Genomic DNA, 54,537 nt, shown 5'->3' with positions numbered 1-54,537 from the left:
CCCGCCCGCCGGGCCACCTCCAGCCACACCACCGACAGCAGGATCGGCAGCCCGCGCCGGCGCCGCAGCACCTCGTGCAGCAACGACGACTCAAGGCGCTGGTAGTCCGCGGCGACCCCGTGGAACCCGTACCGCTCGCCGAGCAGGTTCCGCAGCGCCTCCGCCCAGGCCCGCGGCGTACCCGGCCGGAACGGCAGCTCCCCGGCCAGCCGGTCCAGTTCCACCTGCGCGGCGTCCAGACCCGGCTCGTCCAGCGCCCCGTCCGCCTCCGCGCCCACCAGCAGGCACAGCGTGGCCAGGTCGGGCCGCTCGGACCGTGCCTCTTCGGCGAACCGCCGCCGCACTTCGGCCGAACGCTCCGGCGACGGGGGCTGGGGAGAATGAGGATGACGCATGGCCGGCTCGTGCCCTTTCACAGTGCTGTCGAGACGATCGGCTACCGGTCCGTCCCGGCGTCCCCGGGTTCCCGGTAGTGGTGGTAGGCGTGGTGCGCCGCGAAGCCCATTCCGGCGTACAGCGCCCGGGCCCCCGCGTTGTCCGTCTCCACCTGCAGCCACGCCGCCGACGCGCCCTCGTCGAGCGCCCGCCGGGCCAGCGCGGCCATCACGGCGGTCGCGAGCCCACGGCGCCGCTGCGCGGGGTCGACCTCGACGGCCGCGAAGGAGGCCCAGCGCCCGTCCACGACACACCGTCCGATCGCCGCCGGGATGCCCGTGGCGCCCGGGTCGTCCGCGCCGGGCACCGTGGCGAACCACACCGACGGCCCCGAGCCCAGCACCCGCAGGGCCACGTCGCTCAGGCCCTTGCGCCGGTACCGGGCCAGCCATGCCTCGTCCGCCTCCCGGGACAGGACCACACCGGCGCCGTCGGTCAGATCGGCGACCGGTGCGAGCCCGCCGGTCCACACCTCGGCCGTCACCTCCCGGACCCAGCCCCGCCGCTCCAGCTCCGCGCACAGCAGCTCCTGCGTGCCGGCGGCGCCGGTGGCGGTCTGGACGTACGCGGGCAGCCCCCGCTCGCCGTACCAGCGGCGTACGGCCGTCAGCGCCTCGTCGAGCGGCAGCCCGGGATCGCCGAGCGGCAGCACGGAGTTGGCCCGTCGGGTGAAGCCCCCGGCCGCCCGCAGCTCCCAGGCGCCGAGCCGCTCGCTCTCCACCGGGCACCAGGCCCGCGCGGCGACCCGCGCCAGCTCCTCGTAGGACGCGGCGGGACCGCGCCGGCGGGCGGGCGCGGGCGGCACGACCTTCCCGGCGACCAGGTCGGACTCCGCGACACGGACGGATTCGCCACTCTTCCGTGTGATCAGCAGCACACCGTCGGTCCATGATGTGAGAACGCCAACCGTGTCGGTGAACTTCTCACCCGCGACACCAGGTTCGCTCAAGCGCCGTACGGAGACTCGTTTGCCCACGTCAGCAGTGGTGATACGGACCTCAAGACGCCCGGCGGCAGAGATTTCCACGGGTCTGTCCACCCCTCCTGTTCGGATCATGCCCAAGAACGGAGATACTAGGGGCGGGCATCGACGACGCCGCGCTCCCGCGCGCCAGGCGGCGGAGCCTACGGAGGCCCGCCAGCGCCCAATCGAGGAGGAACGACAGCGTGACCTACGTCATCGCGCAGCCTTGTGTCGACGTGAAGGACAAGGCGTGCATCGAGGAGTGCCCGGTCGACTGCATCTACGAGGGCCAGCGGTCCTTGTACATCCACCCGGACGAATGCGTCGACTGTGGTGCCTGTGAGCCGGTCTGCCCGGTCGAGGCGATCTTCTACGAAGACGACACTCCCGAGGAGTGGAAGGACTACTACAAGGCGAACGTCGAGTTCTTCGACGAGCTCGGCTCGCCCGGCGGCGCCAGCAAGCTGGGCCTGATCGAGCGCGACCACCCCTTCGTCGCCGCGCTGCCGCCGCAGAACCAGTAAGAGCGGCCCGCACACGCGCCGCCTCGGTCCCGTACGGCCCGGTCACCCCGATCGGCGCCGCACGGGACCGAGGCGTTTGCCGCAGCACCGGGCGCCGACGAGGAAAGGGAGCAACCCACCGTGTCCGCAGTCTCCGACCGTCTTCCCACCTTCCCCTGGGACAAGCTCGAGCCGTACAAGAAGACGGCCGCGGCCCACCCCGGCGGCATCGTCGACCTCTCGGTCGGCACCCCGGTCGACCCGGTCCCCGAGCTGATCCAGAAGGCCCTGGTCGACGCGGCGGACTCCCCGGGCTACCCGACCGTCTGGGGCACCCCGGCGCTGCGCGACGCGATCACCGGCTGGGTGGAGCGCCGCCTCGGTGCCCGCGACGTCACCCACCGCCATGTCCTGCCCATCGTCGGCTCCAAGGAACTCGTCGCCTGGCTCCCGACCCAGCTGGGCCTCGGCCCCGGCGACCGGGTGGCCTTCCCGCGCCTGGCCTACCCGACGTACGAGGTCGGCGCCCGTCTGGCCCGCGCGGAGTACGAGGCGTACGAGGATCCGACCGACCTGGACCCGGCGGGGCTGAGGCTCCTCTGGCTCAACTCCCCGTCGAACCCGACCGGCAAGGTCCTGTCGAAGGCCGACCTGACCCGCATCGTGGCGTGGGCCCGCGAGCACGGCGTCCTCGTCGTCTCCGACGAGTGCTACCTGGAGCTGGGCTGGGAGGCCGACCCGGTCTCGGTCCTGCACCCGGACGTCAACGGCGGTTCGTACGACGGCCTGGTCGCCGTGCACTCCCTCTCCAAGCGCTCCAACCTCGCGGGCTACCGCGCGGCCTTCCTGGCCGGTGACCCGGCGGTCCTCGGTCCGCTCCTGGAGATCCGCAAGCACGGCGGCATGATGACCTCGGCGCCGACCCAGGCGGCCGTGGTGGCGGCCCTCGGCGACGACGAGCACGTCCGCGTCCAGCGCGAGCGCTACGCGGCCCGCCGCGCCGCCCTGCGGGAGGCCCTGCTCGGCCACGGCTTCCGCATCGAGCACAGCGAGGCCGGCCTGTACCTCTGGGCCACCCGCGAGGAGTCCTGCTGGGACACGGTCGCCCACCTGGCCGAACGCGGCATCCTGGTGGCCCCGGGCGACTTCTACGGCCCGGCGGGAGAGAACTTCGTCCGCGTAGCCATGACGGCAACGGACGAACGCGTCCAGGCGGCGGTCGAGCGCCTGATGGCCTGACCCGGCTGTGGGCAGTCGTTCCGCAGACACGCCCACCGCCCCGGGGCAAGACACAAGAACGCCGGGGCCCAGGAAAACCCTGGACCCCGGCGCCGCTCGAGCCCGGCGCTAGCCGATCGGCAGACCCTGAACCGGCAGCCCGCCCTTGCCCAGCGCGTCCGTCGGCAGCCCGCCCTTCGTGGCGGTGGCCGCCGTGTCACCCACGATGTCCCCGGCGGAGCCCGCCGCGTCCCCGGCGGCGTTCTGCGCGGCCGGAGTGGCCTTCTTGACGACCGATCCACCGGTCTTGCCGGCGGCCGGCACCGCCTTCTTGACGGCCTTGCCGCCGGTGTCGCCCGCGGTCTCGGTGACGTTCTGGGCCGCGGAGTCGACGGTGTTGCCGACGTTCGCCCCGTCCAGGGCGGTGAGTCCCCCGAGGTTCGGGGTGGCCGGCAGTTCGGGAGCCGCGCTGGCGGAGCCGGCCGCACCGACCCCGGCAGCCGCTCCTGCAGCGACGAGCAGCGCGGCACGGGCGATCCTGCGGGTCAGGGGGAGGGACATGATGCTCCTTCGACGGAAGTCGACGACAACGATGGGTTTCCGACCGTGCCCGGGGAGCGATCGGAGAGTGATCGCCCCGGGCTCGGACGCAGTGACTACCGCTCGAGAGCCGCGAAGGTTGCGGCGGCCCAACGTAAAGAGTTGGTAATGCGTCGCATTATCAGGTGCACAGAAAAACGGGCAAAAGGGCGCCGGTCGGAAAGTCTGCTGAATCCTTACGGCCCTTGATTTTCCTGGGCTCCGACGCACCCGGGGGTGAGCAAGCGAAAACCCGTGCTCCGCGCCGACGCGGGTCACTCTCACAGATGACGGCTCGTACGGGCGAGCTACCAGGCCGACGTGATCCGCACCGGGCCCGCCGCCCGCTCCGCGCCCTTGGCGCCTTCGGTGCCCGTCGGACTCCACTTGCTGTCGGTGTTGCCCGCGGTCCACTCCCGGCCCGCGTAGGTGACCCGCTGGATGTGCAGCGAGGAGGCGTTGGCCACCGCCCAGTGCGCCACCTGCCAGCCGCGCCGCTCGGTCTCCCGCTCCCCGCCCGTACCGGTGCCGCCGGTCACGGGCACCGTCACGGTCCGCTCCTCGGAAGCCCTCGCGGACCGCGTGGCGCCGGTGCCGGTGCCGGCGCCGTCGGCCACCTCCGCGCCGGCCGGACGGAGCACGGCGTGCCCGAAGTCCCGCACCAGCGCCGCGCGTACCGCGTCCGGCCCCTTCTCCGGGGTCGAGCCGGGGCGCCCGTCGCAGGTCAGCGTCGCAGCGGACCGTCCGGTGAGCGCGGCGGCGAGCAGCTCGGCGTCCGGCTCGTGCTTGGCGTACGCGTCCGGGAAGGCGCTGCGCTGCACGCGCTGGGCGGCGTCGGTCAGCGGAAGGTCCAGGTAGCCGGGCACCTCGACCAGGTGGTCGTAGAACAGACCCGCCGAGTACGCCGGGTCCATGATCTCCTCGGGCTTGCCCCAGCCCTGCGAGGGCCGCTGCTGGAACAGGCCGAGCGAGTCCTTGTCGCCGTGGTCCAGGTTGCGCAGCGCCGACTCCTGCAGCGCGGTCGCCAGCGCGATCGTCACGGCCCGCTCCGGCAGCTTGCGCGCGGTGCCCACGGCGGTGATCGTCGCCGCGTTCACGGCCTGCTCCGGCGTGAACTCGTAGGGCGTCCGGCCGCCCTTGCCGGAGGCCACCTTGCAGCCCGGAGCGCCCGCGCCTCCGGTGACGTACTGCACCGCCAGATAACCGGCGACCGCGAGGAGGGCCATGGAGGCGGCGCCCGAACGGGCGAGGCGGCCACGGCGTTTGCGGGGTGGGGACGGCTGAAGCACGCGTACAAGGTACTGGAGGGTAGGCTCCGGTGTCCGCCGGGTACGCACACTGCCCGAAAGGGCAGGGCGTTAGGGTCGGAGCCATGGCCGATACCCCGCTTGACCTCACGCTGGACGCTGCGGAGCTTACCGCGCGGCTCGTCGACTTCCCGTCCGAGAGCGGCACCGAGGAGCCGTTGGCGGACGCGATCGAGAGCGCCCTGCGGGCCCTGCCCCACCTGTCGGTCGAGCGGTACGGCAACAACGTCGTCGCCCGTACGGAGCTGGGCCGCGCGGAGCGGGTGATCCTGGCCGGCCACATCGACACGGTGCCGATCGCCGGCAACGTCCCCTCCCGGCTGGACGAGGACGGGGTCCTGTGGGGCTGCGGCACCTGCGACATGAAGGCGGGCGTGGCGGTCCAGCTGCGCATCGCGGCCACCGTCCCCGCCCCCAACCGCGACCTGACCTTCGTCTTCTACGACAACGAGGAGGTCGCCGCCGAGCTGAACGGCCTCAAGCACGTCGCCGAGGCGCACCCGGAGTGGCTGGAGGGCGACTTCGCGGTGCTCCTCGAACCGTCCGACGGGCAGGTGGAGGGCGGCTGTCAGGGGACGCTGCGGGTGCTGCTGAAGACGGCTGGGGAGCGGGCGCACTCCGCGCGCTCCTGGATGGGCTCCAACGCCATCCACGCCGCCGCCCCGATCCTCGCGCGCCTGGCGGAGTACGAGCCCCGCTACCCGGTGATCGACGGCCTGGAGTACCGCGAGGGCCTCAACGCGGTCGGCATCACGGGCGGGGTCGCGGGCAACGTCATTCCCGACGAGTGCGTGGTCACCGTCAACTTCCGCTACGCCCCCGACCGCGGTCCGGAAGACGCCCTCGCCCACGTGCGGGAGGTCTTCGCGGACTGCGGGGTGACGGAGTTCGTGGTCGACGACCACAGCGGCGCGGCCCTGCCCGGCCTGTCCCACCCGGCCGCGGCGGCCTTCATCGAGGCGGTGGGCGGCACCCCGCAGCCCAAGTACGGCTGGACGGACGTGTCGCGCTTCTCGGCGCTCGGCGTCCCGGCGGTCAACTACGGCCCGGGCAACCCGCACTTGGCGCACAAGCGTGACGAGCGGGTCGAGGTGGCGAAGATCCTCGCGGGGGAGGAGCGCCTGCGCTCCTGGCTGACGGCGTGATCCACGGCAGCCACGGCGGGTTTATGCCGCAGCGTGGCGGACATGCTGAGGTCCCTCGTACGTAACCCGCGTAGATCTACGCTGAGGTGGAAGAACCTGCAACTGGAGGGAGCGCGCATGGCTACCGGCAACCCCGAGGGCAAGAAGCGGCCACCGGAGGAGCAGCGCCTGGGCCCCGTCCTCCGGCGGCGGGGCCAGGTGCAGGAGAGCACCACGGACCAGCGCCTGCTGGACGAGCGTGCCCCGACGGACTGGGTCCACACCGACCCCTGGCGCGTCCTGCGCATCCAGTCCGAGTTCATCGAGGGCTTCGGCACGCTGGCCGAACTGCCGCCCGCCATCAGCGTCTTCGGGTCCGCCCGTACGGGGGTGGACTCACCGGAGTACGAGGCGGGCGTGCGGCTGGGCCGCGGCCTGGTGGAGGCGGGCTTCGCCGTCATCACCGGCGGTGGGCCCGGCGCCATGGAGGCGGCCAACAAGGGCGCCCTGGAGGCGAAGGGCACGTCGGTCGGCCTCGGCATCGAGCTGCCCTTCGAGCAGGGGCTCAACCCCTATGTCGACATCGGCCTGAACTTCCGGTACTTCTTCGTCCGCAAGATGATGTTCGTGAAGTACGCCCAGGGCTTCGTCGTCCTGCCCGGCGGCCTGGGCACCCTGGACGAGCTCTTCGAGGCCCTCACCCTGGTGCAGACCCAGAAGGTGACCCGCTTCCCCATCGTCCTGTTCGGCTCCGAGTACTGGGGCGGCCTGGTCGACTGGCTCCGCGGCACCCTGGTCGCCCAGGGCAAGGCCGCCGAGAAGGACCTCCTGCTCTTCCACGTCACGGACGACGTGGACGAGGCCGTGGCCCTGGTCTCCAAGGAGGCGGGCCGGTAGCGGCCGGCCACAGGCGGGGGCCGAGGTCCTAGGCCAACCCCCGCCGGGCCACCGCCGGTGCGCGGTGCCCGGCGATCGTCGCCACCATGTCCAGCACCTGCCGCGTCTCCGCCACCTCGTGCACCCGGTACACCCTGGCCCCCAGCCACGCCGAGACCGCGGTCGTCGCCAGCGTGCCGACCAGCCGCTCCTTCACGGGCCGGTCCAGCGTCTCCCCGACGAAGTCCTTGTTGGACAGGGACACCAGCACCGGCCACCCCGTATCCACCATCTCCCCGAGCCGCCGCGTCGCCTCCAGACTGTGCCGCGTGTTCTTGCCGAAGTCGTGCCCGGGGTCGATCAGCACCGACTCCCGCGGCACCCCGAGCCCCACCGCCCGCTCGGCCAGTCCCAACGTCACCTGCAGGATGTCGGCCATGACGTCGTCGTACGTCACCCGGTGCGGGCGCGTCCGCGGCTCGGCGCCGCCCGCGTGCGTGCACACCAGGCCCACCCCGTACCGGGCCGCGACCTCCGCGAGCTTCGGGTCGACGCCGCCCCACGCGTCGTTCAGCAGGTCCGCCCCGGCCTCGCACACGGCCTCGCCGACGTCGTGCCGCCAGGTGTCCACGCTGATCACGACGTTGGGGAAGCGCCGCCGCACCTCCGCGACGAAGCCCACCGTCCGCCGCGCCTCCTCCGCGGCCGACACCTCGTCCCCGGGGCCTGCCTTCACCCCGCCGATGTCGACGATCGCGGCGCCCTCGGCCACCGCCTGCTCCACGCGCGCGAGGGCGGGCTCGTCGCGGAAGGTCGCCCCCTGGTCGTAGAAGGAGTCGGGGGTCCGGTTCACGATCGCCATGATCACCGGCTCGTGCGCCGCGAACTCACGCCTGCCCAGCCTGAGCGTCCCCTGTGGCATCTTCTCGTCCATACCCGTTCTCTCGTCCCGCTCTCGGCCTCGGGTGCGCGGTCTTCGACGGCCGCGGCCCCGACTGTCAGACTCGCATGGCACGATCGGACCCGACACAACCGACTCCGACTCGGACCGGACTCCGACCCGACCATGGGGGCCCCAGCGATGGTCATGTTCCTGTTCCTCGTCATCGCGCTGGCCGTCGTCGTGGCCGCGGTGACGCTCGCCGTGGTGGGCGGCGGCGACAGCGGGCCGCTGCCCGACGCCGCACCCGAGCGGGTGAGGGACGCGCTGCCCCCGGGCCGCCCGGTGGGCCGCGGCGACGTGGAGCGGCTGCGCTTCCCGCTCGTCGTCCGCGGCTACCGCATGGCGGACGTCGACGACGCCCTCGGCCGCCTCGGCGCCGAGCTGGCCGAGCGCGACGCCCGGATCGCCGACCTGGAGTCCGCGCTGGCGGGTGCCCGCGCCGCGGCGGCCCACCGCCACGTCGTCATGGACAAGCCGGCCCCGGAGGAGCAGCAGTGAGCGCCGGGGAGGCCGTCGCGGGACCGGACGGCGCGCTGCGCTGCCCCTGGGCGCTGTCCACCGCGGACTACGTCACGTACCACGACGACGAGTGGGGCCGCCCGGTCCACGGCGACGACGCCCTGTACGAGCGGCTCAGCCTGGAGGCCTTCCAGTCCGGCCTGTCCTGGATCACCGTCCTGCGCCGCCGCACCGGCTTCCGCCTCGCCTTCGCCGGCTTCGAGATCGCCAAGGTCGCGGCCTTCACCGACGCCGACCGCGAGCGCCTGCTCACCGACGCCGGCATCATCCGCAACCGCGCCAAGATCGACGCGACCCTCGCCAACGCGCGCGTGCTGGCCGAGTGGGCCCCCGGCGACCTGGACGAGCTGATCTGGTCGCACGCCCCGGACCCGGCCGGCCGGCCGGTCCCCAAGACCCTCACCGACGTCCCCGCCGTCACACCGGAGTCCACGGCGCTGTCCAAGGCCCTGAAGAAGCGGGGCCTGCGCTTCGTCGGCCCGACGACGGCGTACGCGCTGATGCAGGCGTGCGGACTGGTCGACGACCACCTGGCGACGTGCGTGGCCCGCCGGGCCTGAGCCGCCCGGAGTCCGCCGCCGGCCGCGCGCGCCTGCCGCCGGTCGCCTACCGGCCCAGGTACTTCGGCTTCGCCTTCTCGACGAACGCCCGCACCGCGATCGCGTGATCTTCCGAGGACCCCGCCCGCGACTGCAGCTCGTCCTCCTTGTCGAGCGTCTCGGAGAGCGAGTGCGTCAGCCCGTACGCCACCGCCTCCTTCAGCGCCGCGTACGCCACCGTCGGCCCCTCGGCCAGCGCCCGCGCCGTCTTCTCGGCCTCGGCGCGCAGCTCGGCGGCGGGGACGACCCTGCCGGCGATGCCCAGCTCGTACGCCTCCTGCGCGCCGATGCTGCGCGGGAAGAGCAGCAGATCGGCGGCGCGCCCGGGGCCGACCACGCGCGGCAGCGTCCAGGAGATGCCGGAGTCCGCGGTGAGCGCCACGCCCGCGAAGGACGTGTTGAAGGCCGCCGTGTCCGCGACGATCCGGTAGTCCGCGGCGAGCGCGAAACCGAGGCCCGCCCCGGCCGCCACGCCGTTCACGGCCGCGACCACCGGCTTCTCGGCCCCGGCGAGCGCCCGCACGATCGGGTTGTAGTGCTCACTGACCGTGCTCATGGTCCGGCCCGAGCCGGTCTCCCGGTCGGCGGCCAGCAGCCCGATGTGCTCCTTGAGGTCCTGGCCGACGCAGAACGCCCGCTCACCGGCCGCGGTCAGCAGCACCGCCCGTACGGCGTCGTCCGCCGCCGCGGAGCGCACCGCGTCCCGGAGCGCGACCTTGGTCTCGATGTTCAGCGCGTTCATCGCCTCGGGGCGGTTCAGCGTGATCGTCGCGAGCCCGTCGCTCACCTCGTAGAGCACGGTGTCGGCCATGGAGATCCCCTCCGCGTAGTGGCATGCAGTGGCTTGTGTCCGTCAGACAGCATGACGGAGATCACCGGGAACGGATCACCCGGGCGATGTGACCTGCGTCAAAGAATTCCGGTCCGTATCCATTCGGCGGAAGTGCGCGAGGGCGCGCAGTATCGCAGTCACATCGCCGAATTGAGTGGTTTTGCTCGCGCGCGTTGCCCAAGCGATGCCGACCGATGTTGGTCATCGGGTCCTGGGATGCGGGATAATGGCTGGGAAGCAATGTGTTCGATGCCGGTGTCGCGCGTCCGAGCCGGACTGCGCGTGCCCTCACGGGCCGTCGGCGGTGACGGTGAGCTGGTATCAGGAAGGGGAACGAGCATGGCGGCCATGAAGCCGCGGACGGGCGATGGCCCGCTCGAGGTGACCAAGGAGGGGCGGGGCATCGTCATGCGCGTTCCGCTCGAAGGCGGCGGGCGGCTCGTCGTCGAGCTGACCCCTGACGAGGCCGACGCGCTCGGCGACGCCCTCAAGAAGGTCGTCGGCTGACGCGCGAGCGACCATACCCGTTCAGTCGCCCCGGTACCGCACATGGTGCCGGGGTGATTGTTTTGTGACGGCGGTCCCGGGCTGCTTCGTGACGGCGGTCCCCGGCGCCCCGCGCGTTTTTCAGCGCTTCACGGCGCACAGCAGCCCGTCGCCCACCGGAAGCAGGGACGGCACCAGCTCCTGGCTCTCCCGCACCGCGCGCAGGAGTTCCCGCACCCGCAGCACCTCGGTGGGCTGCGGTCCCGAGTCGATCGTGCGGCCGGCGCCGAAGACGCCCTCGAAGGCGACGAGACCCCCGGGACGCAGCAGGCGCAACGATTCAGCGAGGTAGTCCAGGTACTCCAGACGGTCGCCGTCGCAGAAGACGAGGTCGTATCCGGCGTCCGCGAGCCGGGGCAGCACGTCCAGGGCGCGCCCGGGGATGAACCGGGCCCGGTTGCTGGCGAAGCCCGCGGCCCGGAAGGCCTGGCGGGCGAACTGCTGGTGTTCCGGCTCCGGGTCGACCGTGGTCAGTACGCCGTCCGGCCGCATGCCGTGCAGCAGATGGATCCCGGAGACGCCGCAGCCGGTGCCGATCTCCGCGACCGCCTTGGCGTCCACGGCGGCGGCGAGCAACCCCAGGGCGGAGCCCGTGCCCGGGGTCACCGAGCGCAGGCCCGCCTCGCGGGCCCGGTCGCGTGCCCAGAGCAGCGCGTCGTCCTCGGCGACATAGGCGTCGGCGAACGCCCAGCTCGTCTGCCGGTTGCCGGTAATGACCCTCTCCTGTCCCCGTCGTTGCCTCGGCGTGACTGTATCCGTTGGCGTCGGGAACCCGCAGATGGGACCAGTCGTTCAAAGAGAGAAGCAAAGAGACGACTGAGCGGCCGGGGTTGCGACGGGGGGAGGCGGCGAATGGACCAGGGCGTCGAGCAGGCACCGACGCGGCCGGACGAGCCGTACCGGCCCAGATCAAATTCTCGTAAAACCGCTTATCCGGAGCTAACGGGCGAGGTGGCTATGGTAGGGGCTCCACTGGACACCACCAGAGCCGACAGGGGAGGTGCGGCCGCGCCCGCGGATCGGGGCGGAGTGCTGCGGCGCTTCCTCGGATCGGCAGGCAGGCCGAAATCCGTGAACGACACCGCTGCTGACCACCGCCACGCCGACGGTCCCACGGGACACGGCCAGACCGCGACCTTCGCCGGCGACGCGGACGGGCCTGCGTGGACTCCGCCCACCTGGGAGGAGATCGTCAGCACCCACAGCGGCCGGGTCTACCGCCTCGCCTACCGCCTCACGGGCAACCAGCACGACGCCGAGGACCTCACCCAGGAGGTCTTCGTCCGCGTCTTCCGCTCCCTGTCGACCTACACGCCGGGCACCTTCGAGGGCTGGCTGCACCGCATCACCACCAACCTCTTCCTCGACATGGTCCGCCGCAAGCAGCGCATCCGGTTCGACGCGCTCGGCGACGACGCGGCCGAGCGGCTGCCCAGCAGGGAACCCACGCCGCAGCAGCTCTTCCACGACGCCCACTTCGACGCGGACGTCCAGCAGGCCCTGGACACCCTCGCGCCCGAGTTCCGTGCCGCCGTCGTCCTGTGCGACATCGAGGGCCTTTCGTACGAGGAGATCGCCGCGACCCTCGGCGTCAAGCTCGGCACGGTCCGCTCCCGCATCCACCGCGGGCGTTCCCAGCTGCGCAAGGCGCTCGCGCACCGTTCCCCGAAGGCGCGGGCCGACCGTCGCTCGTTCGCGGCCGGTGTTCCCGCACTGGGAGGAGGGGGCACGAGCGCGTGAGTGGGTCACGGCCTGAGTCCGAGGGACACCTCGCAGAGCAGCATCTGGGAGACCGACTCTCCGCCCTGGTGGACGGAGAGCTCGGTCATGACGCGCGTGAGCGCGTGCTGGCGCACGTGGCGACCTGCCCGAAGTGCAAGGCGGAGGTCGACGCGCAGCGCCGGTTGAAGAACGTCTTCGCCGAAGCGGCCCCGCCGGCCCCGTCCGAGAGCTTCCTGGCCCGCCTCCAGGGGCTCCCCGGGGGCGGTGGTGACACGGACGGTGGCGGCTCGCCGCTCGCCGGGCTGCCCGGCGGTTTCGGAACCTCCGCGGGCTCCGGCGTCTTCGGTACGAGGCGGGGCGAGCGGTTCGAGTTCGACTACGTCCCCGCCCGGCCGCACGCTCCCGTCCTGCCGGCCTCCTCCCAGGGGCGGGGCGGCTTCCGTATCCACGACGTGGGCAAGCAGGAGTCCGAGCGCTCGGCCTCGCGCGGTCTGCGGTTCGCCTTCGCCGCCGCCGGGGCGGTGTCGCTGGCCGCGATCGCACTGGGCGGCGTCACCCTCGGCACACCGGACACCACCACCGAGGCCCGCGGCTCGGGCAGCGGCAGCAACGTGACGCCGATGCGCACCCCGGGTTCGGCGGCGGCCACCGGCTCCGAGAGCCAGCGCCGCCGCACGGGCGGCCCGCTGCTCGGGCAGGGGCAGCGGACGCTGGGCGACGTCCCCGTCGCGCCCACCACGGCCTCCGCGCCGCTGCTGCCCGGGATGCCGGCACCCGCCGGAGGTGACGCACGGCAGCAGGCCGTCCGGGCGCTGACCGCTCCGGTGACCGCCGGCGCCGCCGCCATGTCCCCGCTGATACGTCCGCTGGAAGCGGTCTCCCCGCTCTCCCTGAGCTCCTGGTCGGCGGCCGACGAGGTCAGGCCGCCCGGCCTGCTCGCCGCCCCCGACCCGGGTCCGTCCCCCTACCCGTCGGCCTACCCGGCCGCGTCCTACCCTCCGCTTCGCTGAGGGGATCTGCGCGCCGGTCCGCGAACCTGATTGAATCCGGGGTGGCGCCAGAGCCCTTGGAGCCGACGATCTGCGGCCAGCTGCGGGGGAGAACATGAACGAGGGGAAGCCCACGAAGGCGAAGTGGTGGAGTCGTCCCCGCTCGTCCGAAGACGCACCCGACGGCGACTTCGAACTGGAACGCCCCCGCCCGGCCCACCCTGCGGGAACGGGCACGGGCACGGGTGCGATCCCCGACGACCGGGAGGCCGACGGGGGCGACTTCGAGCTGGAACGCCCGGTGACGCCCCGCGCGACCGACGAGGGGGACTACGAGCTGGACCTGCCCCTGCCCGAGCGGAACGAACCGACGGACACCCCTCCGCATCCGCGCACTGACCCCGGGGCCGGCGCCGGACCGGCGGCGGTGCACGCGGACTCGCGGGCACCCGCAGGGACCAGCCCCGCCCCGGCGCTCGACGGCGCGCCGGCCGCCGAGCGCCCCAAGCCGCTGCACGAACCCGACCCGTACAGCACCCCGCCGTATGGTGAGCCGGGCCCCTGGGCCCCCGCTCCGCCGGTCCAGCACCCGGCGGCCACACCGGCGCACGGCACGGTGACGACGGCGGCCCCGCACACACCTGCCCCGCACGCACCGGCCGCACCCGCGACGGCGCCGTCGGCCTCTCCGCCTCCGGGCGCGGTGCCCGACCCGGCGTCCGCGGAGACCCCGCCTCCGGTGCCGCAGGCGGGACAGGGACAGGTACGGGAACAGGAACAGGGGCAGCACCCGGCGGCGCCTGCCCCGGCGTACGACACGGCGTCTCACGTCGGAGCCCCGCCCGCCGCGACGTCTGCCGCCCCGGCGCCCTCCGACCCGTCGTCGGCGCCGACGACGGTGCCCGACCCGTGGGCGGGGCCGACCGCCCCGCCGTCCGGCGCCGAACCCGCCTCCGACCCGTGGGGACGTTACGACCCCTGGGCCGCCTCCGCCGCCCGGCACCACGAGACGGCCGGCCGGACGCCGAAGCAGCGACGCCGGCGGGCGACGAAGACGCTCGTCGGCGGGGCCCTGCTCATCGCCCTGGTCTCCGGCGCCCTCGGCGGCGCCGTGGGCGCGTACCTGGAACGCAACGGCGGCGTGGGGACGGTCGAGCTGCCGCAGGCCGCACCCGAGGCGGCCGAGCGGGCCCCGGACAGCGTCGCCGGGATCGCCGCGCGGGCCCTGCCCAGCGTGGTGACCCTGCACGTGAGCGGCAGCGAGGCGGCCGGCACCGGCACCGGGTTCGTCCTCGACGACCGGGGCCACATCCTGACCAACAACCACGTCGTGGAGCCCGCCGGCTCCGGCGGCGAGATAACCGTGACCTTCAACAGCGGCGACACCGCCGAGGCCACGGTCGTCGGCCGGGACAGCGGATACGACCTCGCCGTGGTGAAGGTCAAGGGCGTCAGCGGCCTCACCCCGATGCCCCTCGGCAACTCGGACAACGTACGGGTCGGCGACCCCGTCGTCGCCATCGGCGCCCCCTTCGACCTGGCCGGCACGGTCACCTCCGGCATCATCAGCGCCAAGGAACGGCCCATCACCGCGGGCGGCGAGGAGGGCGACGGCAGCGACGTCTCCTACGTCGACGCCCTGCAGACCGACGCGCCCATCAACCCCGGCAATTCCGGCGGCCCCCTCCTGGACGCCCAGGGCCGGGCCATCGGCATCAACTCCGCCATCCGCTCCGCCGACAGCGGCAGCGCCGAGTCGGACGGAGGCCAGGCCGGTTCCATAGGCCTCGGCTTCGCCATCCCCATCAACCAGGGCAAGCGCGTCGCCGAGGAACTGATCAACACCGGCAAGGCCACCCACCCGGTCATCGGCATCACCCTCGACATGGGCTACACGGGTGACGGCGCCCGCGTGGGCACCAAGGGCGGCGACGGCGGACCCGCGGTCACCACGGGCGGCCCCGGCGCCAAGGCCGGCATCGAGCCGGGGGACGTGATCACCGCGGTCGACGGACAGCGCGTCCACTCCGGCGAGGAACTCATCGTCAAGACCCGCGCCCACCGCCCCGGCGACCGTCTGGAGCTGACCCTGGAACGCGGCGGCAAGGAGACGAAGGTCTCACTGGTGCTCGGCTCGGCCGACGGCGACTGACCGCGGCACAGGTCCCGACAAGGCGCCCGGAAGGCAAACAATTCGGAAAGCGCTCACGTACACGCGCTCGGGGCCCACGGGACGGTACCGGTGGGACGGGGTCGGCGGGTACCGTGGTGGCGGCCCGGACATTCCAAGGAGCTTCAGGTGTTCAATGACATAGGCGCACTAGAGCTGGTGACGCTCGTCGTCCTCGCCGTGCTCGTCTTCGGTCCGGACAAGCTCCCCAAGGTCATCCAGGACGTGACGCGCACCATCCGGAAGATCCGGGAGTTCTCGGACAGCGCCAAGCAGGACATCCGCCAGGAGCTGGGCCCCGAGTTCAAGGACTTCGAGTTCGAGGACCTCAACCCCAAGACGTTCATCCGCAAGCAGCTGGACAACGACGAGCTGGGTCTCAAGGAGATCCGCAACGGCTTCGACCTGAAGAAGGAGATGGCCGAGGTCACCGACGCGGTCCACGGCCGTGACACGGAGCCCTCGTCCTCCGGTTCGTCGTCCTCCGGTTCCGGCAGCGGTCGTATCGACATGTCGAAGAAGCCCGGGCCGTCCGACAAGCCCGCCGCCGACGACCGCCCGCCCTTCGACGCGGACGCCACCTGATCCAGGCCCGCGCGTCCGGCCTCCGGGTCCGGCCCGCGGGCCGCGAACGTGACGTGTCTCATACTCCGGACGGGGCGCACAGGCCCTGAAGGCGACGCCCGCGCGGCCCACGCGCCGGGCGATTCCCCGGTTGCCGCCAGTGGTGTGGCTATGCTGCCCGAGTTGTTGTGCGGACCGGACGAGTGCGCCCGATAGGGGGGCGGGCACGGTCCGACGAGAGCGAGGAGGCGTCCGGGCACATGGAGACGACGAGTCGGGCAGTCGCGCAGACGCCGGCCGCGGAGGGCGGACCCGGGTCCCCCTCCGGTCGGCGTACGGTCGACGACTACCTGCGTGCGCCCTTCCCGTGGTACGGCCTCGACGAGGCCTTCACGGGACCGCGCCGGCTGATGCAGGTCGGTACGGCGGCCGACGGGGCGGTGGAGCACGGTTCGATCGGCCACGGCGACGAGCCGTCGGTGCGCAACGAGCACGTGGCGGGCGACGAGCAGGACGCCAAGGAGAAGTTCGCGGTCGTCGTGACCGTCGCGGCCAACCCCGACCGGCGCAGCGCCGACGGCACGGGCCTGCTGGAGGCCACCTCGGTGTCCTCGGCGGCCTGGCTCGCCGGAGTGGGGCTGCTGTCCTTCACCTGGCCCGGTCAGATGGACCACTCGCTGCGCGACGACTGGCTGGAGCAGCAGACGGAGACCGCCTGGGTCCTCGCGGACGACCTCGAGGGCGAGGACTGGACGACGCTGTCCCTCCCGGTGGACGGCGTGCCGACGCCCTTCCACTACCGGGAGTCCGAGTTCGGCTGGGTGCTCGCCGGCTCCACCGAGCAGGGTGTCCACCTCGGCGCGTACGGGCGGGGCATGAGCGCCTACGGGCTGGCCTTCGCCGTCGTCAAGGACATCGCCGCGTACGCCTAGCCGGCGCCCGTCCGGCTGTCGCGCGTACGACGAGGGGCGCCGTCCCGGCGGACAGCGCCCCCACTCCCGTACGGGACGTCAGAACTTGTTCTTCGGCGTGATCCCCAGCGACAGCCCCGAAAGGCCCCGCTGCCGTCCACCGAGCTTGCCCGCGATCGAACGCAGGGCCGCGCCCGCCGGGGAGTCCGGGTCGGACAGGACGACGGGCTTGCCCTCGTCACCGCCCTCGCGCAGCCGGACGTCGATCGGGATGGAGCCCAGCACCGGGACCGAGGCGCCGGTCGTGCGGGTCAGGCCGTCGGCGACCGCCTGGCCGCCGCCGGTGCCGAAGACGTCGACCATCTCGCCGCAGTGCGGGCAGGGCAGGCCGGACATGTTCTCGACCACGCCGACGATCTTCTGGTGGGTCTGCACGGCGATGGCACCCGCCCGCTCCGCCACCTCGGCGGCGGCCTGCTGAGGGGTCGTCACGACCAGGATCTCGGCGTTCGGCACGAGCTGCGCCACCGAGATCGCGATGTCACCGGTGCCGGGCGGCAGGTCGAGCAGCAGGACGTCCAGGTCGCCCCAGTACACGTCCGCGAGGAACTGCTGGAGCGCGCGGTGCAGCATCGGGCCGCGCCAGACGACCGGCGCGTTGCCCGGGGTGAACATGCCGATCGAGATGACCTTCACGCCGTTGGCCGAAGGCGGCATGATCATGTTCTCGACCTGGGTGGGACGCCCGTCGGCGCCCAGCATGCGCGGCACGGAGTGGCCGTAGATGTCGGCGTCGACGACACCGACCTTCAGACCGTCGGCCGCCATCGAGGCCGCCAGGTTCACCGTCACCGACGACTTGCCGACGCCGCCCTTGCCGGACGCCACCGCGTACACCCGCGTCAGGCTGCCCGGCTTGGCGAAGGGCACCTCGCGCTCGGTCTGCCCGCCGCGCAGGGCGGTGGCCAGCTCCTTGCGCTGCTCGTCGCTCATCACGTCCAGCTCGACGTCGACGCGCGTGACACCCTCGACCCGCGACACCGCGTCCGTCACGCGCTGCGTGATGGTGTCCCGCATGGGGCAGCCGGACACCGTCAGGTACACGGCGACCGCGACCGCTCCGTCCGCGCCGATCTCCACCGACTTGACCATCCCCAGCTCGGTGATGGGCCGGTTGATCTCGGGGTCGTTCACCGTCGCCAGTGCTTCGCGCACCGCGTCTTCCGTAGCCATAGACACGATGGTACGGCGCCGCCCACCGGGCGCGGAAAGCCCCGTCAACGGTCGTGTACGTCACGCCCCGCGGACCGATCCGCCGGGAATACCCCGCGGTCGGGGTGGTGGCCGTTCTGCCGGTCCTCCAGGTCCCTGACCAGGTCCTGCAGCTCGGAGCGGATCCAGTCCCGCGTCGCGACCTCGCCGAGGCCGATGCGCAGGGCGGCGATCTCGCGGGTCAGGTACTCGGTGTCGGCGATCGACCGCTCGTTCTGCTTGCGGTCCTGCTCCAGATTGACCCGGTCCCGGTCGTCCTGCCGGTTCTGCGCGAGCAGGATCAGCGGGGCCGCGTAGGAGGCCTGCAGGGACAGCGCCAGGGTCAGGAAGATGAACGGGTACTCGTCGAACCGCAGGGCGCTCGGCGCCGCGACGTTCCACAGCACCCACAGGATGATGACGACCGTCATCCAGACGATGAACCGCCCGGTGCCCAGGAATCGCGCGACGCGCTCGGACAGCCGCCCGAAGGACTCCGGGTCCCACTCGGGCAGCAGCCGGCGGCGCGGCGGGCGGGGCTGGTCGAGGCGGGTCCGGGCACGGGAGGACGCGGTCGCTCCCGAGGCGGCGCGCTCACGGGCCGTCGTCTCGCGCTCAGGCACCACCGGCGCCCACCTCCCCCGTCGTCCCGGCCGTGTCGTCCAGGTGGTACTCGGTCTCCCGCCAGTCGTCGGGCAGCATGTGGTCCAGTACGTCGTCGACGGTGACCGCGCCGAGCAGCGCCCCGGAGTCGTCGACGACGGGCGCCGCGACCATGTCGTACGCGGCGAAGAACCCGGCGACCACGGGCAGCGCGGCGTCCGGCTCCAGGGGCTGGAGATCGTCGTCGAGGATCGAGCCGACCAGCGTGTACGGCGGGTCCCGCAGCAGGCGCTGGAAGTGGACGGTGCCCAGGTACTTGCCGGTCGGGGTCTCCTCGGGCGGGCGGCAGACGTAGACCTGGGCGGCGTGCGCCGGGGACAGGTCGGGGTTGCGGATGCGGGCCAGGGCGTCGGCGACGGTCGCGTCGGGCCGCAGCACGATCGGCTCGGTCGTCATCAGACCGCCGGCCGTGTGCTCCTCGTACGCCATCAGGCGCCGCATGTCGGCCGCGTCGTCGGGCTGCATCAGGCTCAGCAGCCGCTCCTTGTCCGCCTCGGGCAGCTCGCCGAGCAGGTCGGCCGCGTCGTCAGGGTCCATCGCCTCCAGCACGTCCGCGGCGCGCTCCTCCTTGAGCTTGCCGAGGATCTCGATCTGGTCGTCCTCCGGCAGCTCCTCCAGCACGTCGGCCAGGCGGTCGTCGTCGAGGGCGGCGGCGACCTCGGCGCGGCGCTTGGCGGACAGGTGGTGCAGGACGTTGGCGAGGTCGGCGGGGCGCAGCTGCTCGAAGGTGGCCAGCAGGTTCTCGGCGCCCTGGCCCTGCTCCTCGACGGAGAAGCCGGTGACGCCGGACCACTCGACGGTGAGTGTCTCGCCCTTGTTGCGCCGGAAGGCACCGCCCTTCCTGCCCTTGCGGACGAAGACCTTGTCGATCTCCCAGTCCCGGCGGGCGGGCAGCTGCTGCACCGACAGGTCCAGCACCGTGACCTCCTCGCCCGTCTCGGTGAGCGTGACCCGCCGGTCGAGCAGCTCGCCGAAGACGAGGCGCTCGGTGGGCCGCTGCTCGAAACGCCGGACGTTGAGGACGCCGGTGGTGATCACCTGGCCGGACTCGATGCCGGTGACCCGGGTCATGGGCAGGAAGATGCGGCGACGGGTGGTGAGTTCGACGACCAGCCCGAGGACACGCGGGGGTTTGCGGCCGACGCGGAGCATGACGACCAGATCGCGGACACGCCCCACCTGGTCACCGGTCGGGTCGAACACGGCGATGCCGGAGAGGTGGGAGACGAAGATCCGGGGGGCGCCCGCTGCCATGGCCGCGGCCTCCTTTCCTCACACTTCGCGGAACCGAGCGAGAGTGCCTGCGAGTCGAGTGAGCGTGCGTGAGAGCTGATTCGTACGGTGTCTCTTTTCCGAATTGCCCGCCCGGACGCGCTTCAGGCTAGCCCGTCCCGATCGGCCTCGCCCTGGCGGCCGGTCCGGACGGACTGGCTCCGTTCGCCGCGTACGGCCCCGGTACGCTGCGCCCTGGCCCGGTCGGCTCGCCGCCGACGCCCGTCGGCCTCGTGTCAGCCCTGTCAGAAAGGCAGTCCCACCTGTGTCTGTGACTCCCCGGCGCCGAATCCGCAGGGCCGCCTGGCTGGGTGCGGTGTGCGCCCTGGCCGTGACGGGAGCCGGGCTGACGGGATGCAGCAGCGAGGACCCCGACGCGGGCACCAACGGCCTCGGGAAGCTCCCCGCCGACAAGATCCACGCCAAGGCCAGTACGGCCGCCGAGGCCGCCGACACGGTACGTCTGCACGGCACGGTGGCCGCCGGCGGCCACACGTACACCCTCGACATGCGGCTGAAGGCCGACGGAGGGACCGGGTCGGTCGCCGCGGAGGGGACCACGTTCGGACTCCTGCGCGTCGGTGAGCAGCTCTTCCTCAAGGCCGACGCCGGGTTCTGGAGCCACGACGACGGCGACGCCAAGGCGGCCGACAAGCTCGCCGGCAAGTACGTGAAGGTGCCGCAGAGCGACCCCGTGTACAAGAAGTTCAGCGGCTTCACGGACAAGGACGTCCTCCTCGACGGTCTGCTGACCCTGCACGGCACGGTGAAGACCGACGGCCGCCACAAGCAGGCGGGCGTGCGCACCATCCGGATCACCGGCGACGACGGCGCGGGCGGCTCGCTGGACGTCTCGCTGGAGGGCAGGCCCTACCCGCTGCGACTGGTGCGGGCGGGCAGCGCGGGCACGATCGGCTTCTCGGACTGGAACAAGGACTTCACGCTGGAGCAGCCGGCGAAGGACGACACCCTGGACTACGGCAAGCAGCTGCCGTCGTCCTGACCCCGCCAGGGGTGTCGTTCGGATCTTGCCGGTGTCGCGGCGCCCGGCACGCACATCTGCGGCGTTGTCGTCGGTTGCCAGGGCTCCGCCCTGTCGCCCTCCTCCGTCTTGCAGCTGCACGCTCCCCCACGCTCGGCTTCGCTCGCGCGGGAGGGGCCCCCATCGCCCCGCTCGGGTCGGCAACAGGGCACTGTCGCCTGGAGCCGCCCTGATCCGAACGACACCCCCTAGCGCCGGCGCCGTTTGAACAGCAGCCGGGGCAGCCCCGCCGGCACCGGCTGCCGGGTCGTCGCCGGGCTGGGCAGCGGTGCCTCGGCCAGCGAGGCGTCGGGCAGCGGCGCCGTGGCCCCCGTCGGCTCCAGGCGCAGCACCCGGCACTCGCGGGCCCAGCGGTCGGTCATCGCCTCGCCGTCCGGGGCGTTCAGCCGCTTGCCCTTGAGGTCGCCGACCGCCGCCTGCCACGCCTCGGAACCGGACGGCAGCTCCACGACCCGCGCGGCCCAGGAGACCAGCCGGCCGCCCTTGTCCTTGCTGCGCACCGTCACCTCGGCCGCGGCCCCGTCGGCCAGCCCGGGCAGCGGCTGCTCGCCCGGCCCGTCGCCGACGACGCAGGCGGCGCCCTCGTGCCAGACGTGCCACAGCGCCCGTGCGGGCACCCCGGGGCCCTTGACCCAGATGAGGCCGGACTTCTTCGTGGCCTCCTCGACGAGGGCCTTCTCGAGCAGCTCGCTTGTCATGCGGTCAGCCTATCCAGCGGCCCCCGGCCGGCTTCAGAGCCAGCCGTTGCGCTTGAGCGTGCGGTGGATGCCCAGACAGATGCCGACCGTGATCGACAGGACCAGCGGATAGCCGAACTTCCAGTGCGTCTCCGGCATGTAGTCGAAGTTCATGCCGTACACCCCGCACACCATCGTCGGCACGGCGATGATCGCGGCCCAGGAGGTGATCTTGCGCATGTCCTCGTTCTGCGCGACGGACGCCTGGGCGAGGTTGGCCTGGAGGATGGAGTTCAGCAGTTCGTCGAAGCCGATGACCTGCTCCTGCACCCGGGCCACGTGGTCGGCGACGTCGCGGAAGTACTTCTGGATCTCCGGGTCGACCAGCCGCATCGGCCGCTCGCTGAGCAACTGCATCGGGCGCAGCAGCGGCGCCACCGCCCGCTTGAACTCCAGTACCTCGCGCTTGAGTTGGTAGATCCGGCCGGCGTCCGTGCCGCGCGGGCTGCCCTTGCGGCCCGGCGAGAACACCTCCGTCTCGACCTCGTCGATGTCGTCCTGCACCGCGTCGGCGACCGCGATGTAGCCGTCGACGACGTGGTCGGCGATGGCGTGCAGCACCGCCGAGGGGCCCTTGAGCAGCAGCTCGGGGTCCTCCTGGAGCCGGCACCGCAGGGCGCGCAGCGAGCCCTGCCCGCCGTGCCGGACGGTGATGAAGAAGTCCCGCCCCGTGAAGCACATGACCTCGCCGGTCTCGACGACCTCGCTGTTGGCGGTGAGCTGGTCGTGGTCGACGTAGTGGACGGTCTTGAAGACCGTGAACAGGGAGTCGTCGTAGCGCTCCAGCTTGGGCCGCTGGTGGGCCTGGACCGCGTCCTCCACGGCCAGTGGGTGCAGCCCGAACTCCCGGGCGATACCGGCGAACTCGTCCTCGGTGGGCTCGTGCAGGCCGATCCACACGAAGCCGCCGTCGCGGCGCACCTGGCGCATCGCCGTGTGCGGGGTCAGCGGCACGTCGGTCTCGACGCGTGTGCCGTCGCGGTAGACGGCGCAGTCGACGACGGCGGAGGCGGTCGCCGGGTCACGGGTGGTGTCGTAGGCGCCGCCGTCCTTGCGCAGGGAGACGCGGGACGGACGGACCACGGCGCGCAGGTCACGGATCATCGACATGGCAGGCTCCTTCGCGGCGGGCAGCGAATGAGGCCGGTGACGGGTGGAACCGCCCGGAATGAGGACGTCCTGACTACGCGTGCTCGGCGCGTCCACAAAGCGGGGGGCACCGCACCGTCGCGATGGCCGACTTCGCTGCTGATTCAGCTGCTGACACGGATCGACGCGGTCGACACGGATCGGCGGTGATCGCATCGACGGATCGGATCAGGCAAAAGATCAGGCAAAACGGGACGAAGTGCTCTTCCGTGTGAAGGCGCGCGAACGGAAAGCGGCAGCGGGAAGAACCGGAACGGCTCGGTCAGCGGCCGGAAGAGCGGGTGGTACTGCACGGTCGACTTCGGTCCATGCCAGCCCCACCTCCTCCGGCCGGTCCCTCGTGAGGGACGATCCATTCCCCTTGTTTAGAGGGGTTCCCCGTAGGGGAGATTTCACAGCGTCGGGGACTTGATCGCGACGCTCTGCGTGCTGCCCCGAACCGCTGGGTCAGAGTACCAGTCACCCGACGTGTCAAGGCGCCGCTTTGCCTCTGCACGACGAGTTCTATGCTCGCCGCATGGCTGATGTTCTTCCTCTGGTCGAGGCCCGGTTGCACAGCGCGCTGGGCGAGCCGGACGCGCGCGCGGCGGTCACCTTCCTCGGCACCGACCGCATCGAGGTGCTGCGTTTCCCCGCCGCCGGCCAGGAGGGCGACGTCGTCCGCTACGCCACCCTCGGCATGTCGGCCCAGCCCATGGCGGACCCCACGGCCGCGCTCGCCGATCCGGTCAAGGGCCCCCGCGCGGAGCTGGTGCTCTCCGTGCGGGCCGGGGTGGCCGACACCGACAAGGTGCTGCGCCCGCTCGCCGTACTGGCCGCGTCCCCGCAGGTCGAAGGGGTGATCGTGGCGCCGGGCGCGTCTCTCGACGTCGGTGAGCCGCTGTGGCCCGGGGCCCCGTTCACCTCGGTCCTGGTCGCCGAGCCGGGCGGCCTGGTCGAGGACCTGGAGCTGGACGCCCCGCTGGACCCGGTGCGGTTCCTGCCGCTGCTGCCGATGACGCCGAACGAGGCCGCGTGGAAGCGCGTGCACGGCGCCCCCGCCCTCCAGGAACGCTGGCTGAACCACGGAACGGACCTGCGCGATCCGTCCCGCAGGTCCGTTCCCCTGGACTGACGTACCGCAGTGACGTAACTCACCGGTGCGTCTGGTCGGTTGGTGAAGCCCGTCAGTTGGCGAAGACCGTGACCGAGTCCTCGGTCGCGTGCTTCGGCTCCAGCTCCTCCGCGTCGTGCGTGAGCGCGCGACGCCGTACGACGACCACGACCGCGCCGAGCACGGCGGTCACCGCCGCCACCACGAACGGGATGTGGATGTCGGTCCACTCCTCGATCTTCGGCGCGAAGTAGGGCGCGGCCGCCGCGGCGAACCAGCGCACGAAGTTGTAGCCCGCGCTCGCCACCGGACGCGGGGCGTCCGAGACCCCGAGGGCCAGCTCGGTGTAGACGGTGTTGTTCACGCCGATGAACGCGCCGGACAGGATCGTGCAGACGATCGCGGCGGTGTGGTTGCCGTAGCCGAGGACCAGGACGTCGGCCGCGAGCAGCACCAGCGAGCCGCCGAGCACCTTGAGCGAGCCGAAGCGCTTCTGCATGCGCGGCGCCACCAGCACGGAGAAGACGGCGAGCAGCACGCCCCAGGCGAAGAACACGGCACCTGACTTGTAGGGCGTCATGTTCAGCACGAAGGGGGTGAAGGCCAGCACGGTGAAGAACGTGTAGTTGTAGAAGAACGCCGAGACCGCGGCGGAGGCGAGGCCGCCGTGGCCCAGCGCCCTGATCGGGTCGAGCAGCGAGGTCTTGCGGGCCGGCTTCGGCTGTTCCTTCAGGAACACCGAGATGCACAGGAAGCCGATCGCCATCAGGAAGGCCGTGCCGAAGAACGGGTAGCGCCAGCTGGCGTCGCCGAGCAGCGCTCCCAGCAGCGGACCACAGGCCATGCCGAGGCCGAGGGCGGACTCGTAGAGCAGGATCGCGGCGGCGCTCCCACCGGCCGCCGCGCCGACGATCACCGCGAGGGCCGTCGAGACGAACAGCGCGTTGCCCAGGCCCCAGCCGGCCCGGTAGCCGACGAGCTGGCCGACGGTGTCGGAGGTGCCGGCCAGGCCCGCGAAGACCACGACGAAGGCGAGGCCCAGCAGCAGGGTCTTGCGGCCGCCGATGCGGCTGGAGACGAAGCCGGTGACCAGCATGGCCAGGGCGGTGATGAGGAAGTACGAGGTGAACAGGAGGGAGACCTGACCGGCGCTCGCGTCCAGGCCCTTGGCGATGGACGGGAGGATCGGGTCCACGAGCCCGATGCCCATGAAGGCCACGACGGACGCGCCCGCGGTCGCCCACACGGCCTTGGGCTGCCGCAGGATGCCGCCCGCACCCGCGTCGAAGGGATCCATGCTTGCTCTCCAATGCCGACGAGATGGGTGCCAAATAGTTGGCGTATACACATAGTAAGTTAGCTGTGCTAATTAATGCAACATGCACCTAGTTGGGTGCGGGTCGGGCCGGGGGCCGGGCCGCGGGTCGGCCCGGGGGTCGGGCCGGGCGGGGCCTTCCCTCCGGACGGGTGATCGTCCTTGACGTGGGCGGGCGAGGGTAGGACCGTGGGGCTCTATGAGGGGCGAACCCAGTTGCCCGAAGTGTGGTGGCCGGGTCAGGGCTCCCGGCCTCTTCGCCGATTCCTGGCAGTGCGACCTGCACGGCACCGTCCACCCGCTGCAGCCCGTACTCCCGCCCAGTGTCGAGGCGCTCGGCGTCGTGGTGCACCACACGCAGGTGCCGGTGTGGATGCCCTGGCCGCTGCCGGTCGGCTGGCTGTTCACCGGCGTGGCCTGCGCGGGCGACGACCGCAGCGGGGGCAGGGCGACCGCCGTCGCCTGTTCCGGACCCGGCCCGCTCGGCGGCATCGGTGAGCTGATCCTGGTCGCCGAGGAGCTCGGCGTCGGCCTCGGCGCGCGGTACGCGGGCCTGGACGCTCCGGACCCCGGGCCGTACATGGACGTCGAGAAGCCGCCCCAGGCCAAGGTCCTGGCCGCGGGTCGGCCCACCCCCCTCTGGCACGTCTCCGGCGGCCCCGTCGACCGCGCCGTCTTCGCCGGGGAGGCCCTCGGCATGTGGCTGTGGGCCGTCGTGTGGCCCGAGCGGTCGGGGCTGCTGATGTACGAGGAACTGGTGCTGACCGACCTGCGGGACGCGGGCGCCGAGGTGGACCTGGTGCCGTGCGGGGCGCTGTCGCCGCGGCTGATCGACCCGACGGTGCCGTAGGCCTCCGTGGGGCCGGTGGGGGCGGGCGGGCAGGGCGCTCAGGGGGTGAGTGGTGTTACGGGCAGGGTGCGTAGGGGGTGCAGGGGCGCTGCGGGTGTGACGGCGAGGGGTCCGGTTCCGGTTATCCTTGAGCGTCCCCTTCCGTCCCGTCACCGCCTGGAGTCAGCGTCGTGCGCATCGATCTGCACACCCACTCCACCGCGTCCGACGGCACGGACTCCCCGGCCCAGCTCGTGCGCAAGGCCGCCGCGACCGGTCTCGACGTCGTCGCGCTGACCGACCACGACACCACCCGGGGCCACGCCGAGGCCGTCGCCGCGCTGCCCGAGGGGCTCACCCTCGTCACCGGCGCCGAGCTCTCCTGCCGCCTCGACGGCGTCAGCATGCACATGCTGGCCTACCTCTTCGACCCCGAGGAGCCCGCCCTGCTCGCCGAGCGCGAGCTGGTCCGGGACGACCGGGTGCCGCGGGCCCGCGCCATGGTGGCCAAGCTCAACGAACTCGGCGTCCCCGTCACCTGGGAGCAGGTCGCCAGGATCGCCGGTCACGGCTCGGTCGGGCGGCCGCACGTGGCCTCCGCCCTCGTGGAACTGGGCGTCGTCCCGACCGTGAACGACGCCTTCACCCAGGACTGGCTGGCCGACGGCGGCCGGGCCCACGTGGAGAAGCACGAGACCGACCCCTTCGAGGCGCTCCGGCTGATCAAGGGCGCGGGCGGCGTCGCCGTGTTCGCGCACCCGGCCGCCGCCAAGCGGGGCCGTACGGTGTCCGAGGCCGCGATCGCCGACCTGGCGGCCGCCGGGCTCGACGGCATCGAGGTCGACCACATGGACCACGACGCGCCGACGCGGGCCCGGCTGCGCGGGACGGCGAAGGAGCTGGGGCTCCTGGTGACCGGCTCGAGCGACTACCACGGCAGCCGGAAGACCTGTGTGCTCGGCGAGTACACGACCGACCCCGAGGTGTACGGGGAGATCACGCGACGGGCGTTCGGGGCGTTCCCCGTGCCGGGGGCCGGCGGGGCCTGAGCCTCACTCCCGCGCGACCTTCTTCCACTCTTCCCCCTCTTCCGCAAGGCCAGTAGCACACCCATGTTCGACGTCGCCGTCTTCGGTTCCCTCTTCCTGACCCTTTTTGTCATCATGGATCCCCCCGGGATCACCCCGATCTTCCTCGCGCTGACCGCCGGGCGCCCTGCCAAGGTGCAGCGACGGATGGCCTTCCAGGCCGTCTGCGTCGCCGGTGGCGTGATCACGGTGTTCGGCCTGCTCGGGCACCAGATCCTGGACTACCTGCACGTGTCCGTGCCCGCCCTGATGATCGCGGGCGGGCTGCTGCTCCTGCTGATCGCCCTCGACCTGCTCACCGGCAAGACGGACGAGCCGAAGCAGACCAAGGACGTCAACGTCGCACTCGTACCGCTGGGCATGCCGCTGCTCGCCGGGCCCGGGGCGATCGTGTCGGTCATCCTGGCCGTGCAGAAGGCGGACAGCGTGACCACCCAGGTCTCGGTGTGGGGCGCGATCCTCGCCATCCACGTGGTGCTGTGGCTGGTGATGCGGTACTCGCTGCTGATCATCCGGGTCATCAAGGACGGCGGCGTGGTCCTGGTGACCCGCCTCGCCGGAATGATGCTCTCCGCGATCGCCGTGCAGCAGATCATCAACGGCGTCACGCAGGTGATCCAGGGCGCGTGAGCGCGGGCCGGCACAAGACAGGGCCCCCGTACGGTGTTCCGTACGGGGGCCCTGCACATGTGCGAAGGGTCCGCGCTACAAGGCCGAGGTGTCGGCGGGGCGGATCCACAGGCGCTGCCCGATGGCGGCGGCCTGCTGAACGATGCGGTTCACGGAGGCGGCGTCCACGACAGTCGTGTCCACGGGGGTCCCGTCGACGTCGTCGAGTCGCATGACTTCAAAGCGCATGGCCTCTCCCTTGATCTGGTCATCCTCCTGCGGAGAACTACTGGTGTGGCTCCTGGGTCGTCGGTGCCCGGGCTTCCGTAGTGCTCAACGAGATGCTGTCTGCAAACATTCCCTACGCTAAGGAAATTTTTCGCACGACTAATTACTGACAAGTAAGTCTCTTGTTACGAGGTGAGGGAGGTGGCCCGGCCGATAGGTGTCTGATACAAGACTGACCGGGACCGGTTGTGTTCGTAGCGTGACGGCCGGGACAATGGAGGCGATGAACGACGACCTCGCGCCCCTGAACGCTCGCATCGATCGCACGAACGAGCTGCTCCAGCGCATGCTCGCCGAGGTGGCCAAGACCCCCTCGACCCACGCGATCTTCGTCGACGCCGGCTACCTGTACGCGGCGGCGGGGCGGCTGGTGGCCGGGACCGAGGACCGCCGGGCCTTCGACCTGGACGCCGAGGGGCTGATCGAGGCGCTCATCGACAAGGCCCGCACCATCTTCGCGGACAGCCGCCTGCTGCGCGTGTACTGGTACGACGGCGCCCGCCGCCGCATCCACACCGCCGAGCAGCAGTCCATCGCCGAGCTGCCGGACGTGAAGGTCCGCCTGGGCAATCTCAACGCGAACAACCAGCAGAAGGGCGTCGACTCCCTCATCCGCTCCGACCTGGAGTCCCTCGCCCGGCACCGCGCCATCAGCGACGCCGCCCTGCTCGGCGGCGACGAGGACCTGGTGTCGGCGGTCGAGGCCGCCCAGGGGTACGGCGCCCGCGTCCACCTGTGGGGCATCGAGGCGCCCGAGGGCCGCAACCAGGCCGACCCGCTGCTCTGGGAGGTCGACAGTCAGCGCACCCTAGACCTCGACTTCTTCAAGCCGTACGTCTCCCGGCGCACGACCCACTCCGTCGAGGGGACGGTCGCCCTGCGCCCCGCCCGCGAGGACGTCCGCTTCGTGGGCGCGCAGATCGCGGCGAAGTGGCTGGCGGCGCGGGGACGCGACGCACTGCTGGAACTCCTCCCCGGCCACCCCTACCTCCCCGGCTCCGTGGACCAGGACCTGCTGGTGGAGGCCGAGGGGCTGCTCCAGTACTCGCTGCGCGGCCAGGCCGACCTGAGAAGGGCGCTGCGGGACGGCTTCTGGGAGCACCTGCGGGCGCAGTACTAGGCCGGACCCGTCTCAGGGGCGGTGCGGCCGGGCGGCGCGGGGTGGTCGTCCCAGAAGTCGGCGAGGGCGCGGGCGGTCGGCAGAGGCTGGTCGGTGTTGGGGGAGTGCTCGGCGCCCGCGACGACCGTCCGGCGCGCGTCCAGCCGTACGGCCATCTCGTCCAGGAGGGGCACGGGCCAGGTGTCGTCGTAGGAGCCCGACAGCACGTGGTAGGGCAGCGGCAGGGCGGCCAGCTCGGCGACACGGTCGGGCTCGGTGCACAACTGGCGTCCCGTGGCGAGCAGTTGCGCCGGCCTGGTGCCCAGCCAGCGGTCGCGCAGCCGGGCCGGTTCCTCCGGGCCGTGGGCGGGGGCCGGGGCGCCGGCCTCCTCCGGCGGTCCCATGGCCTGCATCACCTTCCAGACCTCCGCCATCGTCATCGTGTCCAGCGCGTCCCGCAGCAGCTTCACCCGCTGCCGCTGGGACTCGGAGATCCGCGCCGGGCCCGAGGACATCAGCGTGAGGGACAGGAACGGGGCGTGGTCGAGCAGGACGGCGGCCCGCGCGATCTGGCCGCCCAGGGAGTGCCCGACGAGATGCACGCGCGTCCCGAGGGCGGCGACCTGCGCCAGCACGTCCCGGGCCAGCTCGGGCCGGGCGTACGCGGCCTCGTCGTGCTCGGGCCCGTCCGACTCGTACTGCCCCCGTCCGTCCACGGCGACCGTGCGGTAACCGCGCGCACCGAGCGGCCGGTGCAGCAGCGTGAAGTCCTCCTTGCTCCCCGTGAACCCGGGCAGCATCACCACCACGCCCTTCGGCGCGACACCGTCGGCCACGGGCGAGTCGACGACGGCGAACTCACCGCGCGCGGTACGCAGCCGGTACGCGCGTGCGTCCGGGGGCGGGCTGAAGGCGGCGTTCCTGCTCACGGGCAGAGGTTATCGGGCAGAGGCCGCCGGGCGGACGGCACGGGTGCGGCAACGCCGTCGGCCCGGTCCCGCGTGGGTCGCGGGACCGGGCCGACGGTCGGGGTGAGCGGCGCGGATCAGCTCTCGCCGGCCTCCGCGGGCTGCGTGGCGGCCGTGGCCGCCTTGCGGGTGCGGCGGGCCTTCGGCTTCGCCTCCGCCGTGTCGGCGGGCGCCTCGACGGCAGCCGCGGCCTTACGGGTCCGACGCCGCGGGGCGGCCTCCGGCTCCTGCGAGGCCTGAGCCGGAATCTCGGCGGCGGCCTCGGCGGCCGCAGCGGTCTTCCGGGTGCGGCGGACCTTGGGCTTGGCCTCCGCGCCCTCGGCGGTGTCGGCGGCGGCTTCCGCGGCGGCTTCGGCCTTGGCGGCGGCCGTCTTCCGGGTGCGGCGCGGCTTCGCCTCTGCCTCGGCCTCCGGAGCCTGTACGGCGGGCTCGGCGGCCTTGCGGGTGCGGCGGGCCTTGGGCTTGGCCTCCGCACCCTCGGCGGTGTCGGCGGCGGCTTCGGCCTTGGCGGTGGCCGCCTTGCGGGTGCGGCGGGGCTTGGCCTCTGCCTCGGCCTCCGGAGCCTGCGCCGGCGTGTCGGCCGCGGCCTCGGTGACCGGGGTCGGCTCGGCGGCCTTCCGGGTCCGGCGGACCTTGGGCTTGGCCTCCGTGGCCTCGGCGGTGTCGGCGGCGGCTTCGGCCTTGGCGGCAGTCGTCTTCCGGGTGCGGCGCGGCTTCGCCTCGGCCTCGGCCTCGGTCTCGGCGTCCGGAGCCTGCACGGCGGGCTCGGCCGCCTTGCGGGTCCGCCGGCGCGGCTTGGTCTCGGCCGGCTCGGACACGGGCTCGGTCGCTCCCTCGGCCGTGTCGACCGCCGCCTCGGCGGCCGTGGCCTTGCGGGTGCGGCGGCGCGGCTTCTCGGCGGGAGCCTCGGCAGCCGGGGCCGCGACGACCGTCGGGGCCTCCACGACCGACTCCTCGGTGGCCGTCGGTGCGGTCTCCAGCGGGGCGGCCGGGGTCTCCGCCGACTTGCGGGTGCGGCGGCGGCGCGGCTTCGCCGGGGCCTCCACGGCCTCCGTGGCCTCCGCCGTGTCGACGACCGTGGCCTCGGAAGGCGCGAGCGCGGTGTCCTCGGCGGCCTGCGCCGCGGGGGTGTCGGTCGCCGCGGCGGTCTCCGGGCGGCGCGACGGCTCCCCGTTGCGCGTACGGCGACGGCGGCGCAGCGTGCGGGGCCCCTGGGCGGTGTCGGTGCCGGCGTCGGCGGCGCTGTCCGCACCGCCGGTCACGGCCTCGGCCGCGGGACTCGCGGCGGCCTCCGCGTCCACCGGCGCACCGCCGCGCATCCGACGGCGGCGGCGCGGCGTCGTACGGGACGAACGGTCGCGGTCGCGGTCGCCGGAGCGCGAGTCGTCGCGTGCGCCCCGGCCACCCCGGTCGCCGCGCCCGCGGCCACCGCGTCCGCCCGGCTCGCCCAGGTCCTCGAGCTCCTCCGCGTCGAGCCCGGCGCGGGTGCGCTCCGAGCGCGGCAGGACGCCCTTGGTGCCCTCGGGGATACCGAGGTCGGTGTAGAAGTGCGGGGAGGTGGAGTACGTCTCCGGCGGGTCGTTGAAGCCCAGGTCCAGCGCCTTGTTGATCAGCTGCCAGCGCGGGATGTCGTCCCAGTCGACCAGAGTGATCGCCGTACCCTTGGCGCCCGCGCGGCCGGTGCGGCCGATGCGGTGCAGGTACGTCTTCTCCTCTTCCGGCGACTGGTAGTTGATGACGTGCGTCACGCCCTCGACGTCGATGCCGCGGGCGGCGACGTCGGTGCAGACGAGCACGTCCACCTTGCCGTTGCGGAAGGCGCGTAGGGCCTGCTCGCGGGCGCCCTGGCCGAGGTCGCCGTGGACCGCGCCGGAGGCGAAACCGCGCTGCTTGAGCTGGTCGGCCAGGTCGGCCGCGGTGCGCTTGGTGCGGCAGAAGACCATGGCCAGTCCCCGGCCGTCGGCCTGCAGTATGCGCGCCACCATCTCGGGCTTGTCCATGTTGTGCGCGCGGTAGATGAACTGCTTGGTGTTGGCGACCGTCGCGCCCGCGTCGTCCGGCGACGTGGCGGAGATGTGCGTGGGCTGCGACATGTAGCGGCGGGCCAGTCCGATGACGGCGCCCGGCATGGTGGCCGAGAACAGCATCGTCTGGCGCCTGGCCGGCAGCATGTTGATGATCTTCTCGACGTCGGGCAGGAAGCCCAGGTCGAGCATCTCGTCGGCCTCGTCGAGGACCAGGCTCTTGATGTGCTTCAGGCTCAGCTTCTTCTGGCCCGCGAGGTCCAGCAGACGGCCCGGGGTGCCGACGATCACGTCGACGCCCTTCTTGAGGGCCTCCACCTGCGGCTCGTACGCCCGGCCGCCGTAGATCGCGAGGACGCGCACGTTGCGGACCTTGCCGGCGGTCAGGAGGTCGTTGGTGACCTGCTGGCACAGCTCGCGCGTCGGGACGACGACGAGGGCCTGCGGGGCGTCGGTCAGGGACTCGGGCGCCGCGCGGCCCGACTCGACGTCGGCGGGGACGGTCACGCGCTCGAGGAGCGGGAGGCCGAAGCCCAGCGTCTTGCCGGTGCCGGTCTTGGCCTGGCCGATGACGTCCTTGCCCGACAGGGCCACGGGGAGCGTCATCTCCTGGATGGGGAAGGGAGTGGTGATGCCGACGGCCTCGAGGGCTTCGGCGGTCTCGGGGAGGATTCCGAGGGATCGAAACGTCGTAGTCAGGGTGCTGCCTCTTCTGTGTGCGTGGTGCGAGGCGAGCGCGCGGGTCGTGCCGGACCGTGTCGGGGACGTCGGCTGCCCTTACGGGTGAGCCGTAGGACACGGGACCTCTGTCGACGCTCCAGCGCTCGTACCACTGAGGGTCCCCCTCCGAATTCCGTACGCAGTGTGGCGTACGGCAGGGAGGGCTGTCGGGTCGGAGCCGATCGGGCCACCGACCGGGCATCCTCATGCGTGCGGCCCGACGACGATGTCACGTACCCGTACGTCACATACTCGGCAGGCGCATTACCACCATACCCCGGATTCGCGCACACGCGATGGCCGATTTGCTCACGTAGTCGTCGTCACACTGACTGACCAGGGCCTTACCACCGCCGAAGAGCGGACTATTGTGCGCTGCATGACGAGCTCTGACAAGCCTGGCACCGCCGCAGACGCACCCACCGAGACCGCTGGAACCGCAGGTACCGACGGCGCCCCCCCGGTCGCCGCCCGCGACTGGGAGTCGGCCGCGGCCGACCCGCAGTACCGCGCCGCGGTCGTGGACCTGCTCGGCGCGCTCGCGTACGGCGAGCTGGCGGCCTTCGAGCGGCTCGCGGAGGACGCCAAGCTGGCGCCCACACTGGCGGACAAGGCGGAGCTGGCGAAGATGGCGTCCGCGGAGTTCCACCACTTCGAGCGGCTGCGCGACCGGCTGGCCGAGATCGGCGAGGAGCCGACGGGGGCCATGGAGCCGTTCGTGGCCGCCTACGACGGCTTCCACAAGCAGACCGACCCCTCGGACTGGCTGGAGGGGCTCGTCAAGGCCTACGTCGGCGACTCCATCGCCAGCGACTTCTACCGCGAGGTCGCCGCCCGCCTCGACACGGACACGCGCGAGCTGGTCCTCGCCGTGCTCGACGACACCGGGCACGCCGGTTTCGCCGTGGAGAAGGTGCGCGCGGCGATCGACGCCGACCCGCGTGTGGGCGGGCGGCTCGCGCTGTGGGCGCGGCGGCTGATGGGGGAGGCCCTCTCGCAGTCCCAGCGGGTGGTGGCCGACCGGGACGCGCTGTCGACGATGCTCGTGGGCGGGGTCGCGGACGGCTTCGACCTGGCCGAGGTCGGCAAGATGTTCTCCCGGATCACCGAGGCGCACACGAAGCGGATGGCGGCGCTGGGACTGGCCGCCTGACCTCCGCCGACGTGGGGCCTCGATCGGCCCGCTCCTCGGCGGCGCGGGCCCGGTGCGGTACGGCGGCTGCCGTCAGGCGGTCGCCGAACTGCGACGGAGCCTTCCCGCGGGGCGCAGCAGCAGCGACAGCGAGGCCGCGGACACCGTCGCCGAACCCAGCAGCACCAGTACGAACCCCCCGGCACCCAGCGCGGTGTGCGTGACGAACGCCCCGAAGAGGGCCCCGGCGATGCCGGTCGGCAGGACCAGGAGGCGGGAGGGCAGACGGTGGGGCAGACGGTGCGCGGCGGCCCATGCCAGGGCGAGGCCGAGGATTGCGGCGCTGAGCGCTTCCAAGAGCATGTCGAGGTCCCTCCCACATGGCCGGCCTGCCCCAAACGGTCACAGCCGACTTACCCCTGACCTGCGGAACACAATCCTCCCCCTGTGGGTGAACTGTGCTCCGTCCGTGAACGGGGGCGGGAACGCGACGGGAACGGAAACGGGGCGCGAACGGGAGCGGGGCGCGAACGGGAAGACGGGGTGGGGCCCGGCGGAGATCTCCGCCGGGCCCCACCCCGTCTTCGTCCGTCGTCCGCGTCGCCGACTACAGCGCGCCGAAGCCCACCTTGCGCGGAGCCGGCTCACCGATCTCGACGTAGGCGAGACGGTCGGCCGGCACCAGGACCTTGCGGCCGTGTTCGTCCACGAGGCTCAGCAGCTGCGACTTGCCGGCCAGTGCCTCGCTCACCACGCGCTCGACCTCCTCGGCGCTCTGACCGCTCTCCAGAACGATCTCGCGGGGCGCGTGCTGCACGCCGATCTTGACCTCCACGGCTATGTCCCTCCGACGGTCAGTAAGTGCGCGATCTTCCGCGCCGTACCAGCACACATTAGCCCGGTGAGGGGACGTACACGCTGCGTCGGAGAACGCCAGGAGCGAACAGCCGACGGGAACAGGCTCAGTGTTGGTCGGTGCCGTGGAGCGGGAAGCCCGCGATGCCCCGCCAGGCCAGCGAGGTCAGCAGCTGGACCGCCTGGTCGCGGGGGACACTGCGGTCGCTGTGCAGCCAGGAACGCGCCACCACCTGCGCGAGACCGCCCAGACCGGAGGCGAGCAGCATCGACTCCGCACGCGAGAGACCGGTGTCCTCGGCGATGACGTCGCAGATCGCCTCGGCGCACTCGTTGGTGACCTTGTCCACGCGCTCGCGCACGGCGGGCTCGTTGGTCAGGTCCGACTCGAACACCAGGCGGAAGGCGCCGCCGTCGTCCTCGACGTAGGCGAAATACGCGTCCATCGTCGCCCGGACGCGCTGCTTGTTGTCGGACGTCGACGCGAGCGCGCTGCGCACGGACTGGATCAGTGCCTCGCAGTGCTGGTCCAGCAGGGCGAGGTAGAGGTCGAGCTTGCCGGGGAAGTGCTGGTAGAGCACCGGCTTGCTGACCCCGGCGCGCTCGGCGATGTCGTCCATCGCGGCCGCGTGGTAGCCCTGGGCCACGAACACTTCCTGTGCGGCGCCCAGCAGCTGGTTGCGTCGGGCTCGGCGGGGAAGGCGTGTGCCCCGCGGGCGTACCGCCTCTGTCTGCTCGATGGCTGTCACGCCGCCTCCCATAGTCGTCCTCGTGCGGTGTGCGCCGCGTCGCCATCGTACTTTTCGGTAACCGTGGTGTGTGTGCTGCGAGCGCAGAATTTCACGGACCGGACGGTGGCGAAAGCCGCACAACAGGTTTCAAAAGGGTCCAGGCCGGGCAAAGATCGGCCTCCCTCCTGTCCGGCGGGGCATCTCCACCGCCCCGTGGTGCCGCGTCCGCGCCGCCTCGCGGGCCGGACGTCCGCCGTCTCGAGCCGCCGCGACTCGGTCCTCGCCTCAGCGGTAGTCGTCCTCGTCGTGCGAGACGACCCGGGCCTGTTCGGCCAGGTCGGCCTCGTTGGCGCGGTCCGGCTCGACGTCCGTCAGCGGTTCGTCGCGCTCCTGCCCGATGTCCGCCCGCTGCTCGGCCGCGTCGGCGTCGGGTGCCTCCACGTCGCGTTCCTCCGCTTCCGGTGCCTCATCGTCGAAGGTCTCGGGGTCGGTCGGGTCGACGGTCATGCTGGGCTCCCTTCCTACGAACGTCCCTGGGGTGCAGGGGTCACACGCGGGTGCCCACTTCACGAGCGTAGGAGACACCCGATCCGGACGCCACGCGTCGCCCGCGCCCGGTCCTGCGCGGCGGCCCTCGCACCGACGGCATGCGTACCCGCCGGCGTCCCGTCGAGGCATCGCCTGTGACGGCGAACACATGAACCACTGCGTGATCGTCTCGTAACATTGCCGCATGTCTTCGACCGAGCCGCCGTCCGTGCCGCCCGCAAACGTGCTGCCGAAGGTCGCGGCCGTCAGGGTCGCGGACGGGGAGCGGCTCAGGTCGGTCCACCTGCCCGGCACCACCCTGACGGTGCGGTCGAGACCGCCCGCCCGCGAGGGACTGCCGCCCGCCCTCTACGTCCACGGCCTCGGCGGCTCCTCGCAGAACTGGTCCGCGCTCATGCCGCTGCTGGACGGCGTCGTCCACAGCGAGGCCCTCGACCTGCCCGGCTTCGGCGACTCCCCGCCGCCGGACGACGGCGACTACTCGATCACGGGCCACGCGCGCGCGGTCGTCCGCTATCTCGCCGCGGCCGGGCGCGGCCCCGTGCACCTCTTCGCGAACTCGCTCGGCGGCGCCGTCGCGACCCGCGTCGCAGCGGCACGGCCCGACCTGGTGCGGACGCTGACCCTCGTCTCGCCCGCGCTGCCGGAGATCCGCGTGCAGCGCAGCGCCGTTCCGACGGGGCTGCTGGCGTTGCCGGGAGTGGTGCCGCTGTTCAACCGGCTCACCCGGGAGTGGACCGCGGAGCAGCGGGTCCGCGGCGTGACGGCGCTCTGCTACGGAGACCCGGGGCGGGTGACGCCGGAGGGCTTCCGCAACGCGGTGGAGGAGATGGAGCGGCGGCTGCGGCTGCCGTACTTCTGGGACGCGATGGCGCGTTCCGCCCGGGGACTCGTCAACGCGTACACGGTGGGCGGCCAGTACGGACTGTGGCGACAGGCCGAGCGGGTTCTCGCACCCACGCTCCTGGTCTACGGTGGACGGGACCAACTCGTCGGCTACCGCATGGCCCAGCGGGCTGCCCGCGCCTTCCGTGACTCCCGGCTGCTGACGCTGCCGGACGCGGGACACGTGGCGATGATGGAGTATCCGGAGACCGTGGCCACGGCGTTCCGTGAACTCCTCGCGGACACCGCGGACAGCGTGGCCGGAGCGGACACGGCGGACACCGGGAAGCCGGCGGGTGGCGAGAGGACCGACGGGGCCGTCGACGGCGAGCCCGCCAACCAGACCACAGGAGGCTGAGGCGCGACGTGGGACGCCACAGCCGCCGCGGGCCCGCCCCCAAGGCCGACGCCGCGGACAACGCCGCGACACGCGAGAACCGTTCCGGACAGCCCGACCCGCGCCGGACGAACGGCCCGTCGCAGGAGCCACCAGGGCCGTACCGGCCACAAGACCCACAAGGTCCGCACCGGCCACAGCGGCCGTACGGGCCACAGCGGCCGTACGGGCCGCAGGGCGGCGACGGGCCGCCCCGGGGCGCGGTGCCGGGTGACGCCCCGGGCGTCCGTCAGGGGTACACGGGCCCCGGCCCCGGACCGGGGCGAGGACCAGGCGCGCGATTCCCGGAGGAGACCCCGGCCCACGGCTTCCCGCGGACGTCGGACGGTACGCCCGCGCAGGGCGTCCCGAGGTTCCCCGGCGGTACGCCCACCCGCGGCGTCCCCAGGTTCCCCGACGGCACCCCGGCGCACGGTGTGCCGAGGGTCCGCGGTGGTCACCCCGAGCAGCGGGAACCCGGTGGAGGCTGGGGCGAGTTGGGCGGGGGGCCCGGTGCCGGGTACGGACCCGAGGCGGGACCGCACACCGGCGCCGCCCCCGCGTCCTTCGCGCCGGCGTCGCCCTCCGGGCCGCCCGTACCGTCGGCGCCCTTCCCGCGGCAGCGGCGGGCGCCCCAGGAAGGGCCGCGGCAGGACTACCTCGACGCCTTCGGCGAGGACGACGACGTCTTCGCGGCACGCCCCGCGCGTCGTACCCCCGGCGCGGCGCGGCCCGCCGATCCGTACGCCTCCGTCACCGACTGGAGCGCTGCCGACGGGGGCGCCGTCGGGAACGGCGGCGGGGGTGGCGGTATCCCCGACGATGCCGACGACCTGTCGCCCACGGGTGAGCCCGCGCCGGTCAGTGGCGCCAAGGGCCGCACCTTCACCGGTATCGCGGCGGCCGCCGTCACCACGGTGCTGGCCGTCGTCGTGGCCGGGCAGGTGGCCGACGGGTCGGGCGAAGGAGACATGCGCTCTCAGTCCGCCGCCGACCAGGCCCAGGGCGCCCACGACCCCGCGTCACGGGACGACGAACGGCCGACGCCCTCAGCGTCCGAGGCCGCCAAGCCGCTGACGTACGAACAGAAGATGGGCAAGACGTACCCGCTCAGTGCCACGCTCAAGGGCCCGGGGAAGTTCGACGCGATCCCGGGCATCGCCAAGGGGACCGGGAAGGGGCAGGAGTACACCTACCGCGTGGACGTGGAGCAGGGGCTCGGCCTCGACGGCGAACTCTTCGCCGACGCCGTGCAGAAGACGCTCAACGACGACCGGAGCTGGGCCCACAACGGCGCCCGCACCTTCGAGCGCATCCACTCGGGGCAGCCCGACTTCGTCATCACGCTGGCCAGTCCCGGGACCACCGCCGAGTGGTGCGCCAAGTCCGGCCTGGACACCACCGAGGACAACGTGTCCTGCGACTCGGCCGCCACCGAGCGAGTGATGATCAACGCCTACCGGTGGGCGGAGGGTGCCGAGCCGTACGGCGACGCGATCTACGCGTACCGGCAGATGCTGATCAACCACGAGGTCGGTCACCGCATCGGCTTCAACCACGTCACCTGCGACAAGGACGGCGAACTCGCCCCGGTCATGCAGCAGCAGACGAAGTTCATCGACCACGACGGAATCGACTGCCGCCCGAACCCCTGGGCTTACCCGAACGGCTGACCGGACAGGTCGGGCCGAGCCAGGCCAAACGAGGCCGAGCCAGGCGAGGTCAGGCCAGGCCAGGTCAGGTCAGGCCAGGCCAGGCGAGGGCCTGAGCGTCGCGCGTGGTGACCGCTTGATCTCATAGCGCGACCGAACGCGCGTCGCACGGGAAAGTTACGACCGTTCACCCCTTTTGGTGGCGCGATGGACAACCGTCCATCGCGCCACCTCCTTGTCCGCATACGTTCGTCCCGCTGCGAGCCGCCGGGCCAACGGCGGCTCCCCAAACGGGAGATCGGGGGTGCGCGCGTGCGCATCGGACTGCTTACGGAGGGTGGCTATCCGTATGTGGGCGGTGAGGCCGGGCTCTGGTGCGACCGGCTCGTGCGCGGGCTGGCGCAGCACGAGTTCGACATCTACGCCCTCAGCCGCAGTGAGCGGGAGGAGGCCGAGGGCTGGGTTCCCCTGCCGTCGCAGGTCGGCCGGGTGCGTACCGCCCCGTTGTGGGAAACCGAGGACGACGGAATCGTCCACGGACGGCGCGCGCGCCGGCGCTTCGCCGAGTACTACGGCGAGCTGGCCACTGCCCTGTGCACCACCGCCCCCGGTGATCCGTCCGGGAGTTCGGAGGGAGCGCCTCAAGGGCAGTCGGCCCTTGAGGCGGACCGTTTCGCCAGTGCGCTGTACGGCCTCGCCGAACTCGCCCGCGACGAGGGCGGACTGCCCACCGCACTCCGCTCGGAGACCGCTGTACGCGCCCTGGAACGCGCCTGTCGCGCGCCCGGCGCCCACCGCCCCGCACGCGAGGCGCGCGTTCCGGACCTGTTGACCGTCGCCGCCCGCCTCGAACGCGCCCTGCGCCCCCTGTCGCTGGACTGGTACGAGGACGACGACCTCGGCTCGGTGGACCTGTGCCACGCGACCTCCGGCGGCACGGCCGCCCTGCCCGGCCTGCTCGCCCGGCACTTCTGCGAAGTCCCCCTGCTGGTGACCGAGTACGGCGTGCGGTTGCGGACGCACTACCTGACGGAACCCGATTCCTCGCCCGCGACACGGGCCCTGCTCGCCTCCTTCCACGGTCGGCTGGCCGCCGAGACGTACCGGCGCGCGGCCGTGATCACGCCCGGCAACACGCACGCCCGCCGCTGGCAGGAGCGTTGTGGAGCCGACCGGGCCAAGCTGCGCACGGTCCACCCGGGCATGGACGCGGCCCCCTTCGCGGAGGCGGGGGAGTACCCGGAGTGCGCCGACCCGAAGACCCTCGTCTGGGTCGGTCGCGTCGAGCCGGCCAAGGACCTGGTCTCGCTGCTGCACGCCTTCGCGGAGATCCGCAGGGCGGAACCCGCGGCGCGCCTCAGGATCGTCGGCGCCCCCTCCGGGCCCGAAGGCGCCGCCTACCTCGCCCACTGCAAGGGGCTGGCCGCGCAGCTCTTCCCCGATGAGGCCGACGGCCCGCACGCCGTCGGCCGCAACCCGGTCTCCTTCGAGGAGACCGGCGGGCCCGAACTGCCGTCCCGCGCCGACGCGTACGCCTCGGGCGCCCTGGTGGTGCTCTCCAGCGTCGTCGAGGGGTTCCCGTCCGGGCTCGTCGAGGCCATGTTCTGCGGCCGCGCGACGGTGTCGACGGACGTCGGCGCGGTGGTCGAGGCCATCGGCGGCACCGGACTCGTCGTGCCCCCGCGCAATCCGCAGGCGCTCGCCGAGGCGTGTGTCGCGCTGTTGCGCGACCCCGAGCGCCGTGACCGTCTGGGCGCCGCCGCGCGCGCCCGCGCGCTGGAGCTGTTCACCGTCGAGCAGAACGTCGCGGCATTTCACAGCATTTACCTGGACATCCTCTCGCGTACACCGGTACGTCGCATCGTCCTCGACGACACCGGCGAACCCCTGCCCTTCGGCGTCCCCGCCGAGGCCCATGTCCCCGGCCGCTGGAGCGACCCCACGGCCCGTGTCGCGCCCAGGGGCGGTCCCGGTCCCGGGCCCGGTCCTGGTGCGACGCGGAGCGGTCCGGGCTGGGCGACGGACGGCCCCGTCCGAGCCGCGGCTCCGGTGTCGGCGACCGAGGGGGCGGCCCGATGAGCGGCGTCGACGAACTGGACCGGCCCGAGACCCCGCGCAGCCCGGGCGCCTGGGACGAACGCTCACGGGCATGCCTGACCGACGCGACCGGGACCGACGGGACTCATGGGATCCATGGGACCAGCGGGACCGACGGGATCGATGGGGCCGTCGCGGCCGATGACGCCTACGTGGCCGCCTCGGCCCTCGGCACCGAGGCGGATGGGGGAGAGAGCGTGCGTTCGGCGGAGGACCGGCGCGCGGAGGAGAGCGTCCGGTCTTGCGACGTCGACGGTCGTGACGGCGTCGGTCGTGACGGCGTCGGCCGAGGGCCCGTCGGTCGTGACGGTGTCGGTCGAGGGCCCGTCGGTCGTGACGGTGTCGGTCGAGGGCCCGTCGGTCGTGACGGTGTCGGCCGAGGGCCCGTCGGTCGTGACGGTGTCGGTCGAGGGCCCGTCGGTCGTGACGGTGTCGGTCGAGGGCCCGTCGGTCGTGACGGTGTCGGTCGTGACAGTGCCGTCCGCGAAGGTGTCGGTCATGGGGGCATCGGCCGTGACGGGGCCGGTCGCAGGGGCGACGGTCGTGACGGTGTCGGTCGTGACGGTGCCGGTCGTGACGGTGTCGGTCGCGAAGGGGGCGTCGCCGGTGGGGAGGGCCGCGACGGCAGGCAGTCGCCGTCCGCGTCCGCCGCACGCCGCGCCGCCGCCGACCCCGTGAAGGGGCTGCTGCACCGCCACCGCGACCTGTGTGAACGCGCCGTGGACCCACTGGAGATCGCGGCGGGTCTTGAGGCGCACGGCGTCACCGACCGGACCGCCGCACGCTTCCGACACCGGGACGTCTTCTCCCTCGCCGAAGAGATGTACGCCCGTGTCCCGCGTGACGGCGACACCCCGGCCCGCCCCGAGGACGCGCCGACACCACGGCCACGCACCGCAGGGGTCGTCCTCGCCCTGCTGCCCGGCGTGCTGTGCGCCGCCGCCGTGGCCGGACTGCGCCTCACCGAGGGACGGCCGCGCCTGGTCGCCGCCGCCGTCGGCATCCTCGCCGTGACCCTGGCCCTGGGCGCGGCACTGCGCCGTGGGCCGCTGAGCGCCGCGACGCGCATCACCAGCACCTGGACCTGCTGGCTCGTCGGCTACGCCCTCCTCGGCGACGGACTCCTCCGCAACGCTGTCACCGGCGGCCCCGACGGCCTCCCTGACGGCACCGCCGACGGTCCCTGGCCCGTCACGGTCGCCCCCGTCCTTGCGCTCGCGCTGTCCTACGCACCCGCGGTCGGATGCGCTCACCTCTTCGCCGCGGGCGCCCGCCGCAAACTGACGTCCAGCAGGGGCCTGGCCGACTTCTCCGCCTCCGTACGCCCCCTGCTGCTCGGCACGTTCGCCCTGTACACGGGTGCACTCGCGGCCCTGCTCGCGCTGACCGGAACCGTGCTCGGCGAGCCCGCCGCCCATCCCCAGGCCCTCACCCTGGGCGCCCTGCTGCTGCTTGCCCGGCTGCTCACCGTGCACGGTCACGCGCACGCCTCCACGCTCGTCCTCACCACCACGGCCACCGCCGAGGCGGCCGCCCTGGCCACAGCCTTCGCCGGCCGCCTCCCCGGTTGCGGCTTCCTGACCGTCCCCGTGGACGCCATGGTCGCCGCCTGCGGCCCGGCCGGTGTCCCGACGGCCGCCTGCGGGATCGGCGCCCTGACCCTCCTGGTCCACGCGTCCCGTCGCCTGACCAGGGCCTCGGCCCACGCGTCGACGGAGCGAACGCGATGAGCGCGCGCACGGACAGCCCCTCACACGTCCTCACAACCCTCGCATCACCCCTTGAAGGAGCCCCCAGATGACCACCTCCCGACCCGACGCCTCGGCACCGGGAGCCGCCCGATGAGAGTCCTGCTGATCGGAGCCAACGGCTACATCGGCCGCTTCGTCGCCGACCGTCTGCTCGCCGACCCCGCCGTCCAGCTCACCGCCCTCGGCCGCGGCGACGACGCCGACGTCCGCTTCGACCTCGCCACCGGCAGCCCCGGCGCCCTCACCCGCTTCCTCGACGCGGTCCATCCCGGAGTGGTCGTCAACTGCGCGGGCGCCACCCGGGGCGGAGCCCGCGAACTCACCCGGCACAACACCGTCGCCGTCGCCACCGTCTGCGAGGCCCTGCGCCGCAGCGGCTGCGGGGCCCGCCTGGTGCAGGTCGGCTGCAGCGCGGAGTACGGTCCCAGCCAGCCCGGTTCCTCCACCGCGGAGGACGCCGTGCCCCGCCCCGGCGGCCCCTACGGCGTCAGCAAACTCGCCGCGACCGAACTCGTCCTCGGCTCCGGTCTGGACGCCGTCGTCCTCCGTGTCTTCTCGCCCGCGGGACCCGGCACGCCCGCCGGCTCCCCACTCGGCCGCCTCGCCGAGGCCATGAGGCGTGCGATGCAGTCCGGGGACGGCGAACTACGCCTCGGCGGCCTCGGCGCCCAGCGCGACTTCATCGACGTCCGCGACGTCGCCCGCGCGGTGCACGCGGCCTCGCTCTCCGCCGCACAGGGCGTCATCAACATCGGCTCCGGCCGGGCCGTCCGGCTGCGCGACGCCGCCGCCACCCTTGCCAGGGTCGCCGGCTACGGCGGCGCCCTGCACGAACTCGACGGGCCCCCCGGCGCCCTGCGGCCCACCATCGGCCACCCCCGCACCGAGTCCGTCGGCCACCGCGTCGACGCCCTCGGACACCACCGCGTCGACGCCCTCGGCCACCACCGCCCGGACCCCCTCGGAAGCCGCGGCGAGCGCACCGACGCCGAGCACACGGCCCCGGCCCCCCACCCGTACCCCGACGGCTGCGGCAGCTGGCAGCAGGCCGATGTGCGCACCGCACGCGACCGGCTCGGCTGGCGGCCCCGGATCGCCCTCGAAGAGTCCCTCGCCGACATCTGGATGGAGGCGGCATGCCGTATCTGACCAGCACCAGAACAGGCACCGCGAGCACCGGCGTCCGCACCGGATTCGGTGTCCCGGGACTGGCCCACCCTCTCGTCGCCCCCGACGAGTGGGCCGGCCTCACCTGCCCCGGCACCCCGCTGCACTGGGTCGTCCTCAACATCGCCGACGGTCCCGGCGCCCACCCCGACCCGCGCTGCCTGGAGGCCGCCGGCCGCCTGCGCAATGCGGGCGTCCGCGTCCTCGGCCATCTCGACGCCGCGCACGGAGCCCGCAGCCTCGGCGAACAGATCTCCGACGCGCACCGCTACCTCGACTGGTACCAGGTCGACGGCTTCCTCCTCGACCACTGCCCGTCGGAACGGGCCGCCCTCCCCGAGGTCCGCCGCACGGTCACCACTCTCCGGGCGATCCGTGACGATGCCCACATCGTCCTCGGCCACGGCACCCACCCCTACCCCGGCTACGCCGAGAACGCCGACCAACTCGTCACCTTCTCCGGCACCTGGGCCGACTACCGCTGGTCCCAGGCGGCCGAGTGGAGCGCGGACTATCCGCCCGACCGCTTCTGCCACTTCGTCCACGGCGTGCCGCGCGGGCATTTGGAGGAAGCGCTGCGCATCGCCCGCTGGCAGGGAGCCGCGACGATCTACTTCACCGACCGCACGGACCGCGGCGGTCGCGCCGACCCGTGGGAGACGATGCCCGGCTACTGGGACGAAATCGTCTCGCGAGTCGGGACAGGTGTCTCGGAATGAAAAAGGCCGTGGCAGTGTTACTGGCAGAACAACCGTAATTACTGACCGACCAACGGAGTCCCCGTGTCGCTGCCACCCCTGGTCGAGCCGGCTGCCGAGCTCACCGTAGACGAGGTCCGCAGGTACTCCCGCCACCTGATCATCCCCGATGTGGGGATGGACGGGCAGAAGCGGCTGAAGAACGCCAAGGTGCTCGCCGTGGGCGCGGGCGGCCTCGGCTCGCCGACCCTGATGTACCTGGCGGCAGCCGGTGTCGGCACGCTCGGCATCATCGAGTTCGACGAGGTCGACGAGTCGAACCTGCAGCGTCAGGTCATCCACAGCCAGGCCGACATCGGCCGGCCCAAGGCCGAGTCCGCCCGTGACACCATCAAGGGCATCAACCCGCTGGTGGACGTGGTCCTTCACCAGGAGCGGCTCGAGGCCGACAACGTGATGGACATCTTCAGCCAGTACGACCTGATCGTCGACGGTACGGACAACTTCGCGACCCGCTACCTGGTCAACGACGCCTGCGTGCTGCTGAACAAGCCCTACGTATGGGGCTCGATCTACCGCTTCGACGGCCAGGCCTCCGTCTTCTGGTCCGAGCACGGCCCCTGCTACCGCTGCCTCTACCCGGAGCCCCCGCCCCCCGGCATGGTCCCCTCCTGCGCCGAGGGCGGCGTGCTGGGCGTGCTGTGCGCGTCCATCGGCTCCATCCAGACCAACGAGGCCATCAAGCTCCTCGCGGGCATCGGCGAGCCGCTGGTCGGCCGCCTGATGATCTACGACGCCCTGGAGATGACCTACCGCCAGGTCAAGGTCCGCAAGGACCCCAACTGCGCGGTCTGCGGCGAGAACCCGACCGTCACCGAACTCATCGACTACGAGGCCTTCTGCGGCGTCGTGTCCGAGGAGGCCCAGGCGGCGGCCGCCGACTCCACGATCACTCCCAAGCAGCTCAAGGAGTGGATCGACGACGGCGAGAACATCGAGCTCATCGACGTCCGCGAGCCGAACGAGTTCGAGATCGTCTCCATCCCGGGCGCCCGACTGATCCCGAAGAACGAGTTCCTCATGGGCTCCGCCCTCGAGAGCCTCCCGCAGGACAAGAAGATTGTCTTGAACTGCAAGACGGGTGTCCGCAGTGCGGAAGTCCTCGCGGTCCTCAAGTCCGCCGGCTTCTCGGACGCCGTCCACGTCGGCGGCGGCGTGATCGGCTGGGTCAACCAGATCGAGCCGGAGAAGCCCGTCTACTGATCACCGGCTCCGCTCACCAGCGAGGCTGAAGAAGCCCACGGCTCTGACCAGTTCAGATGCCGTGGGCTTCTGTCGTTGTTGGCTGACGTCGGGTGACCTCGGACGGCCCAGGGGCGGCCCAGGGACGATCGCCTGCCGGCAACCTACCGACCTGAGCTCAGTTGTGGGCGACAACTGGTGTGAAGCGCCAGCGAGATCCCGATAAACCGGCCTACCATAGCAGGGCTAATGGGAGGGAAGAGGGGCAACCATGACGACAGACGGCAATCACGAGTCAAGTGAACCCGAGTTTAATGAGACCCTAACCGAGTTTATGGATCGGCGGCAATTCGAGGTTCTTAAAAGGGGTGAGGGTCTAATTCAGTTCCGGCGTGGCCAGCAGGCGCGATACCTCACCCTGCCGGAGCGTGACATTCCTGTACTAGTTGAGCAAATTTCCGGACACCCTGAGCCTCATCCAGAATTCCAAGGAGTGGTCAGCACAAAGGGCAGATATGTTGAAGTGGCGGTGCGGCCTGGCCTCCCTCGCCCAATATCGGTTCTCTTGCGACCTCTGGTCCAGCAACATTTTGATTGCGAAGAACACACCCGCGACCCTTTTCCGCGAACATCGCCCGCCGAAGACAGACACGGCTCGCGCGAGGGAACTGCGGTGTCGTGGCACATGCGGGACGCTTCATCGGGGTGCTGTCTCGAATTGTCAACCATATCCCCATGCGCCACCCTGTTTGGGAACGGCAGGTTTTCGCCACTGCTTCGATGGAACATGGTTGCCATGTCGGTAAAGATCGCGTTCGGTGAGGAGCTCGACAAGAAGACGCTCCTATCGCGCAGCAGGGGAATACTAGACTCATTCCTGTTTGAACTGGACGTGCGAAACGGGATACCCATGGTTCCCGTGCGCATGGAAAAGAGGCGCTCGTTCGCGGCTGACAGTAGCGCGAAACGGAGCCTGGAGCTGCGCTTCCCGAGAACGTCCGTCAGGCCAGAAGTGTCAGAGCTGTTCTCCTTCGCTGCCTCTGCGGCCAGCAATCCCCCGCTGTCATTCCTTTCCTACTATCAAGTGTTGGAGTATTTCTTTCCGACTGTCGCACACCGTAATACAATCAGAAAAGTTAGACGTGAACTGTCGGATCCTCTATTCGATTCGGCCGAGGATTTTTCGATTGCGAGAATCGTTTCATCGGTCGAGAGGGCGGCGATATCTTCAGAGGAGTCCCAGCTCAAGGTGTTGGTGAACGATTGTGTGCGGACAGACCGACTTCAGGCGTTCTTCTGTCTCGACGAATGGGAAAATCACTTCTCAAAGTCGGGGCCCATCTCCGGGATTGAGTACATTAACGTAAAGAATCCTCAAAAATCTCTAGCTAATCAAGTGGCTGAGCGCATATATGGTCTGCGAAATCGCATCGTGCATGCAAAGGATGATCCCAAATATGCTCAAGCGCGTGTGCTATTGCCTCAAAGTGAGGAAGCTTTTTCCCTGGGGCCCGATATCGCCTTGATTCGCCTGCTTGCAGTGGAAGCAGTGATAGACGCGCAAACGACAACGTGACGTGATGCGAACCAAGGTCGGTGGAGCGGCTTTGGGCTGGAGCTGCTTTGGGGCGAGTGATCTTGGCCCCGTAAGCTTCCGGCGAGTCGGGCAGTCTGTGGACCTGCCCGTTAAAGCACGACGTTGGGGCCAAGATCTTAGAGGCTCGCCCCGAAGTGGCTGCCTAAAGCCGTGGAGCCGACCGCCCCAGCCATAGAGGGTTTCTCCCCACTTCATGCCCGCAGCCGCCGAGCGCGCCGCCGGGCGCGGCCAGCCGGGGCGAAGACAGGAGGCGGGCCGCGCCGTAGAGGCGGCGCGCGCCCGCGCCGTGCGCGGGCCTTGATGAACGTAGGGAAAGTCTTACCGCGCTCTGATCACAGGGCGAACGGCTCGTACGCCAGGGCTCGGTCAACGATCTTCTCGGCTGTGGGCTCAGGGGCTGATGCCCAGAAGATGTAGTCGCTGACGTGCGGACAACCAGTGCCGCGCTTAAGGGCCGTGATCATCACGTCACACTCAGCGTCGTCCGCGTAGGAACCATCCATGAGCCGCTGCACCAGGCCGATGGCTTCATCGCGATTCATGCCGCGCGGTTGCCTGGCTTCTGGCCGTGCTCCAGGTACACCAGAGCCGCTTCCTTCCGGGCCTCCGTCGCCGCGAGGATGCGTCGGGCCAGCCGCGGAATGGTGTGCTCGGTGATCTGCTCCGGAGTGAGGAACGCGAAATTCTTCAGCTCGTCGGCCTGAAGCTCGATGCCGGCCAACTGCTCACGGTTGAGCTGGCCGCCGTCGAAGAGGTACAGCACCTTGTCGCCCTCGGCCTCGTTCGGGGCCCAGTCGACCGCGAGGAGTCGTCCAATGGGCGGGGTGATCCCCAGCTCCTCTCGGACCTCTCGGACGGCAGCGTGCAGAGGGGATTCGCCGGTCTCGACGTAGCCGCCGGGGATGTCCCAGTAGTCCTTGTACGTGGGCTCCACCATGAGGACTCGGCCCGCGTCGTCAAAGAAGAGCGCACCCGCTGCCATACGCGGATGCGCCATCTTCGCTTCGTGTGCGTTCGCTGCCATGCAGCCGAGGGTACCCAGCTCAGACCACATGCAGCCTGTCGGCCAGATCCGCCAGGTTCCGGCTCGGCCGACCGCGCTGCCCCCGCACCCACGTGAGCACCAGCTCCCGGGCCAGATAGTGGCTCCGCACCTGCTCAGGTGCCCAGCTCTCCGCTTCGAGGATCTTCGCGAGCGCGTCATCCATCCGGTTGTGGCTGCTGAGCGCACGAGCCACTTCGAGGTTGTGCCGCGTACGACGCTCCGTCGGCAGCCCGGCCGTGTCGATCTGCGGCCCGAGATCTACGGCGATCTGCATGTCTCCCAGTTCGGCCGCCGTGGCCACTCGGTGGATGGCGACGTTTGTCGGCCCGAACGCGGTCCAGACGTGATTGGCGTCGGCTCCGAGTCGTTGGGCTGCCTGGTCCGCTGCCTCGAGGAAGGCGGCTGTTGTCGAGCGGTCATCCGCGCGCGCCGAAGCCATGGAGCCTGCCAGGTAGAGCGTCCCGTAGACAGAGAGAAGTTCGGGCGTCGGGTCGTCGAGTCCCGGTCGCAGATACTGCCCGGCGTCTCCGACCAACTGCATGGCTGCGTCGAATCGACCGTTGGAGAGCAGGCAGTGGGCCACGGAGCGGAACAGGGATCCGGTGACCACCGCGTTTCCCGACTGCTGTGCTGCGGCCAATCCGCGGTCGGCAGCGATCCATGCCAGATCGGTTTCCCCGAGCTTGGTCAGCACCATCGCGGCGCCTTGGTACGTCATCGCCATCAGCTCGTATGCCCGCTCCCGCTCTCGGCCCTGGTACGCCTGAGCGGCGATGAGGGCGTCAGCCAGCAGAAGGGGCAGTCGGCGAGTCGCGAACCCGTAGCGCGAGTCCTGGTAGGCGTCCCAGACCTCGACGACGCTGCTGCGTAGCTCGTCGAGTGATGTCGGCTCGCCCTCGGTCGTGACTCCCAGCAGCGGGGTCAGTTGGCGGTAGTTCATGAGGGCGGTACGAAGCGCCGGCACAGTGCGGGTGCCGCTGTCCGCCGTCCACTCCAGAAGAGTTGGTTCGGCCAACAGGTCGCCGAGCGTTACGTCCAGGGCGTCGGCGAGTGCCTTGATGACCGAGAGCCGGTCCAGCTCGATCCGGTTGTTCTCCGCCTTGCTCAGCCAGTCCACCGTGCGGCCGACCAGCCCGGCCAGGACCTCTTGGGAGATACCTCGCCTGCGGCGGTACCAAGCGACTCGTTCGCCGATCGTCAGGTTCGTCGTCATTCCTCGCATGGCTAGAGCGTCTTCCCATCTCCCTATGGGACCCCGGAGGAATTTTCCGGGGTAGTGCGGCGCCTCGCTCCTAGCGTTGTTGCTACCCCCAGGAGCCACCAGGACGAACACGCGACGGAGGAGCCACGATGCCGCTGACCCCGGCCGAAGTGGTGGAGCTGTGCCAAGAGTTGAGGGACCTCGAAGAGGAGGTGGAGGGCATCGGGCGCCGTGCAGACGAGTTGGTCAGCCGTCTTGCGGCTGCTTCCGGACCAGCTGCTCAAGCTGATCCATCCGCTCGGCAAGCCGACGCACCTCGCGCCGTACGTCCGACAGGTACCCGGCGATCTCCTCGAACTCCGGGCTGTGCTTCGTCCGGCGGGGCTCCTCGGGAAGGGTGACGAAGCTGCCCTTGCCCTGGTGAGAGATCGCGTAGCCGTCCTCACGCAACCGCGAGATGGCCTGACGTGCCACGGTTCGCGAGACGTCGTGCGTGTTCATCAGCTCCGTCTCGGACGGCAGCTTCTTGCCCGGCTCAAGCTCTCCCTGCCGGATGCGCCTCTTGAAGTCGTCGGCGATCTCCAGGTACTTCGCCCGCCCAGTGAACTCGGCCATAGCCCCTCTCCGTGCTTGTCGCACTAAGTGCAGCACACCGGACCGACAACCGTCGAGAAGTACTTGACGTACTAAGTGTGTTAGGTGCAGGCTCATAGCAAGCCGACGTACTAAGTGCGTCAAGTTCTACGACGTTCTAGGAGCGCTCTCATGCGTCAGATCCCCGTCGACACCTCCGCCGCGACCGTGATGGTCGCCAAGACTCCTGAGCCGAAGGTGAAGGATCGCCGGACCGGTGAGCTGGCCGTCGACGCCGAAACCGGTGCCAAGCTCATGACCGTGAACGTGATGTTCGCGGCCAACGACGAGGTCGAGATCCTGTCCGTGACCGTCCCGGAGACCGGCATCTCCGGAGAGCTGGCCATGGGTACCCCGGTCGCGCTGACGGGGCTCATCGCCCGGCCGTGGGAGAACGAGTTCAACGGCCAGAAGCGGCACGGCATCGCGTTCCGGGCGGTCGCGGTCACGTCGCTGGCCGCTGCGAGCTCGAAGGCTGCCTGATCATGACCTGGTTCATGGTCGCTGGGGTTGTGGTCGTCGCTGCTGCGGGTCTCCTGCGGTGGTGGCGCCCCGCCTGGTACTGGCTCACCTTCGGGGCCCTGGTCACGACGGTGCGGGTCCTGGTCCGCTACGCCTCGGTCATGGAGGCGTGCGGGCTGACGGTCCCGCCCTCGCGCTGGCGGCTGGCTCTGGCCCGGGTGACGAATCGGCCGGCGCCTGAGTCCCGGCCGCCGCGCATCCTGCGGTTACGGCCCACTCGTACCGGGCTGGTCCTGCGGCTCAAGCTCCAGCCGGGACAGGACGCCTTCGACGTCGCCGCCGCTACCGACCGGCTCCGCCACTCCTTCGCTGTCTACGGCGTTACCTCCCGTGAACTGCGCTCGGGAGTGGTCGAGGTTCGGATGACCGGCTACGACGTCCTCAAGCGAGTGCAGATGCCCGACACGGCAGAGACGCGGCCGATGCGCATCCCTGTGGCCATGCGGGAGGACGGTGCAGTGCACTACCGCGACTACCGTGCCGTCCCGCACGGCCTGACCCTGGGGGCCACGGAGTCCGGCAAGTCCGTCTACCAGCGCAACCTGGTCGCCGGGCTCGCTCCGCACCATGTCGCCCTGGTCGGCATCGACTGCAAGCAAGGCGTCGAACTCTTCCCGCTGGCCCGCCGGTTCTCCGCACTCGCCGACAACCCCGACACCGCCCTCGATCTCCTCGAAGCCCTCGTCGGACACATGGAGGACGTCTACCACCTCATCCGGGCCGAGCAGCGCATCAGCGTCGCCGTGCCGGACGCGGAGATCGCCGCCGATATCTGGGACCTGCGCGAGGACCTGCGGCCAGTGCCGGTCGTGGTCCTGGTCGACGAAGTCGCCGAACTCGCCCTCTTCGCCACCAAGGACGAAGAAAAGCGCCGCGACCGCATCATCACCGCCCTGGTCCGCCTCGCCCAGCTCGGCCGCGCCGCCGGCATCTACCTCGAAATCTGCGGGCAGCGCTTCGGCTCCGAACTCGGCAAGGGCATCACCATGCTCCGCGCCCAACTCACCGGACGCACCGCCCACCGCGTCAACGACGAAACGTCCGCGAACATGGCCTTCGGCGATGTCTCGCCCGACGCCGTCCTCGCCGCCATCCAAATCCCCACCGACACCCCAGGCGTCGCCGTCACCGGTGACTCGACCGGCGGCTGGGCCCGCATCCGCGCCCCGCACACCACGCTGCGCGAGGCCGTGAACATCTGCAACAAGCACGCGGACCGCACCCCCGACGTGCCCGCCCTGGCCGCCTTCCGGCCTGCCCTCGCTCCGCTGCCCAAGGCCCGGGTGCCGCTGTCCAAGACAGCCCCCGCCACCGCCTGACCCTCCCCGCATTCACGGTCGGCGCGACCGCCTTCGCGCCAGGTCCCTATCCCTCCCATGCCTGAAGACAGGAAGGAGCCGTGATGGCCCGCCCCGCTCTCCGCATCGACGCCGTGCTCGTCCAGGCCGTCATCGCCGGGGCACTGTCCTTCGCCCACCTCCACGACCTGGCCGCCGCTGCCGGACAGGACGGCTGGAAAGCCTGGGCCTACCCGATCAGCGTCGACCTGCTCCTGGTCGCCGCCTGGCGACGGCTGCGCACCGACGGCCCGTCCCGGCTGGCCTGGTCCTGGTTCCTCATCGCCCTGGTCGCCTCGCTCGGCGCCAACGTCGCCACCGCCGGACTCCTCGACCTGAACGACGTCCCGGCCTGGCTCGGCATCCTCGTCGCCGCCTGGCCCGCCCTGGCCTTCATGGGCGGCACCCTCCTCGCCCACTCACCCGCGGGCCACACCCCGGACCCGGACCCCACGCCCGAGGTGGAGACCGAACCTGTCGCCGCCGCTGACCCGGACCCGGAACCGGTGGCGGCCGTCGACGACACCCCCGCTCTCCCGGCCGCCGACCCGGCCCCGGCCTCGCCGGCCGTTCCGGTCCCGGCCGCGCTGGTGGACCACGCCCGCAAGGTCGCCGCCGACCACGAGGAGCGGACCGGTGCCCGGATCGACACCGACACCCTCCGCGCCCGCCTCGGTGTCCCGCCGCACCTGGCCGATGCCATCGCCGCCCAGCTCACCTGACCCGAAGGGAGACACCTCGTGCTCGTCGACCCGGCCGACCTGACCGCCGCCGACCACCTCGACGCCGCCCGCGAGATGGCCGCCACCAACCGGCCCTTCCTCGCCCACCTGCTCGCCGAGGAGGCCGCCCGCCTCACCGCCGACCCGGCCACCGCCGCCGCGATCCGCGCCGCCTACCCCCACCCGAACCTGACCCGAACGGAGACCGACTGACATGACCGCCCGTGACTTCTTCCACTCCGTGATGCGGATCGGCCCGGTGCAGATCGGCACCCACCGCGACCGCCACGGCCGCACCAAGCACGCCGCTGTGTGCACCAACGACCGCTGCGGGTGGTCCGCCGACTACACCGCCCAGTCCGCTGCCCAGCTCGCCGCCCGCACCCACCGCTGCAAGGTCAGCTAGGAGGCCACCCGATGGACGTCCCGCTCTGGTTCGCCCTGCTCTGCGTCGGAGTCCTCGGCGTCAAGCTCATCCGCCCGCCCTGGTGGCTCATTGCCGTACTCCTCCTCGGCGGCTACCTCCTCGCCGACAGCCTCCTGGCCCCGGTCATCGACACCGCCGTCAAGTAAGGAGATCCGTCCATGTTCCGGCCCAAGCTCCCGACCATGCCCCAGCCCACCGGCACGGTCACCCCGCCCGCCGTCGTCGAGCCGACGACCATCACGCCCGGCACCCCAGCCCCGCCGCCGGCCTCCACGGCCCCGGCTCCGTCCCGCTCGGTCGTGCAGCTCACCCCGGGCACCGTGCTCGCCCTCGTCGGCGGCGGCACGGCCGTCGTGCTGGTCGTCGGCGCCGTCCTGGTCTCCATGCTCCTCGCGGTCGCCGTCACCGCCGCATCGCTGGCCATCTGCGCCCTGGTCATCCGCTCGCTCGTCAACGCGCAGCACCGCCGCTGAACAGGTCACCGGGGCGACGCACAAGCCGCCAAGCACGCCGCCGCCCCCGGGCTGACCGTCCCGCCAAACCAACCGCCATCGCCAAAGGGAGAACACCGTGGACCCGCAGACAGCCGCGACCCTCCTGCCGTTACTCGGCTGGGCCCTGCACGGAAGCGTCCTCACCCACCGCCTCGCCTCCGCCCGCCGCGACCCCCTCACCGGCCTGCACACCCGCGCCGGATGGACCGCCCGCGCCGAACACTGCATCCGTCGCCACCCCCGCGCGGCCGTGCTCCTGGTCGACCTCGACCACTTCAAGACCCTCAACGACACCCACGGCCACGGCGCCGGAGACGCCGCCCTCATCGCCACCGCCCACCGGCTGAGCAGCTGGTGCGGACGCCACGGAACCGCCGGCCGACTCGGCGGAGACGAATTCGTCGCCGTCATCCGCGACCTGGACGCCGTCGACCTCGACGCCCTCACCACCGCACTCCACCAGCCCACGAACCACG

General features: G+C 71.7%; 60 protein-coding genes (2 of these 60 running past the window's edge). 35 read left to right on the top strand and 25 right to left on the bottom strand.

The window, feature by feature from the left end; genetic code table 11:
* Both ABS735_RS31070 and ABS735_RS31065 read right to left on the bottom strand, forming a co-directional pair.
* On the bottom strand, window positions 1–395 hold the 5' portion of the coding sequence (locus tag ABS735_RS31070; RefSeq protein ID WP_373902587.1) for a transglutaminase-like domain-containing protein. Its footprint begins 481 nt before the window's first position; only the first 395 of its 876 coding nucleotides appear in the window; the start codon lies at window positions 393–395; its stop codon lies beyond the left edge, outside the window.
* Between the two features lie 41 nt (window positions 396–436).
* Complete coding sequence (locus ABS735_RS31065; protein ID WP_373902586.1) at window positions 437–1,462, bottom strand: GNAT family N-acetyltransferase; 1,026 nt, start codon at window positions 1,460–1,462, stop codon at window positions 437–439.
* 140 nt (window positions 1,463–1,602) lie between these two features.
* Here ABS735_RS31065 and fdxA point away from each other — a divergent pair, with 140 nt between their 5' ends.
* Entirely contained in the window at window positions 1,603–1,923 is a 321-nt protein-coding gene (gene fdxA, locus ABS735_RS31060; protein ID WP_003973842.1) for a ferredoxin, read from the top strand.
* A gap of 120 nt (window positions 1,924–2,043) precedes the next feature.
* Window positions 2,044–3,141, top strand: coding sequence for a bifunctional succinyldiaminopimelate transaminase/glutamate-prephenate aminotransferase (locus ABS735_RS31055; RefSeq protein ID WP_373902585.1), 1,098 nt, complete (start codon window positions 2,044–2,046; stop codon window positions 3,139–3,141).
* A 108-nt stretch (window positions 3,142–3,249) separates the two neighbouring features.
* Here ABS735_RS31055 and ABS735_RS31050 read toward each other — a convergent pair whose 3' ends face one another.
* Together ABS735_RS31050 and ABS735_RS31045 are read right to left on the bottom strand one after the other, a co-directional pair.
* Window positions 3,250–3,681 (bottom strand): ATP-binding protein, encoded by a 432-nt coding sequence (locus ABS735_RS31050; RefSeq protein ID WP_373902584.1) that lies wholly within the window; start codon window positions 3,679–3,681, stop codon window positions 3,250–3,252.
* A gap of 326 nt (window positions 3,682–4,007) precedes the next feature.
* On the bottom strand, window positions 4,008–4,988 hold the full coding sequence (locus ABS735_RS31045) for a VldE C-terminal domain-containing protein (RefSeq protein ID WP_476755857.1): 981 nt from the start codon (window positions 4,986–4,988) through the stop codon (window positions 4,008–4,010).
* An 83-nt stretch (window positions 4,989–5,071) separates the two neighbouring features.
* Here ABS735_RS31045 and dapE point away from each other — a divergent pair, with 83 nt between their 5' ends.
* Window positions 5,072–6,151, top strand: coding sequence for a succinyl-diaminopimelate desuccinylase (gene dapE, locus ABS735_RS31040; protein WP_256112541.1), 1,080 nt, complete (start codon window positions 5,072–5,074; stop codon window positions 6,149–6,151).
* Between the two features lie 117 nt (window positions 6,152–6,268).
* Entirely contained in the window at window positions 6,269–7,027 is a 759-nt protein-coding gene (locus tag ABS735_RS31035; RefSeq protein ID WP_373902583.1) for an LOG family protein, read from the top strand.
* Window positions 7,028–7,055: 28 nt separating this feature from the next.
* On the opposite strand, the gene folP is transcribed toward ABS735_RS31035, so the two are convergent.
* Complete coding sequence (gene folP, locus ABS735_RS31030; RefSeq protein ID WP_373902773.1) at window positions 7,056–7,928, bottom strand: dihydropteroate synthase; 873 nt, start codon at window positions 7,926–7,928, stop codon at window positions 7,056–7,058.
* 159 nt (window positions 7,929–8,087) lie between these two features.
* Between folP and ABS735_RS31025 the strand changes: the two genes are divergently transcribed.
* Both ABS735_RS31025 and ABS735_RS31020 read left to right on the top strand, forming a co-directional pair.
* Window positions 8,088–8,447, top strand: a complete 360-nt coding sequence (locus ABS735_RS31025; protein ID WP_373902772.1) for a DivIVA domain-containing protein — start codon at window positions 8,088–8,090, stop codon at window positions 8,445–8,447.
* Window positions 8,444–9,028, top strand: a complete 585-nt coding sequence (locus ABS735_RS31020) for a DNA-3-methyladenine glycosylase I (RefSeq protein WP_373902582.1) — start codon at window positions 8,444–8,446, stop codon at window positions 9,026–9,028. Before ABS735_RS31025 ends, ABS735_RS31020 begins: the two co-directional genes overlap by 4 nt.
* Window positions 9,029–9,074: 46 nt before the next feature.
* Here ABS735_RS31020 and chcB read toward each other — a convergent pair whose 3' ends face one another.
* Window positions 9,075–9,884 (bottom strand): 2-cyclohexenylcarbonyl CoA isomerase, encoded by an 810-nt coding sequence (chcB, locus tag ABS735_RS31015; protein WP_476755890.1) that lies wholly within the window; start codon window positions 9,882–9,884, stop codon window positions 9,075–9,077.
* Between the two features lie 354 nt (window positions 9,885–10,238).
* On the opposite strand from chcB, the gene ABS735_RS31010 reads away from it, so the two are divergent.
* Complete coding sequence (locus ABS735_RS31010; RefSeq protein WP_003966491.1) at window positions 10,239–10,406, top strand: DUF3117 domain-containing protein; 168 nt, start codon at window positions 10,239–10,241, stop codon at window positions 10,404–10,406.
* Between the two features lie 120 nt (window positions 10,407–10,526).
* Here the strand turns inward: ABS735_RS31010 and ABS735_RS31005 are convergent, their stop codons facing one another.
* The gene (locus tag ABS735_RS31005; protein WP_078884611.1) at window positions 10,527–11,225 is read right to left on the bottom strand and encodes an O-methyltransferase; all 699 of its coding nucleotides are present in this window, start codon (window positions 11,223–11,225) and stop codon (window positions 10,527–10,529) included.
* Window positions 11,226–11,516: 291 nt separating this feature from the next.
* Between ABS735_RS31005 and sigE the strand changes: the two genes are divergently transcribed.
* From sigE to ABS735_RS30980, 5 genes are all read left to right on the top strand, one after another.
* Window positions 11,517–12,185, top strand: coding sequence for an RNA polymerase sigma factor SigE (gene sigE / locus ABS735_RS31000; RefSeq protein ID WP_373902580.1), 669 nt, complete (start codon window positions 11,517–11,519; stop codon window positions 12,183–12,185).
* Window positions 12,182–13,177, top strand: coding sequence for an anti-sigma factor family protein (locus ABS735_RS30995; RefSeq protein WP_373902579.1), 996 nt, complete (start codon window positions 12,182–12,184; stop codon window positions 13,175–13,177). Before sigE ends, ABS735_RS30995 begins: the two co-directional genes overlap by 4 nt.
* Window positions 13,178–13,271: 94 nt before the next feature.
* Window positions 13,272–15,308: a S1C family serine protease gene (locus ABS735_RS30990; protein ID WP_373902578.1), complete on the top strand. Its 2,037-nt coding sequence runs from the start codon at window positions 13,272–13,274 to the stop codon at window positions 15,306–15,308.
* A 147-nt stretch (window positions 15,309–15,455) separates the two neighbouring features.
* Window positions 15,456–15,911, top strand: coding sequence for a sec-independent translocase (locus ABS735_RS30985; protein WP_373902577.1), 456 nt, complete (start codon window positions 15,456–15,458; stop codon window positions 15,909–15,911).
* A 239-nt stretch (window positions 15,912–16,150) separates the two neighbouring features.
* Window positions 16,151–16,822 carry a hypothetical protein gene (locus ABS735_RS30980; protein ID WP_373902576.1) on the top strand — a complete coding sequence of 224 codons (672 nt, stop codon included), beginning with the start codon at window positions 16,151–16,153 and terminating at the stop codon, window positions 16,820–16,822.
* A 78-nt stretch (window positions 16,823–16,900) separates the two neighbouring features.
* Here the strand turns inward: ABS735_RS30980 and ABS735_RS30975 are convergent, their stop codons facing one another.
* Genes ABS735_RS30975 through ABS735_RS30965 form a run of 3 tightly spaced genes read right to left on the bottom strand, consistent with a single transcriptional unit; the run spans window position 16,901 to window position 19,969 of the window.
* Window positions 16,901–18,034, bottom strand: a complete 1,134-nt coding sequence (locus ABS735_RS30975) for an Mrp/NBP35 family ATP-binding protein (protein ID WP_373902575.1) — start codon at window positions 18,032–18,034, stop codon at window positions 16,901–16,903.
* Window positions 18,035–18,078: 44 nt separating this feature from the next.
* The gene (locus ABS735_RS30970) at window positions 18,079–18,678 is read right to left on the bottom strand and encodes a DUF1003 domain-containing protein (RefSeq protein WP_373902573.1); all 600 of its coding nucleotides are present in this window, start codon (window positions 18,676–18,678) and stop codon (window positions 18,079–18,081) included.
* A complete protein-coding gene (locus ABS735_RS30965; protein ID WP_373902572.1) occupies window positions 18,668–19,969 on the bottom strand; it encodes a magnesium transporter MgtE N-terminal domain-containing protein in 1,302 nt (433 codons plus the stop codon). The genes ABS735_RS30970 and ABS735_RS30965 overlap by 11 nt, the downstream gene beginning before the upstream one ends.
* A gap of 283 nt (window positions 19,970–20,252) precedes the next feature.
* Here ABS735_RS30965 and ABS735_RS30960 point away from each other — a divergent pair, with 283 nt between their 5' ends.
* Window positions 20,253–20,990 carry a hypothetical protein gene (locus ABS735_RS30960; RefSeq protein ID WP_373902571.1) on the top strand — a complete coding sequence of 246 codons (738 nt, stop codon included), beginning with the start codon at window positions 20,253–20,255 and terminating at the stop codon, window positions 20,988–20,990.
* A 227-nt stretch (window positions 20,991–21,217) separates the two neighbouring features.
* Here the strand turns inward: ABS735_RS30960 and ABS735_RS30955 are convergent, their stop codons facing one another.
* Both ABS735_RS30955 and ABS735_RS30950 read right to left on the bottom strand, forming a co-directional pair.
* Window positions 21,218–21,727: a hypothetical protein gene (locus ABS735_RS30955; RefSeq protein ID WP_373902570.1), complete on the bottom strand. Its 510-nt coding sequence runs from the start codon at window positions 21,725–21,727 to the stop codon at window positions 21,218–21,220.
* Between the two features lie 33 nt (window positions 21,728–21,760).
* Window positions 21,761–22,876: a magnesium and cobalt transport protein CorA gene (locus tag ABS735_RS30950; RefSeq protein ID WP_373902569.1), complete on the bottom strand. Its 1,116-nt coding sequence runs from the start codon at window positions 22,874–22,876 to the stop codon at window positions 21,761–21,763.
* A gap of 556 nt (window positions 22,877–23,432) precedes the next feature.
* Between ABS735_RS30950 and ABS735_RS30945 the strand changes: the two genes are divergently transcribed.
* Window positions 23,433–24,029 carry a suppressor of fused domain protein gene (locus tag ABS735_RS30945; RefSeq protein WP_373902568.1) on the top strand — a complete coding sequence of 199 codons (597 nt, stop codon included), beginning with the start codon at window positions 23,433–23,435 and terminating at the stop codon, window positions 24,027–24,029.
* A gap of 52 nt (window positions 24,030–24,081) precedes the next feature.
* Here ABS735_RS30945 and ABS735_RS30940 read toward each other — a convergent pair whose 3' ends face one another.
* The gene (locus tag ABS735_RS30940) at window positions 24,082–25,305 is read right to left on the bottom strand and encodes an MFS transporter (RefSeq protein WP_373902567.1); all 1,224 of its coding nucleotides are present in this window, start codon (window positions 25,303–25,305) and stop codon (window positions 24,082–24,084) included.
* Window positions 25,306–25,522: 217 nt separating this feature from the next.
* On the opposite strand from ABS735_RS30940, the gene ABS735_RS30935 reads away from it, so the two are divergent.
* From ABS735_RS30935 to ABS735_RS30925, 3 genes are all read left to right on the top strand, one after another.
* On the top strand, window positions 25,523–26,173 hold the full coding sequence (locus ABS735_RS30935) for a DUF6758 family protein (protein WP_373902566.1): 651 nt from the start codon (window positions 25,523–25,525) through the stop codon (window positions 26,171–26,173).
* A gap of 170 nt (window positions 26,174–26,343) precedes the next feature.
* Window positions 26,344–27,201 (top strand): PHP domain-containing protein, encoded by an 858-nt coding sequence (locus ABS735_RS30930; RefSeq protein WP_373902565.1) that lies wholly within the window; start codon window positions 26,344–26,346, stop codon window positions 27,199–27,201.
* A 63-nt stretch (window positions 27,202–27,264) separates the two neighbouring features.
* On the top strand, window positions 27,265–27,870 hold the full coding sequence (locus ABS735_RS30925; RefSeq protein WP_373902564.1) for a MarC family protein: 606 nt from the start codon (window positions 27,265–27,267) through the stop codon (window positions 27,868–27,870).
* Window positions 27,871–27,945: 75 nt separating this feature from the next.
* Here the strand turns inward: ABS735_RS30925 and ABS735_RS30920 are convergent, their stop codons facing one another.
* Window positions 27,946–28,098, bottom strand: coding sequence for a hypothetical protein (locus tag ABS735_RS30920; protein ID WP_007444413.1), 153 nt, complete (start codon window positions 28,096–28,098; stop codon window positions 27,946–27,948).
* Between the two features lie 262 nt (window positions 28,099–28,360).
* Here ABS735_RS30920 and ABS735_RS30915 point away from each other — a divergent pair, with 262 nt between their 5' ends.
* Entirely contained in the window at window positions 28,361–29,257 is an 897-nt protein-coding gene (locus ABS735_RS30915) for an NYN domain-containing protein (protein WP_373902563.1), read from the top strand.
* Here ABS735_RS30915 and ABS735_RS30910 read toward each other — a convergent pair.
* Both ABS735_RS30910 and ABS735_RS30905 read right to left on the bottom strand, forming a co-directional pair.
* On the bottom strand, window positions 29,254–30,165 hold the full coding sequence (locus ABS735_RS30910) for an alpha/beta fold hydrolase (protein ID WP_373902562.1): 912 nt from the start codon (window positions 30,163–30,165) through the stop codon (window positions 29,254–29,256). The genes ABS735_RS30915 and ABS735_RS30910 overlap by 4 nt on opposite strands.
* Before the next feature lie 116 nt (window positions 30,166–30,281).
* Entirely contained in the window at window positions 30,282–32,834 is a 2,553-nt protein-coding gene (locus tag ABS735_RS30905) for a DEAD/DEAH box helicase (protein ID WP_373902560.1), read from the bottom strand.
* 493 nt (window positions 32,835–33,327) lie between these two features.
* Here ABS735_RS30905 and ABS735_RS30900 point away from each other — a divergent pair, with 493 nt between their 5' ends.
* The gene (locus ABS735_RS30900) at window positions 33,328–34,101 is read left to right on the top strand and encodes a ferritin-like domain-containing protein (protein WP_373902559.1); all 774 of its coding nucleotides are present in this window, start codon (window positions 33,328–33,330) and stop codon (window positions 34,099–34,101) included.
* Window positions 34,102–34,173: 72 nt separating this feature from the next.
* Here the strand turns inward: ABS735_RS30900 and ABS735_RS30895 are convergent, their stop codons facing one another.
* The 4 genes from ABS735_RS30895 to ABS735_RS30880 form a co-directional block, all read right to left on the bottom strand.
* Window positions 34,174–34,443: a hypothetical protein gene (locus ABS735_RS30895; RefSeq protein ID WP_373902558.1), complete on the bottom strand. Its 270-nt coding sequence runs from the start codon at window positions 34,441–34,443 to the stop codon at window positions 34,174–34,176.
* A 244-nt stretch (window positions 34,444–34,687) separates the two neighbouring features.
* Window positions 34,688–34,915 carry a DUF3107 domain-containing protein gene (locus ABS735_RS30890; protein ID WP_212731125.1) on the bottom strand — a complete coding sequence of 76 codons (228 nt, stop codon included), beginning with the start codon at window positions 34,913–34,915 and terminating at the stop codon, window positions 34,688–34,690.
* Between the two features lie 127 nt (window positions 34,916–35,042).
* The gene (locus ABS735_RS30885; RefSeq protein WP_042825084.1) at window positions 35,043–35,684 is read right to left on the bottom strand and encodes a TetR/AcrR family transcriptional regulator; all 642 of its coding nucleotides are present in this window, start codon (window positions 35,682–35,684) and stop codon (window positions 35,043–35,045) included.
* A gap of 267 nt (window positions 35,685–35,951) precedes the next feature.
* The gene (locus ABS735_RS30880; protein ID WP_373902557.1) at window positions 35,952–36,173 is read right to left on the bottom strand and encodes a hypothetical protein; all 222 of its coding nucleotides are present in this window, start codon (window positions 36,171–36,173) and stop codon (window positions 35,952–35,954) included.
* 226 nt (window positions 36,174–36,399) lie between these two features.
* Here ABS735_RS30880 and ABS735_RS30875 point away from each other — a divergent pair, with 226 nt between their 5' ends.
* The 3 genes from ABS735_RS30875 to ABS735_RS30865 all read left to right on the top strand — a co-directional run bounded on the left by ABS735_RS30875 (window position 36,400) and on the right by ABS735_RS30865 (window position 41,207).
* Window positions 36,400–37,458 (top strand): alpha/beta fold hydrolase, encoded by a 1,059-nt coding sequence (locus ABS735_RS30875; RefSeq protein ID WP_373902556.1) that lies wholly within the window; start codon window positions 36,400–36,402, stop codon window positions 37,456–37,458.
* An 8-nt stretch (window positions 37,459–37,466) separates the two neighbouring features.
* Window positions 37,467–39,149: a DUF3152 domain-containing protein gene (locus ABS735_RS30870; RefSeq protein WP_373902555.1), complete on the top strand. Its 1,683-nt coding sequence runs from the start codon at window positions 37,467–37,469 to the stop codon at window positions 39,147–39,149.
* A gap of 291 nt (window positions 39,150–39,440) precedes the next feature.
* The gene (locus ABS735_RS30865) at window positions 39,441–41,207 is read left to right on the top strand and encodes a DUF3492 domain-containing protein (RefSeq protein ID WP_373902554.1); all 1,767 of its coding nucleotides are present in this window, start codon (window positions 39,441–39,443) and stop codon (window positions 41,205–41,207) included.
* Window positions 41,208–41,269: 62 nt separating this feature from the next.
* Here the strand turns inward: ABS735_RS30865 and ABS735_RS30860 are convergent, their stop codons facing one another.
* Window positions 41,270–41,725, bottom strand: a complete 456-nt coding sequence (locus ABS735_RS30860; RefSeq protein ID WP_373902785.1) for a hypothetical protein — start codon at window positions 41,723–41,725, stop codon at window positions 41,270–41,272.
* 6 nt (window positions 41,726–41,731) lie between these two features.
* Between ABS735_RS30860 and ABS735_RS30855 the strand changes: the two genes are divergently transcribed.
* The 5 genes from ABS735_RS30855 to ABS735_RS30835 all read left to right on the top strand — a co-directional run bounded on the left by ABS735_RS30855 (window position 41,732) and on the right by ABS735_RS30835 (window position 47,659).
* Window positions 41,732–42,955 (top strand): hypothetical protein, encoded by a 1,224-nt coding sequence (locus ABS735_RS30855; RefSeq protein WP_373902771.1) that lies wholly within the window; start codon window positions 41,732–41,734, stop codon window positions 42,953–42,955.
* A gap of 111 nt (window positions 42,956–43,066) precedes the next feature.
* On the top strand, window positions 43,067–44,125 hold the full coding sequence (locus ABS735_RS30850) for an SDR family oxidoreductase (RefSeq protein WP_373902553.1): 1,059 nt from the start codon (window positions 43,067–43,069) through the stop codon (window positions 44,123–44,125).
* Window positions 44,113–44,862 (top strand): spherulation-specific family 4 protein, encoded by a 750-nt coding sequence (locus ABS735_RS30845; RefSeq protein ID WP_373902552.1) that lies wholly within the window; start codon window positions 44,113–44,115, stop codon window positions 44,860–44,862. The genes ABS735_RS30850 and ABS735_RS30845 overlap by 13 nt, the downstream gene beginning before the upstream one ends.
* A 63-nt stretch (window positions 44,863–44,925) precedes the next feature.
* A complete protein-coding gene (gene moeZ, locus ABS735_RS30840; protein ID WP_061442663.1) occupies window positions 44,926–46,104 on the top strand; it encodes an adenylyltransferase/sulfurtransferase MoeZ in 1,179 nt (392 codons plus the stop codon).
* 250 nt (window positions 46,105–46,354) lie between these two features.
* On the top strand, window positions 46,355–47,659 hold the full coding sequence (locus ABS735_RS30835) for a hypothetical protein (protein WP_373902551.1): 1,305 nt from the start codon (window positions 46,355–46,357) through the stop codon (window positions 47,657–47,659).
* A gap of 353 nt (window positions 47,660–48,012) precedes the next feature.
* Here ABS735_RS30835 and ABS735_RS30830 read toward each other — a convergent pair whose 3' ends face one another.
* The 4 genes from ABS735_RS30830 to ABS735_RS30815 form a co-directional block, all read right to left on the bottom strand.
* Window positions 48,013–48,222: an e9imm peptide gene (locus tag ABS735_RS30830; RefSeq protein WP_373902550.1), complete on the bottom strand. Its 210-nt coding sequence runs from the start codon at window positions 48,220–48,222 to the stop codon at window positions 48,013–48,015.
* Window positions 48,219–48,704 (bottom strand): NUDIX domain-containing protein, encoded by a 486-nt coding sequence (locus ABS735_RS30825; protein WP_373902549.1) that lies wholly within the window; start codon window positions 48,702–48,704, stop codon window positions 48,219–48,221. The genes ABS735_RS30830 and ABS735_RS30825 overlap by 4 nt, the downstream gene beginning before the upstream one ends.
* A 19-nt stretch (window positions 48,705–48,723) precedes the next feature.
* Entirely contained in the window at window positions 48,724–49,938 is a 1,215-nt protein-coding gene (locus tag ABS735_RS30820) for a helix-turn-helix domain-containing protein (RefSeq protein WP_373902548.1), read from the bottom strand.
* A 234-nt stretch (window positions 49,939–50,172) separates the two neighbouring features.
* Window positions 50,173–50,541, bottom strand: a complete 369-nt coding sequence (locus ABS735_RS30815; protein WP_373902547.1) for a GntR family transcriptional regulator — start codon at window positions 50,539–50,541, stop codon at window positions 50,173–50,175.
* A gap of 150 nt (window positions 50,542–50,691) precedes the next feature.
* Between ABS735_RS30815 and ABS735_RS30810 the strand changes: the two genes are divergently transcribed.
* The 8 genes from ABS735_RS30810 to ABS735_RS30775 all read left to right on the top strand — a co-directional run.
* Window positions 50,692–51,042, top strand: coding sequence for an SCO3933 family regulatory protein (locus tag ABS735_RS30810; protein ID WP_373902546.1), 351 nt, complete (start codon window positions 50,692–50,694; stop codon window positions 51,040–51,042).
* Between the two features lie 2 nt (window positions 51,043–51,044).
* Window positions 51,045–52,400: an FtsK/SpoIIIE domain-containing protein gene (locus ABS735_RS30805; protein ID WP_373902545.1), complete on the top strand. Its 1,356-nt coding sequence runs from the start codon at window positions 51,045–51,047 to the stop codon at window positions 52,398–52,400.
* An 83-nt stretch (window positions 52,401–52,483) separates the two neighbouring features.
* On the top strand, window positions 52,484–53,140 hold the full coding sequence (locus ABS735_RS30800; protein WP_373902544.1) for a DUF2637 domain-containing protein: 657 nt from the start codon (window positions 52,484–52,486) through the stop codon (window positions 53,138–53,140).
* Window positions 53,141–53,158: 18 nt separating this feature from the next.
* Window positions 53,159–53,353 carry a hypothetical protein gene (locus ABS735_RS30795; RefSeq protein WP_373902543.1) on the top strand — a complete coding sequence of 65 codons (195 nt, stop codon included), beginning with the start codon at window positions 53,159–53,161 and terminating at the stop codon, window positions 53,351–53,353.
* A 1-nt stretch (window position 53,354) separates the two neighbouring features.
* Window positions 53,355–53,546, top strand: a complete 192-nt coding sequence (locus ABS735_RS30790) for a mobile element transfer protein (protein ID WP_373902542.1) — start codon at window positions 53,355–53,357, stop codon at window positions 53,544–53,546.
* 11 nt (window positions 53,547–53,557) lie between these two features.
* Window positions 53,558–53,713 carry a hypothetical protein gene (locus ABS735_RS30785; RefSeq protein WP_011030192.1) on the top strand — a complete coding sequence of 52 codons (156 nt, stop codon included), beginning with the start codon at window positions 53,558–53,560 and terminating at the stop codon, window positions 53,711–53,713.
* Between the two features lie 12 nt (window positions 53,714–53,725).
* Window positions 53,726–54,040, top strand: a complete 315-nt coding sequence (locus ABS735_RS30780) for a SpdD-like protein (protein ID WP_373902541.1) — start codon at window positions 53,726–53,728, stop codon at window positions 54,038–54,040.
* Window positions 54,041–54,137: 97 nt separating this feature from the next.
* Window positions 54,138–54,537, top strand: the 5' portion of a protein-coding gene (locus ABS735_RS30775; RefSeq protein ID WP_373902539.1) for a GGDEF domain-containing protein. It continues 152 nt past the right edge of the window; 400 of the gene's 552 nt are visible here — the first part of the coding sequence; the start codon lies at window positions 54,138–54,140; the stop codon falls past the right edge of the window.

The organism is Streptomyces sp. MMCC 100, from assembly GCF_041538145.2.
In the GTDB taxonomy this organism is placed as follows: Bacteria; Actinomycetota; Actinomycetes; order Streptomycetales; family Streptomycetaceae; genus Streptomyces.
The sequence above is the reverse complement of the archived record's forward strand: the minus strand, read 5'-3'. Positions and strand labels throughout refer to the sequence as shown.

What these genes read in the sequence shown, in the direction of transcription:
- dapE (WP_256112541.1), top strand. Translation starts at nt 5,072, where the DNA reads ATGGCCGATACCCCGCTTGACCTCACGCTGGACGCTGCGGAGCTTACC.
- ABS735_RS30800 (WP_373902544.1), top strand. Translation starts at nt 52,484, where the DNA reads ATGGCCCGCCCCGCTCTCCGCATCGACGCCGTGCTCGTCCAGGCCGTC.
- ABS735_RS30895 (WP_373902558.1), bottom strand. Translation starts at nt 34,443, where the DNA reads ATGCTCTTGGAAGCGCTCAGCGCCGCAATCCTCGGCCTCGCCCTGGCA.
- ABS735_RS30860 (WP_373902785.1), bottom strand. Translation starts at nt 41,725, where the DNA reads ATGACCGACACCTTCGCGGACGGCACTGTCACGACCGACACCGTCACG.
- ABS735_RS31050 (WP_373902584.1), bottom strand. Translation starts at nt 3,681, where the DNA reads ATGTCCCTCCCCCTGACCCGCAGGATCGCCCGTGCCGCGCTGCTCGTC.
- ABS735_RS30945 (WP_373902568.1), top strand. Translation starts at nt 23,433, where the DNA reads ATGGCTGATGTTCTTCCTCTGGTCGAGGCCCGGTTGCACAGCGCGCTG.
- ABS735_RS30940 (WP_373902567.1), bottom strand. Translation starts at nt 25,305, where the DNA reads ATGGATCCCTTCGACGCGGGTGCGGGCGGCATCCTGCGGCAGCCCAAG.
- ABS735_RS31010 (WP_003966491.1), top strand. Translation starts at nt 10,239, where the DNA reads ATGGCGGCCATGAAGCCGCGGACGGGCGATGGCCCGCTCGAGGTGACC.
- ABS735_RS30980 (WP_373902576.1), top strand. Translation starts at nt 16,151, where the DNA reads ATGGAGACGACGAGTCGGGCAGTCGCGCAGACGCCGGCCGCGGAGGGC.
- ABS735_RS30820 (WP_373902548.1), bottom strand. Translation starts at nt 49,938, where the DNA reads ATGACGACGAACCTGACGATCGGCGAACGAGTCGCTTGGTACCGCCGC.
- ABS735_RS30900 (WP_373902559.1), top strand. Translation starts at nt 33,328, where the DNA reads ATGACGAGCTCTGACAAGCCTGGCACCGCCGCAGACGCACCCACCGAG.
- ABS735_RS30785 (WP_011030192.1), top strand. Translation starts at nt 53,558, where the DNA reads ATGGACGTCCCGCTCTGGTTCGCCCTGCTCTGCGTCGGAGTCCTCGGC.
- ABS735_RS30935 (WP_373902566.1), top strand. Translation starts at nt 25,523, where the DNA reads ATGAGGGGCGAACCCAGTTGCCCGAAGTGTGGTGGCCGGGTCAGGGCT.
- ABS735_RS30965 (WP_373902572.1), bottom strand. Translation starts at nt 19,969, where the DNA reads ATGGCAGCGGGCGCCCCCCGGATCTTCGTCTCCCACCTCTCCGGCATC.
- ABS735_RS30905 (WP_373902560.1), bottom strand. Translation starts at nt 32,834, where the DNA reads ATGACGCTCCCCGTGGCCCTGTCGGGCAAGGACGTCATCGGCCAGGCC.
- ABS735_RS30875 (WP_373902556.1), top strand. Translation starts at nt 36,400, where the DNA reads ATGTCTTCGACCGAGCCGCCGTCCGTGCCGCCCGCAAACGTGCTGCCG.
- ABS735_RS30920 (WP_007444413.1), bottom strand. Translation starts at nt 28,098, where the DNA reads ATGCGCTTTGAAGTCATGCGACTCGACGACGTCGACGGGACCCCCGTG.
- ABS735_RS30915 (WP_373902563.1), top strand. Translation starts at nt 28,361, where the DNA reads ATGAACGACGACCTCGCGCCCCTGAACGCTCGCATCGATCGCACGAAC.
- ABS735_RS30925 (WP_373902564.1), top strand. Translation starts at nt 27,265, where the DNA reads ATGTTCGACGTCGCCGTCTTCGGTTCCCTCTTCCTGACCCTTTTTGTC.
- ABS735_RS30955 (WP_373902570.1), bottom strand. Translation starts at nt 21,727, where the DNA reads ATGACAAGCGAGCTGCTCGAGAAGGCCCTCGTCGAGGAGGCCACGAAG.
- ABS735_RS30975 (WP_373902575.1), bottom strand. Translation starts at nt 18,034, where the DNA reads ATGGCTACGGAAGACGCGGTGCGCGAAGCACTGGCGACGGTGAACGAC.
- ABS735_RS30845 (WP_373902552.1), top strand. Translation starts at nt 44,113, where the DNA reads ATGCCGTATCTGACCAGCACCAGAACAGGCACCGCGAGCACCGGCGTC.
- ABS735_RS30790 (WP_373902542.1), top strand. Translation starts at nt 53,355, where the DNA reads ATGACCGCCCGTGACTTCTTCCACTCCGTGATGCGGATCGGCCCGGTG.
- ABS735_RS30880 (WP_373902557.1), bottom strand. Translation starts at nt 36,173, where the DNA reads ATGACCGTCGACCCGACCGACCCCGAGACCTTCGACGATGAGGCACCG.
- folP (WP_373902773.1), bottom strand. Translation starts at nt 7,928, where the DNA reads ATGCCACAGGGGACGCTCAGGCTGGGCAGGCGTGAGTTCGCGGCGCAC.
- ABS735_RS30850 (WP_373902553.1), top strand. Translation starts at nt 43,067, where the DNA reads ATGAGAGTCCTGCTGATCGGAGCCAACGGCTACATCGGCCGCTTCGTC.
- ABS735_RS30950 (WP_373902569.1), bottom strand. Translation starts at nt 22,876, where the DNA reads ATGTCGATGATCCGTGACCTGCGCGCCGTGGTCCGTCCGTCCCGCGTC.
- ABS735_RS30815 (WP_373902547.1), bottom strand. Translation starts at nt 50,541, where the DNA reads ATGGCCGAGTTCACTGGGCGGGCGAAGTACCTGGAGATCGCCGACGAC.
- ABS735_RS30810 (WP_373902546.1), top strand. Translation starts at nt 50,692, where the DNA reads ATGCGTCAGATCCCCGTCGACACCTCCGCCGCGACCGTGATGGTCGCC.
- ABS735_RS30780 (WP_373902541.1), top strand. Translation starts at nt 53,726, where the DNA reads ATGTTCCGGCCCAAGCTCCCGACCATGCCCCAGCCCACCGGCACGGTC.
- ABS735_RS30835 (WP_373902551.1), top strand. Translation starts at nt 46,355, where the DNA reads ATGACGACAGACGGCAATCACGAGTCAAGTGAACCCGAGTTTAATGAG.
- ABS735_RS31035 (WP_373902583.1), top strand. Translation starts at nt 6,269, where the DNA reads ATGGCTACCGGCAACCCCGAGGGCAAGAAGCGGCCACCGGAGGAGCAG.
- ABS735_RS31025 (WP_373902772.1), top strand. Translation starts at nt 8,088, where the DNA reads ATGGTCATGTTCCTGTTCCTCGTCATCGCGCTGGCCGTCGTCGTGGCC.
- ABS735_RS30825 (WP_373902549.1), bottom strand. Translation starts at nt 48,704, where the DNA reads ATGGCAGCGAACGCACACGAAGCGAAGATGGCGCATCCGCGTATGGCA.
- ABS735_RS30830 (WP_373902550.1), bottom strand. Translation starts at nt 48,222, where the DNA reads ATGAATCGCGATGAAGCCATCGGCCTGGTGCAGCGGCTCATGGATGGT.
- ABS735_RS30805 (WP_373902545.1), top strand. Translation starts at nt 51,045, where the DNA reads ATGACCTGGTTCATGGTCGCTGGGGTTGTGGTCGTCGCTGCTGCGGGT.
- ABS735_RS30990 (WP_373902578.1), top strand. Translation starts at nt 13,272, where the DNA reads ATGAACGAGGGGAAGCCCACGAAGGCGAAGTGGTGGAGTCGTCCCCGC.